At 74.2% G+C, this 56,691-nt stretch carries 54 protein-coding genes (2 of these 54 cut by a window edge); 29 read left to right on the forward strand and 25 right to left on the reverse strand.

Annotation, left to right across the window (positions count from 1 at the left end; translation table 11 throughout):
* Positions 1-1,079, reverse strand: the 5' portion of a protein-coding gene (locus ACI79W_RS05980) for an SCO7613 C-terminal domain-containing membrane protein (RefSeq protein WP_456561152.1). It extends 739 nt beyond the left edge of the window; the window shows 1,079 of its 1,818 coding nt (coding positions 1-1,079); it begins with the start codon at positions 1,077-1,079; its stop codon lies off the left edge, out of view.
* 84 nt (positions 1,080-1,163) lie between these two features.
* On the opposite strand from ACI79W_RS05980, the gene abc-f reads away from it, so the two are divergent.
* The 5 genes from abc-f to ACI79W_RS06005 all read left to right on the forward strand — a co-directional run bounded on the left by abc-f (position 1,164) and on the right by ACI79W_RS06005 (position 6,884).
* Positions 1,164-2,765, forward strand: coding sequence for a ribosomal protection-like ABC-F family protein (abc-f, locus tag ACI79W_RS05985; RefSeq protein WP_456561153.1), 1,602 nt, complete (start codon positions 1,164-1,166; stop codon positions 2,763-2,765).
* A gap of 422 nt (positions 2,766-3,187) precedes the next feature.
* Positions 3,188-3,415: a helix-turn-helix domain-containing protein gene (locus tag ACI79W_RS05990; protein WP_236826723.1), complete on the forward strand. Its 228-nt coding sequence runs from the start codon at positions 3,188-3,190 to the stop codon at positions 3,413-3,415.
* Positions 3,412-4,200: an enoyl-CoA hydratase/isomerase family protein gene (locus ACI79W_RS05995; RefSeq protein ID WP_456561154.1), complete on the forward strand. Its 789-nt coding sequence runs from the start codon at positions 3,412-3,414 to the stop codon at positions 4,198-4,200. The genes ACI79W_RS05990 and ACI79W_RS05995 overlap by 4 nt, the downstream gene beginning before the upstream one ends.
* Positions 4,201-4,277: 77 nt before the next feature.
* On the forward strand, positions 4,278-6,176 hold the full coding sequence (locus tag ACI79W_RS06000) for an ABC transporter ATP-binding protein (protein WP_456561155.1): 1,899 nt from the start codon (positions 4,278-4,280) through the stop codon (positions 6,174-6,176).
* Positions 6,177-6,419: 243 nt separating this feature from the next.
* Complete coding sequence (locus tag ACI79W_RS06005; RefSeq protein WP_456561156.1) at positions 6,420-6,884, forward strand: SgcJ/EcaC family oxidoreductase; 465 nt, start codon at positions 6,420-6,422, stop codon at positions 6,882-6,884.
* 7 nt (positions 6,885-6,891) lie between these two features.
* On the opposite strand, the gene ACI79W_RS06010 is transcribed toward ACI79W_RS06005, so the two are convergent.
* The 5 genes from ACI79W_RS06010 to ACI79W_RS06030 all read right to left on the reverse strand — a co-directional run bounded on the left by ACI79W_RS06010 (position 6,892) and on the right by ACI79W_RS06030 (position 11,892).
* Positions 6,892-7,821, reverse strand: coding sequence for a DUF881 domain-containing protein (locus tag ACI79W_RS06010; RefSeq protein ID WP_456561157.1), 930 nt, complete (start codon positions 7,819-7,821; stop codon positions 6,892-6,894).
* Between the two features lie 128 nt (positions 7,822-7,949).
* Positions 7,950-8,114, reverse strand: a complete 165-nt coding sequence (locus ACI79W_RS06015; RefSeq protein ID WP_456561158.1) for a hypothetical protein — start codon at positions 8,112-8,114, stop codon at positions 7,950-7,952.
* A gap of 10 nt (positions 8,115-8,124) precedes the next feature.
* A complete protein-coding gene (locus tag ACI79W_RS06020) occupies positions 8,125-8,844 on the reverse strand; it encodes a sirohydrochlorin chelatase (RefSeq protein ID WP_456561159.1) in 720 nt (239 codons plus the stop codon).
* Complete coding sequence (locus ACI79W_RS06025; RefSeq protein WP_456561160.1) at positions 8,841-9,020, reverse strand: hypothetical protein; 180 nt, start codon at positions 9,018-9,020, stop codon at positions 8,841-8,843. The genes ACI79W_RS06020 and ACI79W_RS06025 overlap by 4 nt, the downstream gene beginning before the upstream one ends.
* 13 nt (positions 9,021-9,033) lie before the next feature.
* Positions 9,034-11,892, reverse strand: a complete 2,859-nt coding sequence (locus ACI79W_RS06030; protein WP_456561161.1) for an aconitate hydratase — start codon at positions 11,890-11,892, stop codon at positions 9,034-9,036.
* Between the two features lie 252 nt (positions 11,893-12,144).
* Here ACI79W_RS06030 and ACI79W_RS06035 point away from each other — a divergent pair, with 252 nt between their 5' ends.
* From ACI79W_RS06035 to ACI79W_RS06045, 3 genes are all read left to right on the forward strand, one after another.
* On the forward strand, positions 12,145-13,131 hold the full coding sequence (locus tag ACI79W_RS06035; protein ID WP_456561162.1) for a phosphatase PAP2 family protein: 987 nt from the start codon (positions 12,145-12,147) through the stop codon (positions 13,129-13,131).
* The gene (locus ACI79W_RS06040; RefSeq protein ID WP_456561163.1) at positions 13,128-13,886 is read left to right on the forward strand and encodes an SIR2 family NAD-dependent protein deacylase; all 759 of its coding nucleotides are present in this window, start codon (positions 13,128-13,130) and stop codon (positions 13,884-13,886) included. Before ACI79W_RS06035 ends, ACI79W_RS06040 begins: the two co-directional genes overlap by 4 nt.
* A 201-nt stretch (positions 13,887-14,087) precedes the next feature.
* A complete protein-coding gene (locus ACI79W_RS06045) occupies positions 14,088-15,623 on the forward strand; it encodes a long-chain-fatty-acid--CoA ligase (RefSeq protein ID WP_456561164.1) in 1,536 nt (511 codons plus the stop codon).
* Positions 15,624-15,650: 27 nt separating this feature from the next.
* Here ACI79W_RS06045 and ACI79W_RS06050 read toward each other — a convergent pair whose 3' ends face one another.
* Positions 15,651-16,496, reverse strand: a complete 846-nt coding sequence (locus tag ACI79W_RS06050) for an SDR family oxidoreductase (protein WP_456561165.1) — start codon at positions 16,494-16,496, stop codon at positions 15,651-15,653.
* 40 nt (positions 16,497-16,536) lie between these two features.
* Between ACI79W_RS06050 and ACI79W_RS06055 the strand changes: the two genes are divergently transcribed.
* The 6 genes from ACI79W_RS06055 (at position 16,537) to ACI79W_RS06080 (ending at position 22,617) form a co-directional block, all read left to right on the forward strand.
* Positions 16,537-17,163 carry a class I SAM-dependent methyltransferase gene (locus tag ACI79W_RS06055; protein WP_456561166.1) on the forward strand — a complete coding sequence of 209 codons (627 nt, stop codon included), beginning with the start codon at positions 16,537-16,539 and terminating at the stop codon, positions 17,161-17,163.
* Positions 17,164-17,455: 292 nt separating this feature from the next.
* Positions 17,456-17,626, forward strand: coding sequence for a hypothetical protein (locus tag ACI79W_RS06060; protein WP_456561167.1), 171 nt, complete (start codon positions 17,456-17,458; stop codon positions 17,624-17,626).
* A gap of 125 nt (positions 17,627-17,751) precedes the next feature.
* Positions 17,752-19,098 (forward strand): C40 family peptidase, encoded by a 1,347-nt coding sequence (locus ACI79W_RS06065; RefSeq protein WP_456561168.1) that lies wholly within the window; start codon positions 17,752-17,754, stop codon positions 19,096-19,098.
* Between the two features lie 266 nt (positions 19,099-19,364).
* Positions 19,365-20,639, forward strand: coding sequence for an AAA family ATPase (locus tag ACI79W_RS06070; protein WP_456561169.1), 1,275 nt, complete (start codon positions 19,365-19,367; stop codon positions 20,637-20,639).
* On the forward strand, positions 20,636-21,664 hold the full coding sequence (locus tag ACI79W_RS06075) for a DUF58 domain-containing protein (protein ID WP_456561170.1): 1,029 nt from the start codon (positions 20,636-20,638) through the stop codon (positions 21,662-21,664). The genes ACI79W_RS06070 and ACI79W_RS06075 overlap by 4 nt, the downstream gene beginning before the upstream one ends.
* Entirely contained in the window at positions 21,661-22,617 is a 957-nt protein-coding gene (locus tag ACI79W_RS06080) for a VWA domain-containing protein (protein WP_456561171.1), read from the forward strand. The genes ACI79W_RS06075 and ACI79W_RS06080 overlap by 4 nt, the downstream gene beginning before the upstream one ends.
* Before the next feature lie 58 nt (positions 22,618-22,675).
* Here ACI79W_RS06080 and ACI79W_RS06085 read toward each other — a convergent pair whose 3' ends face one another.
* From ACI79W_RS06085 to ACI79W_RS06110, 6 genes are all read right to left on the reverse strand, one after another.
* The gene (locus tag ACI79W_RS06085) at positions 22,676-23,647 is read right to left on the reverse strand and encodes a quinone oxidoreductase family protein (RefSeq protein ID WP_456561172.1); all 972 of its coding nucleotides are present in this window, start codon (positions 23,645-23,647) and stop codon (positions 22,676-22,678) included.
* A 175-nt stretch (positions 23,648-23,822) separates the two neighbouring features.
* On the reverse strand, positions 23,823-24,266 hold the full coding sequence (locus ACI79W_RS06090; RefSeq protein ID WP_456561173.1) for an Hsp20/alpha crystallin family protein: 444 nt from the start codon (positions 24,264-24,266) through the stop codon (positions 23,823-23,825).
* An 84-nt stretch (positions 24,267-24,350) separates the two neighbouring features.
* A complete protein-coding gene (locus ACI79W_RS06095; RefSeq protein WP_456561174.1) occupies positions 24,351-25,325 on the reverse strand; it encodes a M48 family metalloprotease in 975 nt (324 codons plus the stop codon).
* A 9-nt stretch (positions 25,326-25,334) separates the two neighbouring features.
* Entirely contained in the window at positions 25,335-25,796 is a 462-nt protein-coding gene (gene trxA, locus ACI79W_RS06100; RefSeq protein WP_456561175.1) for a thioredoxin, read from the reverse strand.
* The gene (locus tag ACI79W_RS06105; RefSeq protein WP_456561176.1) at positions 25,766-26,074 is read right to left on the reverse strand and encodes a glutaredoxin family protein; all 309 of its coding nucleotides are present in this window, start codon (positions 26,072-26,074) and stop codon (positions 25,766-25,768) included. The genes trxA and ACI79W_RS06105 overlap by 31 nt, the downstream gene beginning before the upstream one ends.
* A gap of 34 nt (positions 26,075-26,108) precedes the next feature.
* Positions 26,109-26,855, reverse strand: coding sequence for a peroxiredoxin (locus tag ACI79W_RS06110; protein WP_456561177.1), 747 nt, complete (start codon positions 26,853-26,855; stop codon positions 26,109-26,111).
* Between the two features lie 200 nt (positions 26,856-27,055).
* Here ACI79W_RS06110 and dnaK point away from each other — a divergent pair, with 200 nt between their 5' ends.
* The 5 genes from dnaK to ACI79W_RS06135 all read left to right on the forward strand — a co-directional run bounded on the left by dnaK (position 27,056) and on the right by ACI79W_RS06135 (position 34,252).
* On the forward strand, positions 27,056-28,867 hold the full coding sequence (gene dnaK, locus ACI79W_RS06115; protein ID WP_456561178.1) for a molecular chaperone DnaK: 1,812 nt from the start codon (positions 27,056-27,058) through the stop codon (positions 28,865-28,867).
* 37 nt (positions 28,868-28,904) lie between these two features.
* Positions 28,905-29,822 (forward strand): DnaJ C-terminal domain-containing protein, encoded by a 918-nt coding sequence (locus ACI79W_RS06120; protein WP_456561179.1) that lies wholly within the window; start codon positions 28,905-28,907, stop codon positions 29,820-29,822.
* Between the two features lie 57 nt (positions 29,823-29,879).
* Positions 29,880-32,363 (forward strand): ATP-dependent Clp protease ATP-binding subunit, encoded by a 2,484-nt coding sequence (locus tag ACI79W_RS06125; protein ID WP_456561180.1) that lies wholly within the window; start codon positions 29,880-29,882, stop codon positions 32,361-32,363.
* 86 nt (positions 32,364-32,449) lie between these two features.
* A complete protein-coding gene (locus ACI79W_RS06130; protein WP_456561181.1) occupies positions 32,450-32,923 on the forward strand; it encodes a Dps family protein in 474 nt (157 codons plus the stop codon).
* 252 nt (positions 32,924-33,175) lie between these two features.
* Positions 33,176-34,252, forward strand: coding sequence for an SDR family oxidoreductase (locus tag ACI79W_RS06135; RefSeq protein ID WP_456561182.1), 1,077 nt, complete (start codon positions 33,176-33,178; stop codon positions 34,250-34,252).
* Between the two features lie 133 nt (positions 34,253-34,385).
* On the opposite strand, the gene ACI79W_RS06140 is transcribed toward ACI79W_RS06135, so the two are convergent.
* From ACI79W_RS06140 to ACI79W_RS06155, 4 genes are all read right to left on the reverse strand, one after another.
* Positions 34,386-35,840, reverse strand: a complete 1,455-nt coding sequence (locus tag ACI79W_RS06140) for an MFS transporter (protein ID WP_456561183.1) — start codon at positions 35,838-35,840, stop codon at positions 34,386-34,388.
* A gap of 193 nt (positions 35,841-36,033) precedes the next feature.
* The gene (gene msrA / locus ACI79W_RS06145) at positions 36,034-36,546 is read right to left on the reverse strand and encodes a peptide-methionine (S)-S-oxide reductase MsrA (RefSeq protein WP_456561184.1); all 513 of its coding nucleotides are present in this window, start codon (positions 36,544-36,546) and stop codon (positions 36,034-36,036) included.
* Between the two features lie 238 nt (positions 36,547-36,784).
* On the reverse strand, positions 36,785-38,170 hold the full coding sequence (locus ACI79W_RS06150) for an FGGY-family carbohydrate kinase (RefSeq protein WP_456561185.1): 1,386 nt from the start codon (positions 38,168-38,170) through the stop codon (positions 36,785-36,787).
* Positions 38,167-39,138, reverse strand: a complete 972-nt coding sequence (locus ACI79W_RS06155) for a 1-phosphofructokinase family hexose kinase (protein ID WP_456561186.1) — start codon at positions 39,136-39,138, stop codon at positions 38,167-38,169. Before ACI79W_RS06155 ends, ACI79W_RS06150 begins: the two co-directional genes overlap by 4 nt.
* Before the next feature lie 201 nt (positions 39,139-39,339).
* Between ACI79W_RS06155 and ACI79W_RS06160 the strand changes: the two genes are divergently transcribed.
* Complete coding sequence (locus ACI79W_RS06160; RefSeq protein ID WP_456561187.1) at positions 39,340-40,173, forward strand: class II fructose-bisphosphate aldolase; 834 nt, start codon at positions 39,340-39,342, stop codon at positions 40,171-40,173.
* Between the two features lie 4 nt (positions 40,174-40,177).
* On the opposite strand, the gene ACI79W_RS06165 is transcribed toward ACI79W_RS06160, so the two are convergent.
* A complete protein-coding gene (locus ACI79W_RS06165; protein ID WP_456561188.1) occupies positions 40,178-41,431 on the reverse strand; it encodes an AGE family epimerase/isomerase in 1,254 nt (417 codons plus the stop codon).
* 259 nt (positions 41,432-41,690) lie between these two features.
* Here ACI79W_RS06165 and ACI79W_RS06170 point away from each other — a divergent pair, with 259 nt between their 5' ends.
* Genes ACI79W_RS06170 through ACI79W_RS06185 form a run of 4 tightly spaced genes read left to right on the forward strand, consistent with a single transcriptional unit; the run spans position 41,691 to position 45,635 of the window.
* Positions 41,691-42,803 carry a LacI family DNA-binding transcriptional regulator gene (locus ACI79W_RS06170; protein ID WP_456561189.1) on the forward strand — a complete coding sequence of 371 codons (1,113 nt, stop codon included), beginning with the start codon at positions 41,691-41,693 and terminating at the stop codon, positions 42,801-42,803.
* On the forward strand, positions 42,800-43,558 hold the full coding sequence (locus ACI79W_RS06175) for an ATP-binding cassette domain-containing protein (RefSeq protein ID WP_456561190.1): 759 nt from the start codon (positions 42,800-42,802) through the stop codon (positions 43,556-43,558). The genes ACI79W_RS06170 and ACI79W_RS06175 overlap by 4 nt, the downstream gene beginning before the upstream one ends.
* The gene (locus tag ACI79W_RS06180) at positions 43,555-44,655 is read left to right on the forward strand and encodes an ABC transporter permease (RefSeq protein WP_456561191.1); all 1,101 of its coding nucleotides are present in this window, start codon (positions 43,555-43,557) and stop codon (positions 44,653-44,655) included. The genes ACI79W_RS06175 and ACI79W_RS06180 overlap by 4 nt, the downstream gene beginning before the upstream one ends.
* The gene (locus ACI79W_RS06185; protein WP_456561192.1) at positions 44,652-45,635 is read left to right on the forward strand and encodes an ABC transporter substrate-binding protein; all 984 of its coding nucleotides are present in this window, start codon (positions 44,652-44,654) and stop codon (positions 45,633-45,635) included. The genes ACI79W_RS06180 and ACI79W_RS06185 overlap by 4 nt, the downstream gene beginning before the upstream one ends.
* A 63-nt stretch (positions 45,636-45,698) precedes the next feature.
* On the opposite strand, the gene ACI79W_RS06190 is transcribed toward ACI79W_RS06185, so the two are convergent.
* A complete protein-coding gene (locus ACI79W_RS06190; protein WP_456561193.1) occupies positions 45,699-46,394 on the reverse strand; it encodes a nucleoside/nucleotide kinase family protein in 696 nt (231 codons plus the stop codon).
* 218 nt (positions 46,395-46,612) lie between these two features.
* On the opposite strand from ACI79W_RS06190, the gene ACI79W_RS06195 reads away from it, so the two are divergent.
* The 3 genes from ACI79W_RS06195 to ACI79W_RS06205 are packed head-to-tail and all read left to right on the forward strand — an operon-like array spanning position 46,613 to position 49,979.
* Entirely contained in the window at positions 46,613-47,341 is a 729-nt protein-coding gene (locus ACI79W_RS06195; protein ID WP_456561194.1) for an SDR family oxidoreductase, read from the forward strand.
* 41 nt (positions 47,342-47,382) lie between these two features.
* Positions 47,383-48,498: a LacI family DNA-binding transcriptional regulator gene (locus tag ACI79W_RS06200; RefSeq protein ID WP_456561195.1), complete on the forward strand. Its 1,116-nt coding sequence runs from the start codon at positions 47,383-47,385 to the stop codon at positions 48,496-48,498.
* On the forward strand, positions 48,495-49,979 hold the full coding sequence (locus tag ACI79W_RS06205; RefSeq protein ID WP_456561196.1) for a mannitol dehydrogenase family protein: 1,485 nt from the start codon (positions 48,495-48,497) through the stop codon (positions 49,977-49,979). The genes ACI79W_RS06200 and ACI79W_RS06205 overlap by 4 nt, the downstream gene beginning before the upstream one ends.
* Positions 49,980-50,009: 30 nt before the next feature.
* On the opposite strand, the gene ACI79W_RS06210 is transcribed toward ACI79W_RS06205, so the two are convergent.
* Complete coding sequence (locus ACI79W_RS06210; RefSeq protein WP_456561197.1) at positions 50,010-50,537, reverse strand: MarR family winged helix-turn-helix transcriptional regulator; 528 nt, start codon at positions 50,535-50,537, stop codon at positions 50,010-50,012.
* A 201-nt stretch (positions 50,538-50,738) separates the two neighbouring features.
* Between ACI79W_RS06210 and ACI79W_RS06215 the strand changes: the two genes are divergently transcribed.
* Positions 50,739-51,149, forward strand: a complete 411-nt coding sequence (locus ACI79W_RS06215; RefSeq protein WP_456561198.1) for a DUF2218 domain-containing protein — start codon at positions 50,739-50,741, stop codon at positions 51,147-51,149.
* Complete coding sequence (locus ACI79W_RS06220; protein ID WP_456561199.1) at positions 51,146-52,057, forward strand: dioxygenase family protein; 912 nt, start codon at positions 51,146-51,148, stop codon at positions 52,055-52,057. Before ACI79W_RS06215 ends, ACI79W_RS06220 begins: the two co-directional genes overlap by 4 nt.
* A 569-nt stretch (positions 52,058-52,626) precedes the next feature.
* Here ACI79W_RS06220 and ACI79W_RS06225 read toward each other — a convergent pair.
* The 5 genes in view from ACI79W_RS06225 to ACI79W_RS06245 are tightly spaced (each overlapping or abutting the next) and all read right to left on the reverse strand, a layout consistent with a single transcriptional unit that may run on beyond the window.
* Complete coding sequence (locus tag ACI79W_RS06225; protein ID WP_456561200.1) at positions 52,627-53,616, reverse strand: heme-dependent oxidative N-demethylase family protein; 990 nt, start codon at positions 53,614-53,616, stop codon at positions 52,627-52,629.
* Positions 53,613-54,557, reverse strand: coding sequence for a PDR/VanB family oxidoreductase (locus ACI79W_RS06230; protein ID WP_456561201.1), 945 nt, complete (start codon positions 54,555-54,557; stop codon positions 53,613-53,615). The genes ACI79W_RS06225 and ACI79W_RS06230 overlap by 4 nt, the downstream gene beginning before the upstream one ends.
* Complete coding sequence (locus ACI79W_RS06235; RefSeq protein WP_456561202.1) at positions 54,554-55,099, reverse strand: dimethylamine monooxygenase subunit DmmA family protein; 546 nt, start codon at positions 55,097-55,099, stop codon at positions 54,554-54,556. The genes ACI79W_RS06230 and ACI79W_RS06235 overlap by 4 nt, the downstream gene beginning before the upstream one ends.
* Positions 55,084-56,088, reverse strand: coding sequence for a heme-dependent oxidative N-demethylase family protein (locus ACI79W_RS06240; protein WP_456561203.1), 1,005 nt, complete (start codon positions 56,086-56,088; stop codon positions 55,084-55,086). Before ACI79W_RS06240 ends, ACI79W_RS06235 begins: the two co-directional genes overlap by 16 nt.
* A protein-coding gene (locus ACI79W_RS06245; RefSeq protein ID WP_456561204.1) for a PDR/VanB family oxidoreductase crosses the window boundary here: on the reverse strand, positions 56,085-56,691 show its 3' portion. The gene runs 392 nt beyond the window's last position; only the last 607 of its 999 coding nucleotides appear in the window; its start codon lies off the right edge, out of view; its stop codon occupies positions 56,085-56,087. The genes ACI79W_RS06240 and ACI79W_RS06245 overlap by 4 nt, the downstream gene beginning before the upstream one ends.

Consider the following 56,691-nt stretch of genomic DNA (forward strand, 5'->3'; position numbering starts at 1 on the left):
CCGTCGGGGAGGCCCAGGAGCGCGGCCCCGGCCAGGCAGCCCACCGCCGTGGGTGCGGCCACGGGGCGGTCCTCGGGGCGCAGCGCGGCGACCCACACCGTCGGGGCAGCTGTCAGGAGCAGCAGGAGGGCCAGCGCCGACCAGTGCGTGCCCGCCACCAGGCGGAGGACCGACAGGGCGGCCAGCAGCACCCCGCCGGTCAGGGCCACGGGGAGCAGCAGGCCGCGCCGCCACCCGCTGAGCACGCCGGCCGCCACGGCGGCCACCAGCACCCCGGCGAAGCCGGCCACGGCGACGACGACCGGGCCCCCGGCGGAGGACGCCCCGGCGACCGCGGCTCCGGTGACGGCGCCGGAGACGACGGGCACCAGGCGCGGGGGGCCGAGCAGCACGTCCAGCGGCGCGCGCAACCGGGCCAGCAGCACCCCGCCGGCCGCGCCCGTGACCAGCGCGGCCGCCACCCACCGCTCACCGGCACCGGCCGTCCACGCCTCACCGAGACCCGCCAGCACGCCGGCGGCGAACCAGGGCGCGGTGGTCACCAGGACCAGCCGGGCCACGAGGGGGCGGGCGAACAGGGCGACCACCAGCCCGGCCAGGGCGACAGCGAGCAGGAACTCGGTCCGCACGGCGGCGGCGACCCCGTCCAGCAGGCGGAGGACGGCGAGCTGCAGCCCAGCCCACGCGGCGAGCGGCCATGCGGCGGTGGCGGGGCAGGTGCGGTGCAGCAGGACGAAGCCGCCGGCCAGCAGCAGGGGCAGCAGCGGGTCGCCGGTGCGCGGTGCGCCGACGTCGCCGGCCGCCAGCGCTAGGCCCGCGGAGCTGGCCGCGAAGGTCTCGGCAGAGCTGCGCAGGCGCGAGCGGTCCGCACGCACCGAGGCGGCCGCGGCGACGGCGGCGAGGGCGAGGAGCGCCCCCCGGACGAGCGGCCCGCCCTGGAGCGAGGCCAGCGCCGCGGCGCCGCTCACCACAAGCACGGCGCCCACGGCGAGCAGCACCTGCGGCGGGCGGGCCGCGTACGGGAACGGCGGCACGGGCGCCGGCGTCACCGGTCGGGTCGTCCGCGCCTCCGGGGTCACCGCCGCACCCTGCCCGCGGGGGTGCCGCCCGAATCACCGTGAATCCGCTCGGATGCTGGCCGTCGAGCGCCTACCCTGGGTTCAGTGATCACGACGACCGGCCTGGAGCTGCGCGCCGGCGCCCGCATCCTCATCAGCGAGGCCGACCTGCGGGTGCAGCCCGGTGACCGCATCGGGCTGGTCGGGCGCAACGGCGCCGGCAAGACCACGACGCTCACCACCCTGGCCGGCGAGCGCCTGCCGCACGCGGGGAAGGTCGAGGTCACCGGCGAGATCGGCTACCTGCCGCAGGACCCGCGCAGCGGCGACCTGGACATCACCGCCAGCGACCGCGTGCTCTCCGGCCGCGGGCTCGACGCCCTGAAGGCGCAGCTGGTCAAGGCGCAGGTGGCCATGGCCGAACCCGCGGACGACGACGAGCGTGACCGCGCCGTCCGACGCTACGGCCGCCTCGAGGACCAGTTCGCCGCGCTCGGCGGGTATGCCGCGGAGAGCGACGCCGCCCGCATCTGCACCAACCTCGGCCTGCCCGACCGCGTGCTGGCCCAGCCGCTGCGCACCCTCTCCGGCGGTCAGCGCCGCCGGGTGGAGCTCGCGCGCATCCTCTTCTCCGACGCCGAGACGCTGCTGCTCGACGAGCCGACCAACCACCTCGACGGCGACTCGATCACCTGGCTGAAGGGCTTCCTGGCCGGTCACAAGAGCGGGCTGATCGTCATCAGCCACGACGTCGAGCTGCTGGACGCCGTCGTCAACAAGGTGTGGCACCTGGACGCCAACCGGGCCACCGTCGACGTCTACAACCTCGGCTGGAAGCCCTACCTGGCCCAGCGGGAGACCGACGAACGGCGCCGCAAGCAGGAGCGCGCGAACACCGAGCGCAAGATCGACACCCTCACCGCCCAGGCGGACAAGATGCGCGCCAAGGCGACCAAGGCCAAGGCCGCCAAGAGCATGGACAAGCGCGCCGAGCGGCTGGCCGCCGGGCTGGCCGACGTGCGGGTCCACGACAAGGTCGCCAAGCTCCGGTTCCCGACGCCGGCCGCGTGCGGCAGGACGCCGCTCACCGCGGAGGGGTTGTCCAAGAGCTACGGCTCGCTGGAGATCTTCACCGACGTCGACCTCGCGGTGGACCGGGGTGCGCGCGTCGTCGTCCTGGGCCTGAACGGGGCGGGCAAGACGACCCTGCTGCGCATGCTCGCCGGCACCGAGACTCCGGACACCGGGGAGGTGAAGCCGGGACACGGGCTGCGCGTCGGGTACTACGCGCAGGAGCACGAGACGCTCGACATGGACCGCACGCTGCTGGAGAACATGCGCTCGTCGGCGCCTGACAGCACCGACACCGAGCTCCGCCGCATCCTCGGCGCCTTCCTCTTCTCGGGTGAGACGGTGGACCAGCGCACCGGCACGCTCTCCGGCGGCGAGCGCACCCGCCTGGCGATGGCGACGCTCGTCGTCTCCGGCGCCAACGTGCTGCTGCTCGACGAGCCGACGAACAACCTGGACCCGGCCAGCCGGGAGCAGGTGCTCGAGGCGCTGCGCACCTACGCCGGCGCCATCGTGCTGGTCACGCACGACGAGGGAGCCGTGCGGGCCCTCGACCCGGACAAGGTGATCCTGCTGCCCGACGGCACCGAGGACGCCTGGAGCGAGGACCTCGCCGACCTGGTCGAGCTGGCGTAGCACCTGGTCGGCCTACCGGCCCCGACCGCGGCTACGCCCGGTCGACGGCCGCGTCCCGGCGGAGCCGGGTACCTGGTCCGCGACCAGTCGTGCTCTGCCCCGCGGGGCAGGGCAGAGCACGACTGGCGTCCAGGTGTGCGGCCGCCGCCCCGAGCGCTGTGCCCAGGAGGTGGGGCGCCGCCCCACCGGACCGGGAGCTCGACCGCGGGCGGGCCGCTCCTCGCACCGCCGGGAAGCGGCGCCGACGACCTTTCCTCGCAAGTCTCGCTTCGCGTGGCCGTCATCCCCCGTCTGGGTGATCATGGGTCCGAGGGAGCCGTGGTCGACGGGACCGCGGCACCAGGGGCGGACAGCCAAACGACCGGCCGTCGCGCGCCGGCACCTCCGTGCCGGTGGGTCGGTGGCCGACACGGAGGGGAGCCATGGCCGACCAGAGCACTGCGGACCTCGGCAAGGGCAAGCGGATCACCGGCGGTGACCGGTCGACGCTCGCCGACGAGCTGCGCAAGCGGTACGACGAGGGCGAGAGCATCCGGTCGCTGGCCACCTCGACGAACCGGTCCTACGGCTTCGTGCACCGGCTGCTGTCGGAGTCCGGGGCCTCGCTGCGCAGCCGCGGCGGAGCCAACCGGAACAGCAAGAAGGCGTGATCGCAGACCCCACCAGTTCACCTCCGCCCGGCTGGTTGCGGACGAGCCGCGACGGCGCCGTCCTCACCGTCACCCTGGACCGGCCGGACCAGCTCAACGCCCAGACGCCGGAGACCTGGTCCGCGCTCGCCGACGTCGGGGCCTCCCTCGACGATGACGTGCGGGTCGTCGTGCTGCGCGGTTCTGGGCGGTCGTTCTCGGCCGGCCTGGACCGGAGCATGTTCGACACCGGCTCCGGCACGGGCGGCGGGCTGGGGGAGCTCGTGGGCTTGGAGGTCGAGCAGGCGCAGGAGCGGATCCGGGGCTACCAGGCCGGCTTCCGTTGGTTGCGCTCGCCGGGCGTCGTCTCGGTCGCCGCGGTGCAGGGCCACGCCATCGGTGCCGGCGCGCAGCTGGCGCTCGCCTGCGACCTGCGGGTTCTCGCCGACGATGCGCAGCTGAGGCTGCCGGAGGTGACGCTCGGCCTGGTCCCCGATCTGACCGGCACGAGCACGCTGGTCGAGCTGATCGGCTACTCCCGGGCGCTCGAGCTGTGCCTCACCGGCCGCGCCGTCGGCGCCGCCGAGGCGCAGGCGCTCGGCCTGGCGACCACGGTGGTGCCCCGGGTGGAGCTCGACCACGCGGTCGCCGATCTCACCGCGGCGCTCCTCGCCCCGCCGGTGGGCGCCAGCCGGGCGACCGCGGCGCTGGTGCGCTCCGCCGTGCGCAACGACGCCGAGGCGCAGGACGCCGCCGAGCGGGCCGCCCAGGTGCAGCGGCTGCACGATCTCGTCAGCGGTCGCTGAGAGGGTCGCAGGAACAAGCGCGGTCGCGCCCCGGTTGCAGCAGCCGCCGGGGGCGGCCGGTCGGACGAGGAGGTGGCATGGACGTGAGCCAGTCCATGACCTCCATGGCGGCGATGCGGTCGTTCAAGCGCGACCCGTCGGTGACCGCCCGGCAGCTGCCCAAGGGCACCGTCCGGCGCATCATCGGCATCGCCCGGCCCTACCGCCGGGAGCTCACCTTCTTCCTGCTGCTGGTGATCGGCTCCTCGGTCATCGGCGTCATCACCCCGCTGCTGGCCGGCGACATCGTGAACCGGATCGCCGGGCTCGAGGGCACCGCCGGCGACATCGTGCAGATCGCGCTGGTCATCGCGGGCCTGGCGGTCGTGGACGCCGCGATCTCGCTCGGCACGCGGTGGTACTCCGCGCGCATCGGCGAGGGCGTCATCTACGACCTGCGCAGCCAGGTCTTCGAGCACGTGCAGCGCATGCCGGTCGCCTTCTTCACGCGCACGCAGACCGGCGCGTTGGTGAGCCGCCTGAACAACGACGTCGTCGGCGCGCAGCAGGCGTTCACCTCGACCCTGTCCGGGGTCGTCAGCAACGTCATCGGGCTGGTCCTCACCGCCGGCGTGATGCTGACGCTTTCCTGGCAGATCACGCTGCTCTCGCTGGTGCTCGTGCCGCTGTTCGTCCTGCCGGCCCGCCGCATCGGCCGCCGGCTGCAGGAGATCACGCGGGAGTCCTACACGCTCAACGCGTCGATGAACGCCACGATGACCGAGCGGTTCAACGTCGCCGGCGCGCTCCTGGTGAAGCTGTTCGGCCGGCCGACGGCCGAGGCGGAGTCCTTCCGCGGCCGGGCCGCCCGGGTCCGCGACATCGGCGTCCTCTCGGCCATGTACGGGCGCACCTTCTTCACCGCGCTGACCCTCGTCGCGGCGCTGGCGACCGCGCTGGTGTACGGCCTCGGTGGCTGGCTGGCCTTCACCGGCCAGCTGAGCCCCGGTGACGTGGTGGCGCTCGCGCTGCTGCTGTCCCGGCTCTACGGGCCGCTGACCGCCCTGTCCAACATCCGCGTGGACGTCATGAGCGCGATGGTCAGCTTCGACCGCGTCTTCGAGGTGCTCGACCTCCCGCCCATGATCCGCCAGGCCCCCGACGCCGTCCCCGTGCCGGTCGACGACCGGTCCATCGAGTTCGACCACGTCTCCTTCAGCTACCCCTCCGCCGCCGACGTCTCGCTGCCGTCGCTGGAAGAGGTGTCCCTGCCCGAGCACGGCGGTCCGGTGGACGTCCTGCACGACGTCTCGTTCCGGGTGGAGCCCGGTCAGCTCGTCGCCCTGGTCGGGCACTCCGGGGCCGGCAAGTCGACGATCGCCCACCTGGTGCCCCGGCTGTACGACGCGACCGAAGGCACGGTGCGGGTCGGGGGCGTGGACGTGCGGCAGGCGACGCTGTCCTCGCTGCGCGACGCGGTCGGCGTGGTCAGCCAGGACGCGCACCTGTTCCACGACACGATCGGCGCCAACCTCCGCTACGCCCGCCCCGAGGCCACCGACGAGCAACTCTGGGAGGCGCTCACCGGGGCCCGGATCGCCGACCTCGTGCGGTCCCTGCCCGAGGGGTTGGAGACCGTCGTCGGCGACCGCGGCTACCGGCTCTCGGGTGGGGAGAAGCAGCGGCTGGCCATCGCCCGGGTGCTGCTCAAGGCGCCGCGCATCGTCATCCTCGACGAGGCGACGGCCCACCTCGACAGCGAGTCCGAGGCTGCCGTGCAGCACGCGCTCGACACCGCCCTCGCCGGCCGCACCTCGCTGGTCATCGCTCACCGGCTGTCGACCATCCGCAGCGCCGACCAGATCCTGGTGGTCGACGAGGGGCGGATCGTCGAGGCCGGGACGCACGAGGAGTTGCTGGCGCGCGGCGGCCGGTACGCGGACCTGCACCGCACCCAGTTCAGTCAGGACGGACGCGGTCCCGTCGTCGTCGGGTGACCGCAGCGATGGCCCTCCGCTCACAGTCCGGTACCCACTGTGGTGGGCGCTCGGGAACGGTGGGAGAGCGACGGATCGGACGGCGTGGTACTCCGGCGAGCATCGGACGAGTTGGTCACCCGGACCACTAGCGTCACACCTGTCCCAGGCAGCCGCAGCCGGGACACGTGGCCGGGCTGGCGCGGCCACGCAGGAGCGCAGCACGCGTCGGGACGCACCGGCGACCGCCAGCGAGGAGGAGACGTGACCGCAGCCCACCCGCAGGACGCCCAGATCCAGGCGCTCTACGCCGAGTTCATCGACGGCTGGAACCGGCGCAGCGGCGCGGCGGTGGCAGCCGGCTTCGCCGACGACGGCGACATCATCGGGTTCGACGGGAGCCACCACCGCGGCCGGCTGTCGATCGCCGCAGACCTGCGCCAGGTGTTCTCGACGCACCAGACGCCCGCCTACGTGGCCGTGGTGCGCTCGGTGCGCCCCGTGGGCGACGGTGTGGCCATGCTGACCGCGCACGCCGGGATGATCCCGGCAGGGGCGAGCGACCTCGACCCGGAGCTGAACGCCGTCCACACGATGATCGCCGTCGACGAGGGGCGGGGCCGGTGGCGCATCTCGCTGTTCCAGGTCACCCCTGCGGCGTGGCACCAGCACCCCGAGGCGCGGGAGGCCCTGACCGAGGAGCTGCGGGGTCTACTCATCCCGCAGTGAGCCAGGCTCAGTCGACCGTGGCGTCCACCCGGACGTCGTCGAGCTGCTCGACCCGTACCCGGGCACCCGTCCGGCCGATGTCGGCGACCACGCCGCCTGCGACGGACAGCGCGATCTCCATCTCGGCCGGGGGGCCGATGGCGCGGAACTCGTAGGGGGAGCTGAGCGGCTCGCCGTCGATGCGGAGGGCGCCGGGGGAGCCGGTGACGGCGCTGGACGCGACGACGCGCACGCCGTCGACCTGGAGGGCCTCGGCGCCGGCGCCGCGCAGCTCCTGGATGGCCCCGAGGACCACCGAGGCGGGGACGGCGCCGTCGGGATCCTGCACGGTCACGCGCAGCCCGGGGCCGCTGGCCGGGAGGGTGCCCGCGAGGATGCCGATGGCCTCCGCGCGCGACCGCGCCTCCTCCAGCGCGCTGCCGGACTCCTCCTGCCCGTTCCCCAGCTGCTCCAGGGTCTGGCGGGTGTTGCCGATCTCCTCGCGCAGGGTCTCCTCGCGGGCGTTGAGCTCGTCGAGCAGCACCACGAGGTCGGCCTCGCTGCGCACGTCCTGCTCCGCCGGTTCGGCGGTGCTGCGGATCTGCACGACGAGCGCGAAGCCCAGCACCACGGTCAGCGCGGCGGTGGCCGCGACGGCGACCGGCCGGCTCCACGACCGGACCGACCCTGACCCTCCAGTCGAGGTCGAGAGCGAGGCGGTCGGCGTGGCGCCGCTCACCCGAGCCGGGGCCTCGGCGTGGCCGGCCTGCTCGGCCACGGCGGTGCCGGGCGAGGCGTCGGCGGTGCCGGCTCCACCGGCGGGAGGCGGGTCGGCCGCGACGTCCTCCGCCGGCGGAGGACCGGCCCCGGGGCCGCCTCCCACGTCGACCGCCGCCGAGCGGGAAGCGGTCGACCGCTCGGGGTGCACGCCCCCACCCCTCCGTCCGTCGCCGTCCATCGGCTCCACAGTAGGTCAGCGCCGGAGCTCGACGGCGGTGCCCGACCGGTCCCGGCCTGTGGGTCGCGCCGCCCCGGCACGTCGGTGCAGTCACTGCAACGACGCGGTCACGGGCGCGGCGACCCCGGTCAGCCGCCGGGGCGGGTGGGGCTCGCCGGCAGCGTGCCGGCGCGGACCTCGGCGGTGTGGGTGCGGAGCGCGTGCAGCACCGCCCGGTTCACCACCCAGTACAGCGCGTACAGGAAGAGGCCCACGAGGGCGAGGTAGGTGGCCAGTCCGATCAGCGACGTCACCGCCGTGACGTTATCGGCCGGACTGCTCCGCTCCGAGCACGGCGTCGTAACGGTCGAGCAGGACGGCGGCGATCCGCTCGTCGGGCAGCAGCGGCGCGGTGACGACGTCGGCCCCGGCGCCGGCGAGCTTGTCGTGGAAGTGCCCCGGTGCGAGGAGGTAGGACGCGATGACCACGCGCCGGGCGCCCCGCTGTCGCGCGGCCGCGACGGCGCGCGGCACGGGCGGGTGGGCGGCCGAGCCGTAGCCCGTGGTCACCGGCCCGGCCCACGACCCCTGCAGCAGCGCGGCCGTCCGGTCGACGTCGCCCACCGACCGGGCGTCGCTGGACCCGGCAGCGGCCAGCACGACGGCGGTGGAGGGGTCGGCCGGGTCGGCGCCCGCCTCCACGAGCCGGGCGTGCAGCACCTCGGCCAGCCGGGGGTCGGGACCCAGTGGGCGGGCCGCAACCGCGGAGTCGTGCGCGGCGACGGCCCCGGCGATGTCGACGTGCACGTGGTACCCGCCGGAGAGCAGCAGCGGGACGACGACGGCGGGCCGCCCCTCGGCGGACAGGCCGGCGACGACGTCGACGACGGTGGGTGGCTGCACGTCGACGAAGGCGGCGGTGGTGACCAGCCCCGGACGCAGGGCTCGGGCACCCAGGGCGAGCTCGGCGATCAGCCGGCGGCCGGTGGGGTTGCGGGTGCCGTGCGCGCAGGCGACCAGCACCGGCGCCGGGGGAGCGGTCACCGGGCGCGGGGGACGACGGCGCGGTCGATCGCCGTCCCGGTCAGGTGGTCGGTGCCCGCGGAACCGCACCAGCGCGGCACCGGGCCCCCGATGACGAGGGCCCGGGCGGTCGCGGCTCCCGGCTCCCGGCACGTGCCGGTGAGCAGGGATCCACGACCACCCGGGCCCAGGTCCATCAAGCGGCCTTCATCAGGCGGCGGAGCCCCGCAGCGAGCGCAGGACGTACTGCATGATCCCGCCGTTGCGGTAGTAGTTCGCCTCACCGGGGGTGTCGATGCGCACCCGCGCGTCGAACTCCACGTCGCCGGCCTTCACCTTCACCGTGCGCGGCACCTCGCCGTCGTTCAGCGCGGTGATGCCGGTGATGGTGAACTCCTCGTCGCCCGTCAGGCCGAGCGACTCGCGGTTCTGGCCCTCGGGGAACTGCAGCGGCAGCACGCCCATGCCGATGAGGTTCGAGCGGTGGATGCGCTCGTAGCTCTCGGCGATGACGGCCTTCACGCCGAGCAGCGCGGTGCCCTTGGCAGCCCAGTCGCGGGACGACCCGGAGCCGTACTCCTTGCCGGCCAGCACGACCAGCGGGATGCCTGCCTCCTGGTAGGCCTGCGAGGCGTCGTAGATGGTCGTCGTCTCGCCGGTCAGGTGGTTTTTGGTGACACCACCCTCGGTGCCGGGCACCAGCTGGTTGCGCAGCCGGATGTTGGCGAAGGTGCCGCGGATCATGACCTCGTGGTTCCCGCGGCGCGAGCCGTAGGAGTTGAAGTCGCGGCGGTCCACGCCGTGCTCGCGCAGGTACTTGCCCGCGGGGCTGTCGGCCTTGATCGAGCCGGCCGGCGAGATGTGGTCGGTGGTCACCGAGTCGCCGAGCACCGCGAGGGTGCGGGCGCCGGTGATGTCCTGGACCGGGGCCGGCTCGGCCGGCATGCCGTCGAAGTACGGAGGACGCCGGACGTAGGTGCTGTCCTCGGCCCACTCGAAGGTGTCACCGGTCGGCGTCGGCAGGTTCTGCCACTGCTCGGTGCCGGCGAACACGTCTTCGTAGCTGCGGCCGAACTGCTCCGCGGAGACGGCCTGGTCGATGACCCGCTGGACCTCCTGCGGGGAGGGCCAGATGTCGTGCAGGAACACGTCGTTGCCGTCGGCGTCCTGGCCCAGCGGGTCGTTGTTCAGGTCGACGTCCATGGAGCCGGCGAGCGCGTAGGCGATGACCAGCGGCGGCGACGCCAGGTAGTTCATCTTGACGTCGGGGTTGATCCGGCCCTCGAAGTTGCGGTTGCCCGAGAGCACGGAGACGACGGCGAGGTCCGCCTCGTTGACCGCGTTCGACACCGGCTCCGGCAGCGGGCCGGAGTTGCCGATGCAGGTGGTGCAGCCGTAGCCGACCAGGTAGAAGCCCAGCTTCTCCAGGTACGGGGTGAGCTCGGCCTTCTCGTAGTAGTCCATGACGACCTTGGACCCGGGGGCCAGTGTCGTCTTGACCCACGGCTTGGTCTGCAGACCGCGCTCGACGGCGTTCTTCGCCAGCAGCGCGGCGCCGATCATCACCTGCGGGTTGGAGGTGTTGGTGCAGGAGGTGATCGCGGCGATCACGACGTGGCCGTGGTCGACGAAGGTCTCCGTGCCGTCCTCCATGACCACCTTGGTCGGCTTGGTCGGCCGGTCGGGCAGTTGGGTGCCGGGCAGGTACGGGTGCGGCCGGCCGTCCTCGCCGTTGCCGTGGGCGAACGGGCTGACCGGGTCCGAGGCCGGGAAGGACTCGGCGGAGGCCTCGTCGGCCGCCGACGCGACGCCGTAGGGCTGCTCGTTGGAGGGGACGCCGGGCTTGCGGTCCTCGCCGCCGGTCTCGTCCTCGCTGACGTAGTCGGCCAGCGCCGCGCGGAAGGACCCCTTGGCGTCGGTGATGGCGACGCGGTCCTGCGGGCGCTTCGGCCCGGCGATCGAGGGGACGACGGTGGCGAGGTCGAGCTCCAGGTACTCCGAGAACGCCGGCTCGCGCGACGGGTCGTGCCAGAGGCCCTGCTCCTTGGCGTAGGCCTCGACCAGCTTGACCTGCTCCTCGCTGCGGCCGGTCAGCTGCAGGTAGGTGATGGTCTCCTCGTCGATGGGGAACATCGCCGCGGTCGAGCCGAACTCGGGGCTCATGTTGCCGATCGTGGCGCGGTTCGCCAGCGGCACCGCGGAGACGCCCTCGCCGTAGAACTCGACGAACTTCCCGACCACGCCGTGCTGGCGCAGCATCTCGGTGATGGTGAGCACCAGGTCGGTGGCGGTGGCGCCGTCGGGGAGCTGGCCGGAGAGCTTGAAGCCCACCACGCGCGGGATCAGCATGGAGACCGGCTGGCCCAGCATGGCGGCCTCGGCCTCGATGCCGCCGACACCCCAGCCGAGCACGCCCAGGCCGTTGACCATCGTGGTGTGGCTGTCGGTGCCCACGCAGGTGTCGGGGTAGGCGACCACGCGGTCACCCTCCTGCCGCGGGAAGACGACGCGGGCCAGGTGCTCGATGTTGACCTGGTGCACGATGCCGGTGCCCGGGGGGACGACCTTGAAGTCGCTGAAGGCGCCCTGGCCCCAGCGCAGGAACTGGTAGCGCTCGCCGTTGCGCTCGTACTCGATCTCGACGTTGCGCTCGAAGGACTCCGGCGTGCCGAAGACGTCGGCGATCACCGAGTGGTCGATGACCAGCTCGGCCGGGGCGAGCGGGTTGATCTTCTGCGGGTCGCCGCCGAGCTCGGCCATGGCCTCGCGCATGGTGGCGAGGTCGACGATGCAGGGGACGCCGGTGAAGTCCTGCATCACCACGCGGGCGGGCGTGAACTGGATCTCCTGGTCGGGCTCGGCCGAGGGGTCCCAGTTCGCCAGCGCCCGGATGTGGTCGGCGGTGATGTCCGCGCCGTCCTCGGTGCGCAGCAGGTTCTCGAGGAGGACCTTCAGGCTGAAGGGCAGCTTCTCCGCGCCCTCCACCGCGTCGAGCCGGTAGATGTCGTACTCGGTGCCGTCGACGGCGAGCGTCGACCGGGCCCCGAAGCTGTCCTTGCTGGCTGCCACTTCTCTGCGCCTACCCCTCGTGGTTCATCACGCGTCGTTGACCACCCCCGATCATCCCAGCCCGCGGCCGGGAGCACCGAGTCAGGCGACCCTTCCCTCACCCGGTGACCTGTGCCACCGACCGCGAAACGTGCGCAGCGGGCGGCGCCTCTCCCGCCCGGGCAGCCGCAGCAGCCCCACCGCTCGCCCGCGGGCGGCGTGCCGGGCGCGGGCGGCGTCCCGAGCACGGGTGCGCGGTTACGGTCCCGCGCCATGACCGCGCTCGACTCCTCGGCACCCGCTCCCGCGGCGGGCTCCCTCGCCTCCCCCGCGGCCGCGCCCGGCGCGTGGGCGCGCGCGGTCACGGCCGGGCTCCGGGCAGGCCTGCTCCTGGCGTTCGCGGCCACCTGCGCCGTCCGCGGCCTGCCGACCGACCGCGTGGTCCTGCTCGGCTGGGTGCTCGCGGGGCTGGCCGTGACCTCGGTGAGCCACGGCTGGCGGCGCTTGGTGCGCCTGCTCGTGGACTGGCTGCCGCTGGTCGCGGTGCTGCTGGCGTACGACGCCACCCGCGGCCTGGCCGACGGCGTGGGCATGCCGGTGGCCGTGGCGGAGGTGGCCGACGCCGACCGCTGGCTCACCGGCGGTGTGCTGCCCACCGTCTGGCTGCAGGAGCATGTGCAGGCCGACTGGTGGAAGGCCCTGGCGACGCTGGTCTACAGCAGCCACTTCGTCCTCACCCCCGTGGTGCTCGCGGTGCTGTGGCTGCGCGACCGCGCCCGCTGGGCCCACTGCGCCCGGCTGGTGGTGGCGCTGTCCCTCGCCGGGCTGCTCACCTACGTGCTCTACCCGGCGGCCCCGCCGTGGCTGGCGGCCAAGCAGGGGGTCATCGAGCCGGTCGCGCGGGTCAGCAGCGCCGGGTGGGAGGTGCTCGGGCTGCCCCGCGCGGGTGTGCTGCTCGACGCCGGGCAGGGGCAGGTGAACCTCGTCGCCGCCGTCCCGTCGCTGCACACCGCCTTCGCCGTGCTGATGTGCAGCGTCCTGCTGCCGCTGGCCCGCTGCGGCTGGCAGCGGGCGGGCCTCGTCGCCTACGCCGTGCTCATGCCGGTCGTCCTCGTCTGGTCGGGCGAGCACTACGTCGTCGACACGCTGCTCGGCGCGGCCTACGCCTGCGCCGTCGTCCTGCTGGCGCCGCCGGCCGGGCGGCTGGTGCGGTCGGGGCTCCACCGCGCGGCCGCCCGGCCCCTACCGTGGCGGGCGTGACCGGTACCGTCCCCGACCCGCTGCCCGGCTGGCTGACCGCCGCCCGGCGGATCACCGTGCTCAGCGGCGCGGGCATCTCCACCGACAGCGGCATCCCCGACTACCGCGGCCCGAACGGCGTCTGGACCCGTGACCCCGACGCCGAGAAGCTCGTGACTCTCTCCTACTACGTCGCCGACCCGGACATCCGGCGCCGGGCCTGGCTGATGCGGCGGGACATGGGTGCGCTCGACGTGCGCCCCAACACCGGGCACGCGGCGCTCGTCGACCTGGAGAGGCAGGGCCGGCTGCGGGCGGTGGTGACCCAGAACGTCGACGGGCTGCACCAGGCGGCCGGCTCGGACCCGGCGCGGGTGGTGGAGATCCACGGCACCGTGCACGAGGTCGAGTGCCTGGGCTGCCGCGCCCGGACGACGATGGCCGAGGCGCTCGACCGGGTGGCCGCGGGGGAGCCGGACCCGCCGTGCCGCGCCTGCGGTGGCATCCTCAAGTCGGCGACGATCAGCTTCGGGCAGATGCTCGACCCCGACGTGGTCGAGGCCGCGGTGGACGCCGCGCGCGACTGCGACGTGCTGCTGGCGGTGGGGACGTCGCTGCAGGTGCACCCGGCGGCGGGGCTGGTCGACGTCGCCGTGCGCCACGGGGCCCGCGTGGTGGTGGTCAACGCCGAGCCGACGCCCTACGACGACGTCGCCGACCTCGTCGTCCGCGAGCCGATCGGGACGGCGCTGCCCCGGCTGGTCGCCGCGGCCTGACGCCGTCCTCCCTCACCGCGGAGCGTCCTCCCTCACCGCGCACCGTGAGGGAGGACGCTCGATGACCAGGTCCCCTGATCCCAGCGGGGGACGGCGGGGGCCGCGTGACCGCGCCGCTCGTGGCCGTGGTCGGCGACCGATAGCGTGACGGGGACCACGTCGACGGCCGGCCCGCGCCGGCCCAGCAGCCCGGGAGCCGGCATGCGCGTACCCCTCACCAGTCGCGACTTCCTCGACCGTGCGGAGCTCGTCTACGGCGACCGAGTCGGCATCGTCGACGAGCCGGCGCAGCCCGCGCCGTCGCTGGGCGAGGTCTCCTACCGCGAGGTGGCCCGGCGCGGCCGCGCGCTGCAGGCGGGTCTGGACGGGCTGGGCGTGGGCGAGGGGGAGCGGGTGGCGATCGTCAGCCACAACTCCGCGCGGCTGCTCGAGCTGCTGCTGGCGGTGCCCTCGTCCGGCCGGGTCGCGGTGCCGATCAACTTCCGGCTACAGCCCGAGGAGGTCGAGTACATCGTCGGTCACTCGGGCGCCCGGGTGCTGCTGGTCGACCCCGAGCTGGAGACCTCGCTCAAGGCCGTGCGCGCCGAGCACCGCTTCGGCACGGGGGAGGAGTACGAGCAGCTGCTCCGGTACGACACCGAGCCCCGACCCTGGGCCGAGCCGGACGAAGACGCCACCGCGACGATCAACTACACCAGCGGGACGACGGCGCGGCCCAAGGGCGTGCAGATGACCCACCGCAACATCTGGGTCAACGCCGTGACCTTCGGCATGCACATGCAGGTCAGCGACCGCGACGTCTACATGCACACGCTCCCGATGTTCCACTGCAACGGCTGGGGCCTGCCCTACGCCATGGCCGGCGTCGGCGCCCGCCAGGTCGTGATCCGCAAGGTCGACGGCGCGGAGATCCTGCGGCGGGTCGAGGAGCACGGCGTGACGGTCATGGCCGGGGCGCCGGCGGTGTGGAACGCCGTCCTGGACGCCGCCGCCGACTGGGACGGTGAGATCCCCGGGCGCGACCGGGTGCGGATCATCGTCGCGGGCGCGCCGCCGCCGTCGCGGACCATCGCCCGGGTGGAGGCCGAGCTCGGCTGGGAGTTCAACCAGATCTACGGCCTCACCGAGACCGCCCCGCTGCTCACCATCAACCGGCCGCGCGCCGAGTACGACGACCTCGACCCGGAGGAGCGCGCCAAGCGGCTGTCCCGGGCCGGCGTCCCGTCGATCGGCACCCGCATGGCGATCAGCGACAGCGGCGAGGTGCTGGCGCGCAGCAACACCGTGCTGGCCGGTTACTGGGAGAACCCCGACGCCTCCGCCGAGGCGCTCGAGGGCGGCTGGTTCCACACCGGGGACGGCGGTTCGCTCGACGAGCAGGGCTACCTGACGATCTCCGACCGCAAGAAGGACGTGATCATCACCGGTGGTGAGAACGTCTCCTCGATCGAGGTCGAGGACGTCGTGTTCAGCCACCCGGCGGTCGCCGAGGTCGCGGTCATCGGCATCCCCGACGAGAAGTGGGGGGAGATGGTCACCGCCATCGTCGTCCTCGGGGAGGGGGCGCAGGCCACGGAGGCCGACATCATCGCCCACTGCAAGGCGCGGATCGCCGGCTACAAGGCCCCCAAGCGCGTCGAGTTCCGTGACGAGCTGGCCCGCACCGCCACCGGGAAGATCCAGAAGTTCAAGCTCCGCGAGGACTTCTGGGCCGGCGCCGAGCGCAAGGTCAACTGAGGGGGCCGCCGGTCCGGGCGCGACGGTTCAGCCGTCGCGCTCGGCCACCATCCGGTCGGTGACCCGCCGGATGCGGTCCGCCTGCCGGGAGAGGGTCATGTCGAGGAGCCGGTCGACGGGCGGGACCTCGCCCAGCCGTGCCAGGCCCATCCACCGCGGCACGGCGACCGTGCGGGACCAGTAGGAACCCAAGCTGCGCACCACCTGCTCGGCCACCCGCTCGGGGCGGATCCCGGGGGAGAGCCGCCCCTCGGCGTCCTCGTCCGAGACCGGCGCCGCGCCCCGGCCGCGCACCAGCCACTCGGTCGACACCGGCCCGGGGGTGATCGAGTGGACCCGGACGCCGCGGGCGGTGACCTCCCGACGGAGCCCCTTGACGAAGCCGTGCGCACCGGCCTTGGTCGCCGAGTAGACGGTCAGCGGCGGCACCTGCGCCAGCGCGGCGGAGGAGGCGGTGACGAGGACGTCGGCGCGACCCCGCTCGGCGGCCGCCGCCAGCAGGTGGGGGAGGGCGAGCCGGGCGAGGTCGACCACCCCGGTGAGGTTGGTGGCGATCATCGCCTCGACGGCCTCCTGGGGCGTGTCCTCGACGAGCCCGGCGTAGCCGATCGCCGCGTTGAGCACCACCGCGTCCAGGCGCCCGTGCTCGGCGACCACCCGCTCGACCAGCGCCACCCGGTCGGTGGGGGAGGAGACGTCGGCCCGCACCCCGGTCGCGCCGTCGACGCCGGTCAGCGCCTCGGTCAGCCGGGTCTGGTCGCGGGCGCAGGCGACCACCCGGGCGTGGCCGGCCGCCAGGCGGTGGACGACGGCGCGGCCGATGCCGGTGCTGCCGCCGGTGACGAGGACGACGCGATCCTGGAGGTCGGGCACCGCCCCGTTTTGCCCCGGCGACGTGGGGCACAACCGCACCGTGCGCGACACGAGCTCCGTCCCGCCCACCTACGTCGACGCGACCCGGCTGTGGGTCGACTCCCGCCCCCGGGCGTTCCTGCAGCGCCGGGGCGAGGCGGCGATCCTCCGGCGCCTGGGTGGCGAGGTCCCCGGCGGCACCGTCCTCGAGCTCGGCACCGGACGGCGGGGCACCGGCCTGCGGCTGGCCCTCGACGTCTTCGGTGCCGGCCGCGCCGAGGGCGTCGAGCGCTTCCCCGCCAGCGTCGCGGCCTGCCGCGCGGCGGTCGCCGACCTCGGCGACCGGGTCGAGGTGCGGGAGGGCGACGTCACCGCCCTGTCCGCGGCGGACGGCTCGTACGACGCCGTCTTCGCCTACCACGTGCTGCACCACGCCGAGGCCTGGCGGGACGTGGTGCGCGAGGCCGCGCGGGTGCTGCGGCCGGGCGGCCGGTTCTACTCCTGCGAGATGACCGCCCGGTTCGTCGACAGCCGTCCGTTGCGCGCGGTCGCCTTCCACCCCGCCGACGGCGACCGGCCCACCCCGGCCGCGCTGTCCACCGCCTGCCGGGAGGCGGGGCTCGACGTCCTCGCGCAGGAGACCCGGCTCGCCGGATGCTGGACGGCGCTCGTCGCGACCCGGCCGTGACCGCGCCGGCGCGCCCGCTCCCCACGGTGCGGGCAGCGCTGGCGCTGCTCGCCGGCACGGGGCCCCGCCTACCTGGCCGCCGTCCCGGCGACCCTGGTCAGCACCGTGCCCGACGTCGTCGGGTTCCAGACCGCGCTGCTGGCCCAGCTGTGGGTCACCGGCGCCCTGGTCCGTCACGCCCAAGAGCATCGGGTCGCTGTCGATCCGGCTGGGGACGGCGGCCCTGTTCGCCCTGCGGTGGCTGGCCGGCGTCCTGGGGGTCCGGGACGTCGCGGCGCTGCTGGCCATCCCCGTGTCGCAGGCCCGGCGCGCCACCGAGGTGACCGTGCTGCTCACCGGGCTGGACGCGGCCGCCGTGCTGGTGGGGCGCCGGGGTGGGGACGTCTCCCCGCGCACCGCGGTGCTCTCCCTCGCGGTGCTGGCCACGTCCGCCGCCGGCGCCGTCCGCTGGCACCGCCGCTGACCCCACGCCCTCTCCTGGCGACCCACCCGGAAGGGTGAGGCGCCCTCAACGGCCCCGCCCCACCGTCCGATGCCCCCGAAGGGTCACCCGTCCGGGTGCCCGTCGGACGTCGGGAAGAGGCAGCGGTGGGCAGCGGAGCGCGGACGTGCGCGGAGCGCAGCAGGACCGGGGGCACGGCCGGGCGGGGCCGGGCGGCGCTGCGGGCGGTCGTCGCGGTGCTCCTGGCCGCGGTCGCGATCGGCCTGACGCCGTCGGCGGCCGGCGCGGCGCCGCGCAACCCGAGCGACGCCGAGCTGGACGCCGCGCAGCAGGCGAGGGCCGACGCCGCCGCCCGGGTCGGGGAGATCGGCGCGCAGCTGGCGCAGGCGCGAGCCGACGCCGACGCCCTGCACCAGCAGGCGCTCGTCGCGCTGCAGGACTACGAGGACAAGCAGGCGGCGTACGACGCCGCCCGCGCCGCCGCCGAGGCCGCGACCGCCGCGGCGGTGCAGGCGGCCGCCGACCTGCAGGTGGGGCGCGACGACGTCGCCTCGTTCGCGCGGGCCAGCTACATGCAGGGCTCCACCGCTCCGGGCATGACCGCGCTGCTCAGCGCCGCCGGCCCGGCGGAGCTGGTCGAGCGCGCGGCCCTGCTGGAGGCCGCCGGGACCAACCGCACCGAGGTCGTCGCCGAGCTCACGGTCCTGCAGGCGCAGGCGGCGACGGCGGAGCAGGCCGCCCAGCAGGCCACCGAGCAGGCTGCCGCCGTCCAGCAGCAGGCCGCCGACCTGCTGGCGAGCGCGCAGGCACAGGAGGTGCAGGCGCGCCGGGAGGCGGACGCCCTGGACGCCCGCGAGGACGACCTGCAGGCAGAGCTCGAGCAGGCGCAGCAGGTGGCGAGCAGCCTGGAGGGCGCCCGTTCGGCCGCGGAGGAGACCGCCGCACGGCAGGCCGCCGAGCGCCAGGCCGCCGAGCCGGCGCCGCCGCGCACCCCGGCCCGGCCCGTTCCCACGCCCAGCGCCCCAACCCCGGTGCGTCCCACCGGTGGCACGGCCGGCGCCCCCTCGGCGTCGGCGGCCGAGACGGCCATCGCCGCGGCGCGGTCGCAGCTCGGCGTGCCGTACTCGTGGGGCGGCGGAGGGAGCAGCGGCCCCAGCAACGGCATCCCGCCGGACAGCGCGATCTTCGGCTTCGACTGCTCGGGGCTCACCCAGTACGCCTACGCCCGCGCCGGGATCGCCATCGGCGGGACCAGCCGGGACCAGTGGTGGCTCAACCGGAACAAGCAGGTGTCGACCGCCGACCTGCAGCCCGGGGACCTGCTCTTCTGGGGCGGCGACCGGAGCGACTACATGTCCATCACGCACGTGGCGATCTACATCGGCGGGGGCCAGGTGATCGAGGCGCCGGACCGCGGCAAGCACGTGACCATCGCGTCCGCGCGGACATCGAGCAGCACCTACTTCGGTGCGGTGCGGCCGAGCGCTCGCTGAGCTCCGGGCGCCGGGACGTGAGGCGTCGGGCAGCCACGGGGGGAGCTGCCCGACGCATCGCACACGCTAGCAGTCCATGCCTGCCGTGGGCAGAGGATCCGCGCGCCCTCGCAGGTCGTCCCCGGGAAGGCGCGCGGGGGCCGGTGGCGACGGCGCGGCGGGGCACGCCTCGGGTGTAGGACACTGGGCCGGGGCCGGCACGACACCGCCCCGTCGACGGCCTGCCCGAGCCGGGTGGTCGCGGCCCGGCACGACCAGGGAGCCACGTGTCCAGCGCTGCCAGCACACCGACCGAGAGCCTGCCCGCCCACCCGCAGGCGCCCGTGCCTCCCTCGGTCGACGCCGCCCGCCTGGAACGGGTGCTCTTCGAGATCAAGCGGGTCATCGTCGGCCAGGACCGCCTGGTCGAGCGGATGCTCGTCGCGCTGCTGGCCCGGGGCCACGTCCTGCTCGAGGGCGTGCCCGGCGTCGCGAAGACCCTCGCCGTGGAGACGCTGGCGACGGTCGTGGGCGGCACCTTCTCCCGGCTGCAGTTCACCCCCGACCTGGTACCGGCCGACATCATCGGCACGCGCATCTACAAGGCCGGCCAGGACGCCTTCGACACCGAGCTGGGCCCGGTCTTCGCCAACTTCCTGCTCACCGACGAGATCAACCGCGCCCCGGCCAAGGTGCAGTCGGCGCTGCTGGAGGTCATGGCCGAGCGGCAGGTCTCCATCGGCGGCGTCACCCACCCGCTGCCCGACCCGTTCCTCGTGCTGGCGACCCAGAACCCGATCGAGAACGAGGGCGTCTACCCGCTCCCCGAGGCCCAGCGCGACCGGTTCCTCATGAAGGTGCTGGTGGACTACCCCAGCGCCGAGGAGGAGCGCGAGATCATCTACCGGATGGGCTCGCAGCCCCCCGAGGCCGAGACGGTCCTCGGCCCCGACGAGCTGCGCCGGCTGCAGCGCACGGCCTCGCAGGTGTTCGTGCACCACGCCCTCGTCGACTACGTCGTCCGGCTCGTGGTGGCCACCCGGTCGCCGCGCGAGCACGGCATGGAGGACGTCGCGAGCTGGGTGTCCTACGGGGCGAGCCCCCGGGCGTCGCTCGGGCTGATCGCCGCGAGCCGCGCCCTGGCGCTGGTGCGCGGGCGGGACTACGTGCTCCCGCAGGACGTCCTCGACGTCACCGCCGACGTGCTGCGCCACCGGCTGGTGCTCTCCTACGACGCGCTGGCCGACGGCGTGCCCGCCGACCACATCGTCAAGCGCATCGTGCAGACCGTCCCGCTGCCGCAGGTGGCGCCCCGGCAGGGCGCCTCCGGCGGCGGCCCCGGCGTCCCGGGCGGGCCCTCGGTGCCGCCCGGTCAGGCCGGGCCGTTCTTCGGCCCGCCGCAGGGCGTGCCGCACGGTGGGCCCTGGGGGCAGAACGGCCCGCAGGCGCCCGGCGTGCCGCACTACGGCGCCGGCCCGCAGGGCCCGGGTCAGCCGGACCAGGGGGACAACGGCCGGCACGGCGGCCCGAACGGCTCCGCGCCCGGGTCGCAGCGGGCGTGATCGGCCGCCGCCGCCGGGCAGAGCCGCCGCCGGCTGCACCCGAGCACAAGGGGCTGCTGCTGCACCCGGCGACGCCCGGCTCGGCCACCGGCCCGGGTGGTGGGGACGGCTCCCCACCCCGCTTCGCCGACGGACCGGCCGACGTGCTGCTGCGCCGGCTCGAGCTCACCGTCCGCCGCCGGCTGGACGGCCTGCTGCAGGGCGACCACCTCGGCCTCGTCCCCGGCTCGGGCAGCGAGGCGGGTGACTCCCGCACGTACCACCCGGGCGACGACGTCCGTCGCATGGACTGGCCGGTGACCGCGCGCACCCAGGTCCCGCACGTCCGCGAGACCATCGCCGACCGGGAGCTCGAGACCTGGGCGGTGGTCGACCTCTCGGCGAGCCTGGACTTCGGCACCGCGAACTGCCAGAAGCGCGACCTGGCGATCGCCGGGCTGGCCGCGGTCGGCCACCTCACCGTGCACGGCGGCAACCGGCTCGGGGCCGTCGTCACCACGGGGGAGCGGGTCGACCGGTACCCGGCGCTGCCCGGGCGGCTGGCCGCCGAGCGGCTGCTGCGCTCGGTGGTGGCGACGCCGCGGGCGGGGACGGGCCGCCGGGGCGACCTGGCGGCGGCGCTGGAGACGCTGCGCCGACCACCGCGTCGCCGTGGGTTGGTCGTGGTGATCTCAGACTTCCTCGGTGACGACGACTGGGAGCGCCCGCTGCGCGGCCTGGGCGCCCGGCACGACCTGCTTGCGGTCGAGGTCGTCGACCCGCGCGAGCTCGAGCTGCCCGACGTCGGCCTGCTCACCGTCGTCGACCCCGAGACCGGCCAGACGCTCGAGGTGCCCACCGGTGATGCCGAGTTCCGCGCCCGGTACGCCGAGGGCGCCGCCGCCCAGCGGGCGCGCGTGGCCGCGGCGCTGCGCCGGGCCGGGGCCGGGCACCTGCAACTGCGGACCGACCGTGACTGGCTCATGGACGTCGTCCGCTTCGTCGCCGAACGCCGGCGTGCCGGCAGCGGAGGGGCCTCCCGATGACGTTCCAGTCCCCGTGGTGGCTGCTGGCCCTGCTGGTGGTCGCCCTGCTCGTGGCCGTGTACGTGGTGCTGCAGCTGCGGCGCAAGGCGTACGCCGCCCGGTTCACCAACGTCGCGCTGCTGGGCTCACTGGTGCCCAGGCGGCCCGGGTGGAAGCGGCACCTCGCCTTCGGGCTGGTCGCGCTCGGGCTGGCGACGCTCGTGGTGTCGCTGGCGGTGCCGAGCACCGAGGTGCGCGTCCCGCGGGAACGGGCGACGGTCGTGATGGCCGTCGACGTCTCGCTGTCGATGGAGGCCGAGGACGTCGAGCCCACGAGGTTCCAGGCGATGCAGCGGGCGGCCACCGAGTTCGTGGACGTGCTGCCCGAGCGGATCAACCTGGGCCTGGTGACCTTCGCCGGCACGGCCACCACGGTGGTGCCGCCGACGACCGACCGGGGGCAGGTCGCGATCGCGATCGAGAACCTCCAGCTGGCGGAGGCGACGGCGATCGGCGAGGCGGTGTTCACCTCGCTCGCGGCGATCGAGAACTTCCAGGCCTCGCTGGAGAGCACCGGGGAGGAGCCGCCGCCGGCGCGGATCGTGCTGCTCTCCGACGGCACCAACACGGTCGGTCGCGACGACACGCAGGCCATCGAGGCCGCGCGCGCCGCCGGGGTGCCGGTCTCCACGATCGCGTTCGGGACCGACTACGGCACCCTCGACATCGACGGCGAGCGGGTACCGGTGCCGGTGGACCGGGCGGCGCTGGAGGAGATCGCCGACCAGACCGGCGGCAGCTACAGCGAGGCCGCCAGCGCCGCCGAGCTGGAGCAGGTGTACTCCGACCTGGGCAGCCAGATCGGCTACACCACCGAGCCGCAGGACATCAGCCCCTGGTTCGTGCGGGCCGGCGTCCTGGTCGTGCTCGTCGGCGCGGTCCTCAGCCTCTTCTGGACCAACCGCCTGGTGTGAGGGCCCCGCCGCCCCCCACCGCTCGCGGCGGGCCCTGCGGCGGGGCCGTTCCAGCGGGTCACCTGCTGGGATCGAGAACGAGCTTGCCGGTGGTGCGGCGGGCCAGCAGGTCCTGGTGGGCGTCGGCGACGGCGGACAACGGATAGCGGCCGCCGACGACGGGCTGCAGCTCACCGGCGTCGACCATGGCCAGCAGGTCGGTCATGGCGGCGTCCATCATCTGCGGGCGGGCCATGCAGTGCGCCAGCCAGAAGCCGATGACCGCGCGGCTCTTCTGCATGAGCATGCCGGGCGGGACAGAGTGCGTCTGCTGGCGCGCGGCCATGCCATAGGTGACCAGCCGGCCGAACGGTGCCAGCGCCGAGAGCGAACCGGAGAAGACGTTACCGCCGGTCATCTCGAGCACGATGTCGACCGGCTTGCCGCCGTTGGCCTCGCGCAGGGCGCCGGTGAAGGCCTTCGGGTCGTCGTCGGCCAGGGCCGGGTCGACGGTGGCGTGCGCGCCGAGCTCCTCGGCGAGCTCCCGCTTCTCGGGGGAGGAGGCGGTGGCGATGACCCGGCCGGCGCCCCACCTCCGGGCCAGCTGCACCGCCAGCGAGCCGACCCCGCCGGCGCCGGCGATGACGACGACGGTCTCGCCCTCGGCCAGGTGCGCGCTGGTGCGCAGGAGGTGCCAGGCGGTGGAGCCCTGCAGGACGACGGCGAGGGCCTGCTCGTCGCTCACGCCGTCGGGCACCGCCCAGGTGAGGAAGTCGTCGGCCGCCACCTTCTGGGCGTAGCCGCCGCCGTCGAGCAGCCCGACCACGCGCTGCCCGCCGCCGACCGGGGTGCCGACGAACTCCGCACCGGGGATGAGCGGCAGCTTCTGCTCGGCGAGGTAGCTGTTCTCGATCTGGTGGGTGTCGGCGTAGTTGACGCCGGCGGCTGAGACGTCGTACAGCTTCTGGCCCGGGCCGGCCTCCGGCTCGGGGATGTCGACGACGTCGAGGACCTCGGGGCCGCCGAAGCGGGTGATCTGGACTGCGCGCATGGGCCTCAACCTAGGGGCGACCACGACGACAGCGCGCCGGAGCCCCGCGGGAGCGTTCGTCGCCGGCGGACGCCCGCCCGCCCGGCCGTGGTGCGGCCGCGCGGACGGCGTGGTCGAGCGGTCCTCGCCCGGCCGACGCCGGACGTCCGGCGTCGGCCGGCTCCCCGCAGGCGGATCAGCGCCTGATCGGGATGCGGCGTCGCCGGCTCTGCGCGGGCTTGGCGACCCGGACGGTCAGGACGCCGTCCCGCAGCGAGGCCTCGGCGTGCTCGTCGTCGACCTCGGCCGGCAGTGTCACCGCGTAGCGGAACTTGCCCACCTTGCGCGCGCGCCGGTGCAGGATGCCGGTGCGCTTCCTCTCCCGGATCTCCCCGGAGACGGTGAGCACCCGGTCGTCGAGCCGCACGTCGACGTCGTCGCGGGCGAGGCCCGGCAGCTCCAGCTCGACGACGTAGGCGTCATCGGTCTCCTCGAGGTCGGCCGACGGGACCCAGCGGTCCAGGGCGCCCAGGGGGGCGGCGTCCCACACCTTGGCGAGGCGGTCGTAGAGATCGTCCAGCTCGCGGAAGGGGTCCCACCGTTCCGGAGCTCGCTCCCGGTTCAGCACGGGCAGCGTCATCAGGAGTCCTCCTCTCGAACGTGTCGATCGCTGCATGCAGATGGACGTGCAGTGCCCGCTGGGGGTTCGTGACGAGTGCGCCGGTCACCACCCGGTCAGCCGGGCGATCCGTTCCTCCGTGGGTGGGTGCGTCGTGAACAGTGCCGACAGCGACCGCCCGCGAACGCCGGTCAGCGGGTTGACGACGTACTTCGGCGCCTGGGCGGGTGGCACGGCCATGGGGATGCGGGCCGCCGCCCTGTCGATCCTCGCCAGGGCCGTTGCCAGCGAGCGGCCGTCACCGCTGAGCTGGGCGCCGGTCCGGTCGGCCTCGAACTCCCGGCTGCGCGACACGGCCAGCTGGAGCAGCAGCGCGGCGAACGGCGCGACCAGGAGGGCGACGAGGGCGGCCAGCGGGCCGGGGGCCTCGTCGTCCTCCGCGCTGCCCGCGAAGGGCAACCAGCCGGCGAGCTGGGCGATGAAGCTGATGCCCGTCGCCAGGGCCGCGGCGACCGACGTGAGCAGGATGTCCCGGTTCCGGACGTGGGCGAGCTCGTGGGCGAGCACCGCCCGCAGTTCCGCGGGGGTCAGCAGATCGAGCAGCCCCTGGGTCACCGCGACCGCGGCGTGCGCCGGGTCGCGGCCGGTCGCGAAGGCGTTCGGCTGCCGGTCCGGCGTCACGTAGAGGCGGGGCACCGGCAGGCCGGCCTCGGCGGAGAGTTCTGCGACGATCCGGTGGAGCACCGGCGCGCTCACGGCATCGACGGGGACGGCGCCGGCGGTCCGCAGCGCCACGCGGTCGCAGAACCAGTAGGAACCGGCGACCGTGGCGACGCCGAGGAGCAGGCCGACGACGGCGCCGGCCCGGCCGAACAGGGAGCCGAGGAACACCAGCAACCCGGCGAGGCCGGCCAGCAGGAGCGCCGTCCTGGCCCCGTTCCAGCCGCGCGCCGGTGGGAGAGCGGCGCGCCGCCGGGGTCGCCGGGCGGGCGGGACGAGCCGGTACTCGGCCGGCCGGCGGGTGCGCAGACGCTCCGGCACCCCGGCCGGGCGCAGGGGGCTCGGCAGCATCGTGGTCATCTGTCCTCCTCAGCGCACGTCCTGGGCCTCGGCGCCCAGGTGCTGGTCGAGCCAGCGGTGGATGGTTGTCGCGGGCTGGGCGCCCACCAGGCGCGCCCGCTCCCGGCCGTGGGCGACGAGCACCAGCGTCGGGATGCCGCTCACCTGCAGGCGCGTACTGGCACCGGGCGCGGTGTCGGCGTTCACCTTCGCGACCTTGAGTCGCCCGGCGCGGTCCCGCGCCAGCTGCTCCACGACCGGGGCGACGGCCCGGCAGGGGCCGCACCAGGGCGCCCAGACGTCCACCAGGACGGGGATCCGGCTCTTCTTCACGACGTCGTCGAAGTCGGCGTCCCCTGCGTCGACCAGCCACGGCAGGTCGGCGTGGCAGGCCGGGCAGCGCGGCCTCCCGCGGGCGGAGCCGGGCAGCCGGTTGCGCCGTCCGCAGCCGGGGCAGGTCGTCAGAGCAGGCCGTGCCGGGTCAGTGCCCATTGCAGCTCCCTCGCGGTCGGTTGCTCGATCCACTGACCGCCGACGTTCACGACCGGATTGCGGAGCACCCCGCCGGTCATCCAGCGCAGCCGGCGCTCGGCCTCCGGGTGCAGGTCGAGGTCGACGTACTGGTAGGGCACTCCGGCGCGGTCGAGCAGTCGGCGCGTCATCTGCGTGATCCCGCACCACCGGTTGCCGTACACGGTGACCGGTGCGGTCCCGACGGCCGGCCGCACGCGGACGGCCGGCTGCATCGGGACCATGTAGGTGGTCGTCATGGTGTCCTCCCTTCGGACGATCCGGCGCCCCGGGTCAGGCCGCCGCGCGGCGGTCGGCCACCTCGTCGAGCGCGGCGAACAGGTCGTAGATGTCGGGCAGGTGGTCCACCCGCGGCGAGACGTGCGCCCAGCGGATCACCCCGTCGGCGTCGACCACGTAGAGCGCACGTTCGCTGAAGCCGTCGGACTCGCGCCAGACGCCGTACCGACGAGCCACCTCGCCGCGCGGGTGGAAGTCGGACAGCAGCGGGAAGGTCAGGCCCCGGACGGCGGCCCAGGCGCCGTGGCTGTAGAGCGAGTCCACCGAGATGCCCAGCAGCGCGGCGCCCCGGCGCTCGAACTCGGCGAGCTCCTGCTGGTACAGCTCGAGCTGCCGGCTGCACCCGGGGCTCCAGTCGAGCGGGTAGAACACCAGCACCACCGGGCGGCCACGGAAGTCCGACAGGCTCACTGGTCGGCCCTCGGCGTCGGGCAGGGTGAACTCCGGCGCCCGGGTGCCGACGGCGAGGCCCGTCGACTCGGCCGCCCCGCTCATCGGCGGTGCGGTCAGGTACAGGTCCGCGACATCGGCCGGTGCGGCGCCGGCACCCGTCGTCGCGCCGTCCGGCGAGAGGCCGCCGTCGGTCGCGGGCCGGTTCGCCAGTTCCTGCAGCATCGCGTGCAGCACCGAGAGCGCCTCGGCCACCGGTGAGTCCTCGAGCTGCTCACCCAGCTCGGCGAAGCGCTGTTCCAGTCGGGTCAGCCGGCTGGTGCCCGCCGCCTGCCCGGAGATCGTCGTCATCCGCACCTCCTCGCCAGTCGGTCCACGTGTGCGCGTAGCTGCCAGTACCTCAATCCGGTGCCACAGAAAACTTCTATCGCCGACAGGAACTTCCGTGGCGTGGGGAACGTCTTTCCCCGTGCCGGGCAGGACCGGGCCCGCCGAGGCGCGGTCCGGGCACGGACACGGACGTGGAGGAGAAGCAGGGAGGTCAGGCGACCATGTCACGTGCAGTCGGCATCGACCTGGGCACCACGAACTCGGCGGTGGCGGTCCTGGACGGCGGTGACCCCACCGTCATCCCCAACAGCGAGGGCGGCCGGACCACGCCGTCCGTGGTGGCCTTCGGCCGGACCGGCGAGGTCCTGGTCGGCGAGGTCGCCAAGCGCCAGGCGGTGACGAACGCCGCTCGCACCATCCGGTCGGTCAAGCGGCACATGGGCACCGACTGGTCGATCGACGTCGACGGCAAGCGGTACACCGCCCAGGAGATCAGTGCCCGGGTCCTCCAGAAGCTCAAGCGGGACGCGGAGGCCTATCTCGGCGAGCCGGTCACCCAGGCGGTGATCACGGTTCCCGCGTACTTCGACGACGCGCAGCGGACCGCGACGAAGGAGGCGGGCACCATCGCGGGCCTCGAGGTCCTGCGCATCATCAACGAGCCGACCGCCGCGGCGCTGGCCTACGGGCTGGACAAGGACGCCAAGGACGAGACGGTGCTGGTCTTCGACCTCGGTGGCGGCACCTTCGACGTCTCGGTGCTGGAGATCGGCGACGGCGTGTTCGAGGTGAAGTCCACGGCGGGTGACACCCGGCTCGGTGGTGACGACTGGGACCAGGCGGTCATCGACTGGCTCGTGGGGACCTTCCGCGCCGCCGAAGGGGTGGATCTCTCGAAGGACCCGATGGCGATGCAGCGCCTCAAGGAGGCGGCCGAACGAGCCAAGATCGACCTCTCGGGGACCACGCAGACCCAGACCACGCTGCCCTACATCACCGCGACGGCCGAAGGCCCCAAGCACCTCGACGTCGCGCTGACCCGGGCGACGTTCCAGGAGTTGACGCGAGCCCTGCTCGAGCGGTGCCGCGGGCCCTTCGAGCGCGCCGTCCGTGACGCGGGCCTGACACCCGACCGCATCGACCACGTCGTCCTCGTGGGCGGCTCGACCCGTATGCCGGCGGTGGTGGACCTCGTACGCGACCTGACCGGCAAGGACCCGCACCAGGGCGTGAACCCCGACGAGGTCGTCGCCGTGGGCGCGGCGGTCCAGGCCGGCGTCCTCCGTGGGGACGTCAAGGACGTGCTGCTGCTCGACGTCACCCCGCTGTCGCTCGGCATCGAGACCCAGGGTGGGGTGATGACGACGATCATCGAGCGGAACACGACCATCCCCACGCGCCGCTCCGAGGTCTTCAGCACGGCGACCGACAACCAGCCCTCGGTGGAGGTGCACGTGCTGCAGGGTGAGCGCGAGATGGCCGCGGACAACAAGACCCTGGGCCGTTTCCACCTGACCGACCTGCCCCCGGCGCCGCGCGGCGTGCCGCAGATCGAGGTCACCTTCGACATCGACGCCAACGGCATCGTGCACGTGTCGGCCCAGGACCGGGCCACGGGCAAGGAGCAGTCGATCACCATCACCGGGCAGTCGTCGCTGAGCCGGGAGGAGGTCGACCGCATGGTCCGTGACGCCGAGGCGCACGCGGAGGAGGACCGCCGACGGCGCGAGCAGGCCGAGGCCCGCAACGAGGCCGACATGCTGCTCCACCGCAGCGAGAAGCTGCTGGCCGAGCACGGCGATGCGACCGGGCCCGAGCGCGACCAGCTCGAGGCGGCGGTCAGGGAGGTGAAGGGGGTCCTGCCGGAAGGCGACGTCCTGGCACTCCGGGCGGCGACCGAGCGGCTGAGCACGGCGGGCACCGCCTTCGCCGCCCGGCTCCAGCACCGGGCGGCTGCGGAGACCGGCGCGACGGCGGCCGCCGACGACGACGTGATCGACGCGGAGGTGGTCGACGAGGAGAGCCGGGCGTGAGCCCGGCCCTGCGGCAATCCCGAGGGGGTGCGAAGCCATGGCGCTGACCGCTGAGTGGCTGGACAAGGACTACTACCGGGTGCTCGGCGTCGGGGAGTCCGCGTCGGACAAGGAGATCACCCGCGCCTACCGCCGGCTGGCCAGGCAGCTGCACCCCGACACCAACCCCGACGCCGGAGCCGGTGAGCGGTTCCGGGAGGTCACGTCGGCCTACGAGGTGCTGAACGACCCCGTGCGCCGGCGCGAGTACGACGAGGTCCGCCGGCTCGCCCGCGCCGGTCGGTCGACGGGCGGGCCGGGCTGGCCGCACGGTCGGTCCGTGCGGGTCAACCGGCGCGGTCCCCGGGCCGGCGGGTCGCGGATCACGGTCGAGGACCTGTTCGGCACGTCCGCCGACGACGGCGGGTGGGGAACCGGCCTGCCGCGCCGCGAAGCCGACCTGGAGGCGGCGGTGGAGCTGCCGTTCGACGAGGCGGTGCGCGGCACTACCCGCCGGCTCCGGCTGGGGTCGCGGACCGTCACCGCGCGGATCCCGCCGGGGATCGCCGACGGGCAGACTCTGCGGCTGGCCGGACGCGGAGAGCCGGGTGAGAACGGCGGGCCGGCCGGTGACCTCGTCGTGCGGGTGCGGGTCAGACCGCACCCGTTCTTCGCGCGGGACGGCCGCGACCTCGTCATCACCGTGCCGGTGACCTTCGCCGAGGCGGCCCTGGGGGCCGACGTCCGGGTGCCCACGCTGGACCGCCCGGTCACGGTCCGCATCCCGCCCGGTACCAGGAGCGGGACGACCCTGAGAGTTCCCGGCCGAGGTGCGCCGGCCCCCGACGGCACGGGCGACCTCCGCGTGAAGGTCGAGGTGGACGTGCCGAGAGAGCTGGACCAGCGCCAACGGGCTGCCGTGCAGGCACTGGCGGCGGCGATCCCCGGGTCGCCGCGAGCCCACTTCGGGGTGTGAGGCACCGGCCGATACCCCGCCACCGACAGATCAACGACAGCGAGGAGGTGTTCCACCGTGGCCGGCGCATTCGACCCGAACCGCTGGACACGCAAGACCCAGGAAGCAGTCCAGGCCGCCGTCGAGCGGGCACGGCAGGAATCGCACCCCGAGGTCACGCCCGATCACCTGGTCGCGGCGCTCCTCGGGCAGGAGGACGGCGTCGTCCTGCCGCTGCTGCAGAAAGCCGGGATCGGCGTCCCCGGACTGCGGGATCGCGTCACCGAGGCCCTCGATCGCCTGCCGCACGCCTACGGGTCCGAGCCGCAGGTCGGTCGCGAGCTGCGTGCTGCGATCGAGGAGGCCGACCGGGTGCGCCAGCAGTTGCACGACGACTACGTCTCCACCGAGCACCTGCTGCTGGCGGTCGCCGATCATCTGCAGGTGCCGCGGGATCAGCTGCTGAGCGGCTTGCAGCAGGTGCGCGGCAGTCACCGCGTGACCTCCCAGAACGCCGAGGAGCAGTACCAGGCGCTGGAGAAGTACGGCCGCGACCTGACCGAGGAGGCCCGCAAGGGCAAGCTCGACCCGGTGATCGGCCGGGACGAGGAGATCCGCCGCGTCGTCCAGGTGCTCTCCCGCCGGACCAAGAACAACCCGGTCCTGATCGGCGAGCCCGGCGTCGGCAAGACGGCGATCGCCGAGGGGCTCGCCCGCCGGATCGTGGAGGGCGACGTCCCGGAGGGCCTGAAGAACAAGCGGCTGGTCGCGCTCGACCTGGCCTCGATGGTCGCCGGCGCCAAGTACCGCGGCGAGTTCGAGGAACGGCTCAAGGCCGTGCTGCAGGAGATCGCCGACGCGGAGGGCCAGGTGATCACCTTCCTCGACGAGATGCACACCGTCATCGGTGCCGGCTCGGCCGAGGGCTCGATGGACGCCGGCAACATGCTCAAGCCGATGCTCGCCCGCGGGCAGCTGCGCATGATCGGCGCCACGACGCTGGACGAGTACCGCAAGCACATCGAGAAGGACCCGGCGCTGGAGCGCCGCTTCCAGCAGGTCTTCGTCGCTGAGCCCTCGGTGCAGGACGCCGTCGCCATCCTGCGGGGCCTCAAGGAGCGCTACGAGGTGCACCACGGCGTCCGCATCCAGGACGCCGCGCTCGTGGCCGCCGCGGTGCTCTCGGACCGGTACGTCACCGGCCGTTTCCTGCCCGACAAGGCGATCGACCTGATCGACGAGGCGGCCAGCCGGCTCCGGATCGAGATCGACTCCCTGCCCACGGAGATCGACGTCATCGAACGGCGGATCCGGCAGCTCGAGATCGAGCGGGTGGCGCTGGCCAAGGAGACCGACGAGGTCAGTCGCGACCGGCTCGCGGCGCTGGACCAGGAGCTGTCCGACCTGCGCGAGCAGTCGGCGGGGATGAAGGCGCACTGGCAGGCCGAGAAGGAGGCGATCGGGCGCATCCGGGAGCTCAAGGAGGAGTTGGAGGACCTCCGGGGCGAGGCCGAGCGGGAGGTCGACCTGAACCGGGCAGCGGAGATCCGCTACGGCCGCATCCCCCAGCTGGAGCGCGAGATCGCGCAGGCCACCGAGCGGCTCGCCGACCTGCAGGCGACCCAGCAGATGCTGAAGGAGGAGGTCGACGAGGAGGACGTCGCGGAGGTCGTCAGCCGGTGGACCGGGATCCCGGTCGCCCGGCTGATGCAGGGCGAGGTGGCCAAGCTGGTGCGGATGGAGGACGTCCTCCACGCCCGCGTCGTGGGCCAGCACGCCGCCGTCCGGGCCGTCTCCAACGCCATCCGGCGCAGCCGCTCGGGCCTGGCCGACCGCAACCGGCCGATCGGCAGCTTCCTGTTCCTCGGTCCGACCGGCGTGGGCAAGACCGAGCTGGCCCGCAGCCTGGCCGGGTTCCTCTTCGACGACGAGCGGGCGATGGTCCGGATCGACATGAGCGAGTACATGGAGAAGCACTCCGTGTCCCGCCTGGTCGGCGCGCCGCCGGGCTACGTCGGCTACGACGAGGGCGGGCAGCTCACCGAGACGGTCCGCCGGCGTCCGTACGCCGTGGTCCTGCTGGACGAGATCGAGAAGGCGCACCCGGACGTCTTCAACATCCTGCTGCAGGTCCTCGACGACGGTCGGCTCACCGACGGCCAGGGCCGCACGGTCGACTTCACCAACACCGTGCTGATCATGACCTCGAACCTGCCCGGTGACCCCGCGGACTTCTTCAAGCCGGAGTTCGTCAACCGGGTCGACGAGATCGTCCGGTTCCGGTCGCTCACGGAGGACGACATCGAGCAGGTGCTCGAGATCCAGCTCCGGCACTTGGAGTCCCGGATGGCCGAGCGCAAGCTGACCCTCGACGTCAGCGACGAGGCGCGACGGTGGCTGGCCTCCCGCGGCTACGACCCGGACTACGGCGCACGGCCGCTGAAGCGGCTGATCCAGCACGCCATCGTCGACCCGCTCGCACTGGAACTGCTCTCGGGCGTCTACCGGGACGGCGACACCGTCCGGGTCGACGTCGCGGGCGACGACGTCGTCCTGAAGTGACCCATCCCACGGTCCTGCGGTGCGGCGGTGCGGCGGTGCCGCAGGACCGTGCCTCATATCCCCACGACCGACGGAGGAGGAACCGCATGACCGAGATCAGGAGCAGGCTGCCCGAGGACGTCAGCAAGACCGTGGGGGAGGCGCTGCAGGGTGCCGTCGTCGACCTCGTCGACCTCGGGCTGGTGGCCAAGCAGGTGCACTGGACGGTGGTGGGCCCCGGCTTCCGGAGCGTCCACCTGCACCTGGACGACGTCGTGGCCACCACCCGGCAGTACTCCGACGCCCTCGCCGAGCGAGCGGTCGCGATCGGCGTCCTGCCCGACGGCCGGGCGACGGCCCTGCAGGAGCAGTCCGACCTCGCGCAACCGCCGCTGGGCTGGATCCCGGTCGGTGAGGCGATCGGCTTCCTCACCCACGCTCTCGACGAGGTCGTCGCACGGATGCGTGACCGCATCGATGCGACCCAGCACGATCCCGTGTCGCAGGACCTGGTGATCGAGGCGACCGGGGCCCTGGAGAAGCACCTCTGGATGTGGCAGGCGGAGGGCCGGTCGCGCTGAGGCGCTGGACGAGGAGGGGCCGGCCGCTCGCCGGCCCCTCCGAAGCGGGGGGGGGGGGGTCCGCACGGCTCGCATGCACGTGGGGCGGGGGCCTGACCGGGGACGGACGGAGCGGGGAGTGTTCCCGGGCCCTGGTCACCGTCCCGGTCCGCTCCGGTTAGCGGCGGGACGGCGTGGCATTGATGAGGGCAAGGATCTGCCGCGGACCGGACCCGGGTCGTGGCGCGACGACCGAGGGAACGGACTGCAGTGATGAGCGAGGCGACGGCGGACGACAACGGCAGCGTTCTGGTCACGGGAGCGGGAGGCGTCATCGGTGCGCACGCGGCCGCGGAGTACGCCCAGCGACCGGGTTGGCGCGTGCAGGGGGTGAGCCGCCGCCGGCCGAGGACTCCCACGTGGGACCACCTCCCGGTCGACCTCGGCGATCCGGACGCCGCACGTGCCGGCCTCGGGGCGCTCGGGGACGTGACGCACCTCGTCTTCGCCGCCTACACCGAACGGCCCTCGGCGCGGGAGGCGTCCGAGGCCAACGTCGCGCTGCTGCGCAACACCCTGGACGGATTGGCGGGGGCGGGCGCGCCCCTGGAGCACGTCACGCTGTACCAGGGCGGCAAGGCGTACGGGGCGCACATGGGGTTCTTCAACACCCCGGCCAAGGAGAGCGACCCGAGGATCATCCAGCCGAACTTCTACTACGACCAGGAGGACCTGCTCCGCGAGGTCGCCGCCGAGCGCGGCTTCCGGCTCACGATCTTCCGCCCCGAAGGCGTCATCGGTTACGCGGTCGGCAACCCGATGAACCTGCTCATGGTCATCGCCGTCTACGCCGCCATCGCCAAGGAGCTCGGCCAGCCGCTGCGGTTTCCCGGGAGCCTGGCCGCGTACGACGCCCTCTACCAGGTCACGGACGCCGAACTGCTGGCCCGTGCCACGGTGTGGGCCGGGAGCGAGCCGCGCGCGGACGGCGAGATCTACAACGTCACCAACGGCGACCAGATCCGCTGGAGGCACCTCTTCCCGGCCTTCGCCCGGCACTTCGGGATGGAGCACGCCGAGCCGCAGCCGGTCCCGCTGGCCGAGGCGATGGCCGACCGGCGGGACGTGTGGGAGCGGCTGGTCGCCCGACACGGCCTCGTGGAGACGCCCTACGAGGACCTGGTGGGTTGGGAGTTCGGCGCATTCATCTTCACGTCCGGTTTCGACAACGTCAGCTCGACGATCAAGCTGCGCCAGGCCGGCTTCGCCGACTGCCTCGACACCGAGGACCGTTTCCTGGAGCTGTTCGACCGCCTGGCCGCGGACGGGGTCATCCCCCCGTTGCGGTGACCTCGGCCGGACGTCCACCGGCAGATCGGCGTCATGCGCACCCGGAGGGGAGGGCGAGGCCTGCGGGGCTGCGGTCCACGACCAGACCCCGACGGCCCGGTGCGGAGAGCACGAGGACCGAGGTGACGTCGGGTCAGCGGCCCGGAGGCTCTGAGCGCCCGGCGTCTCCGTTCGCGGGCTCGGTGCGTCGATCCGCCGCGTGCGACGGCTGCCCGATCGAGCGGGGAGGCAGCAGCCACGCGACGACTGCGGTCAGCAGGCAGACCGCCAGCCCGAGCGCAGCGATCGTGGTGTACCCCGTGCTGCTGGGCGCGCCGGCGGCCTCGGGCGTGGCGGACGCGAGGACGGTGGCGGCCAGGGCGCTGCCGACGGCGAAACCGACGTAGCGCAGGACCTGGTTCAGGCTCATGGCACTGCCGGTCTCCGAGGACGGCACGGCGGAGACGACCAGTACCGGGAAGGTCGCGAAGGCGGCCCCCACGCCCAGCCCGGCCACCGCCATCACGAGGAAGACCTGCCACAGGTCCGTGCGAGCGAACCAGAACAGGAGGAAGGCGGCGCCCTGGACGACGGCCGCCACAGGGAGCACGAGGTGGAGGCCCACGCGGTCTGCCAGCAGCCGGGCGAGTCGTCCAGCGAGCACGCTGGCCGCCGAGAAGGGCAGCAACGCCAGCCCTGCGACCGTGATCGAAGCGCCGAGTCCCGACCCGCCGGACCGTGGAGCCTGCGCGAGGACCGGGACCGACGCGAGCAGGAGGTAGTTCGACGTCCCGACGAGGAGGGCCGCCGAATGCGCCGTAGCGGCGATACGTCCCCGGGCCAGGCGCAGGTCGACCAGCGGGGAGGGTGTCCGGAGCTCCCAGAGCGCCCAGCACACCAGGACCAGGGCGGACCCGGCGATCAGGACCCACAGGACCGGGGAGGTCCAGCCCCACGCCCCGGCCTCCCCGAGGGCCAGCAGTGCACCGGCCAGCCCGGCGCCGAGGAGGACGGCTCCCAGGACGTCGAGCGGCCGGGAGGAGGTGATCCGGGAGGTGGGCAGCACCGCTGCCGAGGCCACCAGGGCGGCGCAGCTCACGGCGGCCCCGGCCCAGAAGGCGGCGTGCACGCCGCCGAGTTCGGCGACGAGCCCCGCGAGCGGGTAGCCGAGACCCACACCGGCGACCACGGTGACCGACAGCGCGGCGATCGTGGAACGCGATCGATCGCCCTCGAGCGCCTCCCGGGCAGCGGCGATCGCGAGGGGAGTCAGCCCGAGCCCGAAGCCCTGGAGGCCCCGGCCCGCGATCAGCCACCCGAGGCCCAGGGGAAGAGCAGCCAGGACGCCTCCGAGCGTGACCACGGTGAGAACGGCGAGAACCATCGCGCGTCGGCGCGGGCCGTCGCCGAGCCGGCCGATCACCGGGGTGGCGACGGCGCCGACCAGGAGGGTGACCGTGAGCGCCCATTGGGCGTCCGGCAACGTCGTGGCCATCGCGGCGGCGATCGCCGGGATGAGTGGCGCACCGAGGCTGCTGATGACGGCGACGACCGTGCCCACGAAGATCAGCACCGGCACGAGGGCGCGGGAGGCGGGCGTGGTGTTCACGCGGCTACGCTGCCAGATCGTTGCAGAGGCCAAGCGATTGGGCTGTCGGCCGCCGTCGCCCGCGGGTCGGCGTCTTCGCCGGCTCTGCTGCGACGGCCGACGTGCTCGGCCACCGGGCGGCGTCCGACAGCGTGACCGCCTGAGCGCTGCGCGGCCGCCGGCCCCGCGGGGAGGGGGGCCGGCGGCCGGGTGGTCAGGCGCTCTGCGCCTCGCGGCGGGGCAGCACCCAGTCGGGCCGCACGTAGTGGCACGTGTAGCCGTACGGGATCTTCTGCAGGTAGTCCTGGTGCTCCTCCTCGGCCTCCCAGAACTCACCCGCCGGCTCGACCTCGGTGACGACCTTCCCCGGCCAGATGCCCGAGGCGTCGACGTCGGCGATCGTGTCCAGGGCCACGCGCTGCTGCTCGTCGCCGGTGTAGAAGATCGCCGAACGGTAGCTCCGGCCCACGTCGTTGCCCTGCCGGTCCTTCGTCGACGGGTCGTGGATCTGGAAGAAGAACTCCAGCAGCGCCCGGAACGAGATCACGTCGGGGTCGAAGACGATCTCGACCGCCTCCGCGTGGTCACCGTGGTTCCGGTACGTGGCGTTCGGGGTGTCGCCCCCGGAGTATCCGACCCGGGTCGAGATCACCCCGGGACGCTTGCGCAGCAGCTCCTGCGCGCCCCAGAAGCAGCCGCCGGCGAGGATCGCGGTCTCGGTGGTCAATGTGCCTCCCTCTGTCTTCGTGACGACAGGGCAACACCGCGACCAGCTCCGGTGTTTCGCCCGGCGCTGCGGACGTCGGTGTCCGGTGCGCCCGGCCGGGGTGGACCTCCTCGCCGTCGCCCCGGGCCGTGCCGTGGCCCGGCTGCACCTCACCCGGGGCGGGTGGACCCGCGCCAGGCGAGGCGAGCCCGCGGTTCGGGCGGTCGACGACGGCGGGGCCGCCCGCGGACCGGTGGGTTCACCCGAGGGCGCGGGCGTACTCCTGCCGGCGCTCCGGGGGCAGCGCGGGGCCGGGGCGGCGGGGGGCCGGAGGCGGCAGCTGACCGGTGACCCCGCGGACGGCCAGGTGAGCCGCTCCCAGGGCGGTGGCCTCCTGCGCGTCGACGAACGCGGCGGTGCCCTCACCGACCGCCTCGCGGATCTCCCGCCACGTCGCCGACTCGGCCGGCCGGCCGGCCAGCAACCGCTGGGTGACGGCCCGGCCGGCGGCCCGGCTGAGGTCCCGGGTCAGGTCGCGCGAGGCCACCGCGGTCGTCTCCATGAGGGCGCGCACCACTGTCGCCGGGGTGACGTCGAGCGGGACGCCGTCCAGGTCCAGCCGGCGGTCCGGGGAGATCCGACCCCGCACGCCCCGGCTGCCCACCGGTTCCCCGCCGATCAGGTCGTCGAGGGAGGCAGAGGGATCCAGGCCCAGCAGCCTCGTCCACGTCAGGTAGAGCGCCCCCGACGGCAGCGCCGCGTGCAGGTAGTACAGGCCGTCGGTCACGAAGCAGCCCACCTCGCTGCCGGCCGTGGCCGTGGGGTCGAGGGAGTCCGTGACCAGCAGGTGCGCCTCGGACGTGCCGGCGGAGACGAACACGTCACCGGGGGAGCGGGCGCCGGCGGCGAGTGCGCCGCAGAAGTGGTCGTGCCCGCCGGTGACGAGGGGGATCCGGCGCGCGACGCCGAGCTCCGCGGCGAGGTCGCCGCCCAGCTCGCCGACCACCGTGCCGGAGGGGACGAGGCGGGGCAGGGTGAGGTGCCCCATGCCCACCACGTCGAGGCCCTCGGCGCGCCACGACCGGGTGGGGGCGTCGAAGAGGCCCGTGCGGGACGCGTGGGAATGGTCCATCACCAGGTCGCCGGGGCCGAAGGAGGCGAGCAGCCAGCTGCCGAGATCGGTCAGCGTCGTGGCCGCGCGCGCCGGGGCCGGCCGGGTGCGGGCCCACCAGGCGAGGGCGTGGACGCTGTACTCCGGGTGCCGGAGGCCGGTGACCGGGGCCCGGCGGTCCAGCTCGGCCGCGTGCTCCCGTGCCGGGGCGTGCCCGACGCCGGAGAACCAGGTCGGCACGTCGCCGACCGGCCGGCCGGCGGCGTCGAGCAGCACCGCCTCCTCGCCGACCGAGGTGACGGCGATGCCGCCCAGCGCGGCGCGGGCCTCGGGACCGGCCTCGGCCAGCGCGCTCCGGGCGACGTGGATGGCTGCGCCGCGGATCGCCGCGGGGGAGTGGACGGTGGTGCCGCCGTCCTGGGTCTGCGGCGTCGGGACGGCGGCCGCCCCGAGGACGGTGCCCCGACCCGGCTCCAGGAGGACTGCCTTGGTGCGGGTGGTGCCGACGTCGATGCCCAGGAAGGTGGTGCTCACGGGCGCAGCCCCGGCACGGCGGTGGCGGCGGAGGCGGATCGCAGCTCGCGGACCTCGTCCCACCCGCCGAGGTCCGGCTCCAGCCGCCGGGCGTTGGCCGCCCCGGCCGCCGCCCCGGTGCACAGCGCGGTCGGGCGGTCCTCGCCCTGCGCCAGGGAGGTGGCGAAGCCCGCCAGCATCATGTCGCCGGAGCCCGTGGCGTTGACCACCGGCACGCTCGGGCTGGACACGTCCCACCCCTCGTCCGCCGACCGGTAGGAGAGCCCGGCCGCACCCCGGGTGACGACGACCGCGCCGGCCCCGGCGGCCAGTGCCCGCCCCATCAGCGCGTCCAGGTCGGCGTCCTCCCCGTCACCGGTCAGCCCGCCGTCGGCCCGCAACTCCTCCTCGTTGACCTTCACCACGTCGGGGCCCGCGCGGAGGGCGGCGGCCAGCCCCGGACCGGAGGTGTCCACGATCGTGAGCACTTGCCGCCCGCGCAGCCCGGTCACGCAGCGCGCGTAGAGGTCGGCCGGGGCACCCCGCGGCAGGCTCCCGGTGCAGACGACGAGGTCACCCGGCCGCACCGCCGCCAGCAGGCCCTCGACGAGCGCGTCCACCTCGCCGGCGCCGACATCCGGGCCCGGCTCGTTGATCACGGTGGAGGCGCCCGTCGCGCGGTCCACGATCACGGTGTTCACCCGGGTCTCACCCGTGATCGGCAGGTGGCGGTCGTCGATGCCGAGCTCGCGGCAGCCGGCCGAGATCTGCGCGCCGACGGACCCGCCGACGAAGCCGTGCAGAGCGGCGCGACCCCCCAGGCGCACGGTGCCACGCGCCACGATCATGCCCTTGCCACCCGGCCGGCTGACCACCTCGACGGCGCGGTGCACCTCGCCGGGAACGAGGCGGGGGACCACCTGCAGCCGGTCCTGCGCGGGGTTGGGGCTGACGACGTGGATGGTCGGGCCTGCGTGCGGTTCGTGCACGGATCTCCTCCTGGCCTGGCGGCGTTGCGGGTGGACGGTGGAGTGGGTGGGATCGGGTGGCTGCTACGTTCCCGGCCGGGCGCCGGCGTCCGGTCGGACGGGTCCGCCAGGCCGGTCTCCCGACGTCGCGCAGGGTCCGCCCTGCGGCCCCGAGCCCGTTCCGGACGCTCCCGGCGGGACCGCCGACCCGAGGAGCACCCCGTGGCACGCGCAGCACTGACCGACGTCCTCCCTGCGGCGCAGCAGGCGCGCAGCGGGCTGGGCGCCTTCAACGTCATCCAGATCGAGCACGCCGAGGCGATCGTCGCGGGAGCCGAGGCGGCGGGCCGGCCCACCGTGCTGCAGGTCAGCGAGAACGCCGTCCGGTACCACGGGGCCCTGGCGCCCGTCGGCCGGGCCATGCTGGAGATCGCCGACGCCGCGGACGTCCCGGTGGTGGTCCACCTGGACCACGCCACCGACGTCGACCTCGTCGAGCAGGCGCTGGGCCTCGGCTTCACCTCGGTGATGTTCGACGGCTCCACCCTGCCGGTCGAGGAGAACCTCGCCACCACGCGGCGCGTCGTCGAGCGGGCGCACGGCCGGGGGGCCTCCGTCGAGGCCGAGATCGGGGAGATCGGCGGCAAGGACGGCGTTCACGCGCCCGGGGTCCGGACCCGGCCGGAGGACGCCGCCCGGTTCGTCGAGGAGACCGGCATCGACGCGGTGGCCGTGGCGGTCGGCAGCTCGCACGCGATGACGACGCGCACCGCGCGGCTCGACCTGGACCTGATCGCGGCCATCCGGGACGCCGTACCGGTGCCCCTGGTGCTGCACGGCTCCTCCGGCGTCCCGGACGACCACCTGCGGGAGGCGGTGTCGGCCGGCATGACGAAGATCAACATCTCCACGCACCTGAACGGCACCTTCACCCGGGCGGTGCGCGAGTCGCTCGCCGCCGACCCCGCGCTCGTCGACCCCCGGAAGTACCTCGGAGCGGCCCGGACGGCGACCGCGCAGGAGGTCGAGCGGCTGGTCCGGCTGCTGGCCGGCTGACGCCTCAGCCCGCACCGGGCTCGCGCCGCAGGGCTGCGGCCAGCACCGGTGCCAGCGGTAGCTGGGGGAGCAGCGTGGCCTGGTAGGCGTGGTACACGTCCGGCTTCCCGGTCCAGACGGCGTCGCTGTCCCCCACGGGCAGCTCGTGCACCCAGCTGCCCCGGTCCCGGTCGACGAACCGGGTGACGGCCTCGTCCCAGAAGGTGCGGTACCAGCGCTCGTACGTCGGATCGCCCGTGCGCCGGACGAGCGCGCCCGCCGCGCCGATGGCCTCGGTGAGCACCCAGTGCAGCCGGGAGGCGACGACCGGCCGGTCCGACCAGTCCAGCGTGTAGACGAAGCCCGGCTCGCCGTCGGGCGCCCAGCCGACCTCGACGGCGGCGTCGAACAGGCTGCGGGCGTCGGGCAGCAGCCAGTCGGGGGCGTCGGCGCCCAGCGCGGCCTCCAGGTGGAGCAGCAGGCGGGACCACTCGAGCCAGTGCCCGGGGGTGGAGCCGTAGGGGCGGAACTTGTCGTTCGGGCGGTCGGCGTTGTAGTCCGGCAGCGGCCGCCAGCCGGCGTCGAAGTGCTCCGGCAGCCGCCAGCCGTTCTCGCGGGCTGCGGTGTGCACCAGGTGCTCGGCGATGCTGGTGGCGCGGGTGAGCCAGCGGTCGTCGCCGGTCACCGCCGCGACGGTGAGGAAGGCCTCGACCGTGTGCATGTTGCTGTTGGCGCCGCGGTAGGCCTCCAGCTCGGTCCACGTGCGGTCCCAGCTCTCCACCGACCGGCCCTCGTCGTCCCGCCAGAAATGCTGCTCCACCACCGCGAGCGCCTCCTGCAGCAGGTTCGCGGCGCCCGGCCGCCCCGCGGCGGTGGCGCTGGCCGCGGCCAGCACGACGAACGCGTGGTCGTAGGCGGACTTGCCGGTGGCCGCGGGTTCGCCCTCGGGCGTGAGCGAGGAGTACCAGCCGCCGTGCCCGGCATCACGGAACGGACCGGCCAGGGCGGCGAGCCCGGCGTCCACCAGCGGCCCGGCGCCGGGCCGACCGCGGAGGTGGGCCAGGGCGAAGACGTGCGTCATCCGCGCGGTGATCCACAGCTGCGGCGCCTGCCGGGGGTCCGGCCGGCCCTCGTCGTCCAGCCAGGCGAAGCCGGTCGGAGCGCCGCCCGCGGCCTCGGCGAAGGCGAGCAGCCGGTCGCCCTCGCGGTCCAGCCAGGCCCGGTGGCTCGGCAGGGAGATCCACGAGCCCGACTGCGGGGAGTCACCGGTCGTCGTCATGGGTCCTCCTCGGGGATGGCCGATCAGGTGGGCCGGCAGCGGTCGGTGGAGGGACCCTAGCGCTCGGCAACGGCTGGGTCTCGGCTGGATATCGGTGGCTTGACATCGATGACAAAGCGGTTGTTGCATGACGCAGGTCACCGATGACCGCTCGTCGAACCCTTGAAGGTGCCCGCTGTGCCCGTTCCCGCTCCGACCGCGCGAGCGCTGCTCGTGCTGCCGTCGGGCGTGCAGCCGGGGGCCGGTCGTGCGTGAGCGCGTGACGCTGCGTGACGTCGCCCGCGTGGCGGCGGTCAGCGCGAAGACCGTCTCCCGGGTCGTCAACGGGGATGCGCACGTCACCCCCGGTACGCGCGCCAGGGTGCAGCAGGCGATCGCCGAGCTCGGCTTCCAGCCCAACCTGGTGGCCCGGTCGCTGCGGGTCGGTCGCGCCGACGTGGTGGGGCTGGTCGTGGAGAGCCTCGCCGACCCCTTCTTCGCCCGGCTCACCAGCGCCGTCGAGCAGGCCGCCCACGAGCGGGGACTGGCGGTGATGGTTTCCAGCGTCGGCAACCGTGAGCCGGAGCGGGAGTCGGTGATCGTGGAGAGCCTGCTCGTGCGCCAGGTCGCCGGCCTCATCGTGGCCCCGATGGCGCAGAGCCACACCTACCTCGCCGGCACCGGCCGGCGGACGCCGATCGTGTTCGTGGACCGGCTCCCGGAGGGCATGGTCAGCGACGCCGTGCTGGTCGACGACCTCGCCGCCGGGGAGATGGCGACCCGGCACCTCCTCGACCACGGCCACCGGCGGGTCGCCTTCCTCGGGTCCGAGCTGCGCAACCCGACGACCCGGTTGCGCCTGGCCGGCTACCGCCGGGCGCTGGCTGCGCACGGGCTCGCCGAGGAGGAGTCGCTCGTGGCCGTGGGCGCCGGGACGGCCGCCGAGGCCCGCGTGGCGGCCGAGCAGCTGCTCACCGCACCGCAGCCGCCCACGGGGATCTTCTCGTCGAACATGCGGTGCTCGCTGGGCCTGGTGCCCCTGCTCCACGGCTGCGGTCGCACCGACGTGGCGGTGGTGAGCTTCGACGACTTCGCGATGGCCGACTCGCTCGTGCCGGCGGTCACGGTTCTCGACCACGACCCCGAGGTCATCGGTCGCGCCGCCGCGGAGCGGCTGTTCCGCCGGCTCGACGACCCCGACGCCCCCGCGGAGACGGTGCTGGTACCGGTCGGCCTCGTGCCACGGGGCTCCGGCGAGCTCCGGCCGCACGACGGGGAGTTCGTCCCGGACCACGACGGGGTGCAGGACAGGTTGCAGGACGTGGTGCGCCACGGAGGAGAAGGGAGGGCGTCGACCATGACGTCGCTGAACGCACAGGAGGTGGCGCGGTGACCCCCGCCCTCGAGGCCCGGGGCCTCCGGCGCGAGTTCGGGCACGTCCGTGCTCTCGACGGCGCCGACTTCGACGTCAACGCCGGCGAGGTGGTCGCCCTCATCGGTGACAACGGCGCGGGGAAGAGCACGCTGGTCAAGGCGCTGTCGGGCTCGCTCGCGGTGGACTCGGGCGAGCTGTACAGCGACGGGAAGCGGGTCACGATCGACAGCCCGGCCGCGGCTCGCGCGCTCGGCATCGAGACCGTCTACCAGGACCTCGCGCTCGCCCCGCACCTGGACCCGGTGCAGAACATGTACCTCGGGCGGGAGGTCATGCGGTCCGGCCTGCTCGGCAAGCTCGGCTTCATGGACCACGGCGAGATGAAGGCGAAGACGCAGCGGGCGTTCGCCGACCTCGGGGCGACGGTGCGGGACTTCGCGGCACCCGTCGGCGCGATGTCCGGTGGCCAGCGGCAGCAGATCGCCGTGGCACGGGCCGCCGCGTGGGCCAGTCGGGTGATCTTCCTCGACGAACCCACGGCGGCGCTCGGCGTGGTGCAGACCCGCAACGTGCTGGACCTGATCAAGCGCGTGCGCGACCGCGGCATCGCCGTCGTCTTCATCAGCCACTCGATGCCGCACGTGATCGAGGTGGCCGACCGCATCCAGGTGCTGCGGCTCGGCCGCAGGGTGGCGACCTACGACGCCAAGCAGACCTCGATGGAAGAACTGGTGGGAGCCATGACCGGCGCGATCAGCCAGGAGGCGGCGTGAGCACCGTGGCGGCGACCCAGCAGGACACCGGCGCGCCCGAGGAGGAGAGGCCGAAGAGCGCGCTGCAGCGCCTCGTCGGCGCCCAGGCCTTCCAGATCCTGGGGGTGCTGCTCATCCTCATCGTGCTGTTCAGCATCGCCGAGCCGGACGCGTTCCTGTCGGTGAACAACTTCCGCAACGTCGTCGTCAACGTCTCGATCCTGGCGATCATCGGCGTCGGGATGACGTTCGTGATCATCACCGGCGGCATCGACCTGTCCGTCGGCAGCGTGCTGGTCTTCAGCGGGGTGGTGGCGGCCAAGACCATGACGGCCCTCGGCGGGCAGGGCGTCGGCGTCTCGATCGTCGGCGCCCTCGTCGCCTGCGCCTCGGGCACGCTGTGGGGGCTCTTCAACGGCGTGGTCGTCGCCCGCCTGAAGGTGCCCCCGCTGATCGTCACCCTCGGGACGCTGGGCATGGCGCTGGGCGCCGCCCAGATCCTCACCGGGGGCATCGACCTGCGGGGCGCCCCGACGGTGCTGACCGACACGATCGGCTTCGGGCGGCTGTTCGGCCAGATCCCCTACCTGTCGCTCATCGCGCTGGCGGTCGTGCTGATCGGCGCGGTGATCCTGCACCGCACCCGGTTCGGCCGGTACACCTACGCCGTCGGCTCCAACGGCGAGGCCGCGCGACGGGTCGGCGTGAAGGCCGACCGGCACCTGGTCCTCGTGTACACGCTGGCCGGCTTCTGCGCCGGGCTGGCCGGCATCCTGAACCTGGCGTTCTTCTCGTCGACCACGATCGCCGGGCAGTCGAACACCGCGCTCAACGTCATCGCCGGTGTCGTCATCGGCGGGACGAGCCTCTTCGGCGGCATCGGCACGATCGCCGGCACCGTGATCGGGCTGTTCATCCCCGCCGTCCTCCAGAACGGCTTCGTGATCATGGGTGTCCAGCCCTTCTGGCAGCAGGTCGTCGTCGGTGCGTTCCTCATCGCCGCGGTCTACGTCGACCAGGTCCGCCGCGCCGCGGCGAGCCGCGGGGCCAGCACCCGCCGCACGTTGTTCTCCCGGTTCTCCCGCCCACCAGGGGCACGTCGAAAGGAAGCACAGTGAACAGAGGCACCACGGCCAGGATCGCCGCCATCTCGGCGCTCGCCCTCGGTCTCGCCGCGTGCGGCGGGGACGACGCGGGTGAGGGTGGAGCCGGCGGGGGCGGCTCCGAGGCCTACGAGATCGCCTTCGTGCAGGGCGTCGCCGGTGACGAGTTCTACATCACCATGGAGTGCGGTATCCAGGAGGCGGCCGAGGAGCTCGGAGTGGAGGTCACCACCCAGGGCCCCCAGCAGTTCGACCCCGCGCTGCAGACGCCGATCGTCGACAGCGTCGTGGCGAGTTCCCCGGACGGGCTGCTCATCGCCCCGACCGACGTGACGGGGATGTACCGTCCGATCAAGGCAGCGGCGGACGCCGGTATCACCGTCGGCCTCGTCGACACCACCCTGGAGGACCCGTCCATGGCGGTCACCCAGGTCGCCTCGGACAACGAGGGTGGCGGGGCCGCGGCCTTCCAGGCCATCCAGGAGGCCAACCCGGACGGTGGCAAGGTCCTCATCGTCGGGCACGAGCCGGGGATCAGCACCAACGAGGCGCGGATCAAGGGCTTCCTCGACGCCCTGGCCGAGGACCCGAAGTTCACCGCGCTCCCCACGCAGTACGCGCAGAACGAGGTCGCCGAGGGAGCCCGGATCGTGACCTCGACGCTGCAGTCGGACCCGGACCTCATCGGCATCTTCGGCACGAACCTGTTCGCCGCGGAAGGTGCGGCGACGGGTCTGCGTCAGGCGGGTGCCCAGGAGCAGGTCACCGTCGTGGGCTTCGACGCGGGCCCGGCCCAGGTCGAGGCGCTGGAGAACGGCACCGTGCAGGCCCTCGTCGCCCAGCAGCCGGCCGACATCGGCCGGCAGGGCCTCGAGCAGGTCGTCGCCTCGCTGAACGGCGAGGAGGTCGAGGCCGAGATCCAGACCGGGTTCACGATCCTCACGCAGGAGAACCTGGCCGACAACCAGGACGCGCTGTACCGCTCCGACTGCTGATCCCGACGCGCGACGCCCCGTCCCTCTCGCGAGGGGCGGGGCGTCGCGCGTCCGTGCCCGGGCTCAGCCGGCGACGTCGTCGCCGGTTGTCTCCGGGACGTCGAGGTGGACGACCAGATCGGCGCGCGACCGCGACGTCTCGACGGTGCGGCCGTTGCGCCCGTCGACCGAGCGCACCCACTCCTCGGCCGCCTCCCGCGCGTGACCGTAGGAACGCCGCCGGCGAACCAGGCGGCGTTCGCGCACGTCCGGCGGCACCTCGAGGTACCAGACCTCGTCGAGGCAGGCCCGCACCGCCGACCAGCCGTGCTCCTCCAGCAGCAGGTAGTTCCCCTCGGTCAGGACGAGCGGGACCTCCGGGCCGACCGGGACGGCGCTGCCGATCGGTTCCTCGAGGGCGCGGTCGAACACCGGCGCGTAGACCGGCACCGGGGGCGGCGTCCGGAGGCGGCCGAGGAGGGCGACGTACCCGTCCACGTCGAAGGTGTCCGGTGCTCCCTTCCGGTCGGCGCGCCCGAGACGCGCGAGTTCGACGTTCGCGTAGTGGAAGCCGTCCATGCCGACCAAGGCCGCCCGGTCGCCGAGACGGTCGAGCAGCGCGGCGCAGAGGGTGGACTTCCCCGCACCGGGGGCGCCGGTGATGCCCAGGACGCGCCGGGTGCCCCCTCGTGCCAGGGCGGCCGCCCGGTCGACCAGTTCCTGCGGCGTCGCCCGGACGACCGGCGGGGTGCCCGCGCCGGTCGGAGCCCGTTCCTGCACCGTCCACGTCCTCCCGCGCCGGCTGCCGCTGCGGCGCGGGATGGCCGCAGCGGGGCACGGAGGACCGTAGAGACGGGTCGGCCCCGCCGTCAACGCACCGGGCGGATGTCCATGTCACCGGTGACATGGACGTCGTGCTGTGGTTGCATCGGGCGGCGGACCGGCGCTCCTGCGGCGGTGCACGACCGCGACGGCACCTGCTGAGGAGATGCGCTTCCATGACCGACTTCAACGGCCGCACCGTGCTGGTCACCGGGGCAACCGGCGGCATCGGCGGGGCCACGGTGCGCCGGCTCCGGGCCTCGGGGGCGGACGTCATCGCCAGCGGCCGCTCGGTCGGGTCGCTCGAGGCGCTGGCCGCCGAGACCGGCGCCCGTCCGCTCGCGTTCGACCTGACCTCCGAGGACAGCGTCCGGTCGGCGGTCGAGGGGCTGGACCTGTGGGGTGTGGTCAACTGCGGGGGCTTCGGCGGGGAGATCGCCACCCCGATGGAGACCGACATCGACGTCTTCGACAAGGTCATCAGCATCAACGCCCGCGGTGCGCTGCTGGTCACGAAGTACGCGTCGGCGTCGATGATCCGGCTCGGCCGGGGCGGGGCCATCGTCAACGTGTCCAGCCAGGCGAGCCTGGTGGCGCTGCCCGGCCACATCTCCTACGGCTCGTCGAAGGCGGCGCTGGACAACATCACCCGCGTCTCGGCCCTCGAGCTCGGCAGGTACGGCATCCGCGTGAACAGCGTGAACCCGACCGTGGTCATGACCGAGATGTCGGCGTGGTACTGGGGGCGGCCCGACATCGAGGGCCCGTTCCTCGACCAGATGCCGCTGGGGCGCTGGGCGACCGAGGACGAGATCGCCGCGCCGATCGTCTTCCTCCTCAGCGACGACGCCTCGATGATCTCCGGCGTCTCGCTGCCCATCGACGGCGGCTACACCGCCCGCTGACGCATGCACTCCCGACCGCGCCCGGGGCGGACCGCAGCCCGATGACGACGATGCGGGACGTCGCCGCGCGCGCCGGGGTCAGCGCCAAGACGGTCTCCCGCGTCTTCAACGACGACCCGCACGTGCTGCCGGAGACCCGGGCACGCGTGGCCGGTGCGCTGCGGGAGCTGGGCTACGTCCCCAACTCCCTGGCCCAGTCCTTCCGCACCGGCCGCCCGCCGGTGGTGGGGGTGGCGGTCCCCGACCTCGCCGACCCCTTCTTCGCCGTCCTGGCCAAGGCGGTGGAGGAGGTCGCCGCGAGCGCCGACATGGCGGTCCTGGTGAGCAGCATCGGGTACGACGCGCGGCGTGAGGCGGCCGCCCTCGAATCGCTGCTCGGCCGGACGCTGAGCGGGCTGGTCGTCGCGCCGACGTCCCAGGACCACGGCCACCTCGCCACCTGGGCCACCCGGCTCCCGATCGTCTTCGTCGACCGGCCGCCCCGGAACCTGGCCGCCGACACCTTCACGGGGGACGACCGAGGGGGCGGCCGGATCGCCACCGAGCACCTGCTCGGCCGCGGTCACCGGGAGATCGCCTTCGTGGGGGACAGCCCGGCGATGACCACCACCGCCGAGCGGCTCGCCGGCCACCGGGCGGCACTGGCCGACGCGGGGCTGCGGCCGGGGGACGAGCTCGTCGCGTTCGGCGCGGTCGACCAGGAGAGCGCCGAGCAGGTCGTCGCCCGGCTCCGCTCGGCGGCTCGGCCACCGACGGCGCTCATCACCGGCGACGCGCGGACCACGATGACGCTCGTGCCGGCGCTCGCCGGCAGCAGCTGGGCGCTCGTCGGCTTCGGGGACTTCCCCATGGCCCACATGCTCTCGCCGGCGCTGACCGTCGTCGACCAGGACCCGGCCGCTCTCGGGCGGCTCGCCGCCGAGCGGGTGGTCGCGCGGATCGGGGCTCCTGGCCGCCGCTTCCGCCGGCAGACGGTCCGCCCGGTCCGGCTCCTCGAGCGCCGGTCGTGCTGGTCGCCGGCCGACGCCGGGGTCCTGTTCCCCTCCTCCTGCCCGGGACCCGGTGCCGTCGACCCCCCGGGCGGGGCCGCGGCAGCACACGTCGGTACCCGCCTCCCCGACACCCCGTCGACGCTCGCCGAGGAGCCCCTGCCGTGACCGCCACCCCCTTGCGCACTTCGACCCTGCCCACGCTCCCCGAGGCGGTGCGGCGGCCGGCCTACGACCGCACCGCGGTCGCCAGCGGTGTCGTCCACCTGGGCGTCGGTGGCTTCCACCGGTCGCACCAGGCGGTCTACTTCGACCGGTTGCTGGCGCTCGGGCACGCCGAGTGGGGGATCACCGGCGTGGGGGTGCTCGCCGCCGACCGTCCGCTGCACTCGGCGCTCCGCGCCCAGGACGGGCTCTACACGCTGGTGCTCAAGAGCGCGGACGGGTCGATCGAGCCCTCCGTGGTCGGCTCGCTCGTGCAGCTCCTCCTGCTGGACGACGATCCCGCGGCGGTGCTGGCGGCGTTGGTCGCGCCAGGAACCCGGCTGGTCACCCTGACGATCACCGAGGGCGGGTACAGCACCGACAAGTCCACCGGCCGCTTCCGGCTGGACGACGCGCTGGCCGCCGACCTGGACAGCCCGCGCCCCCGGACGGCGTTCGGGCTGCTCGCCGAAGCGCTGCGCCGGCGCCGCGCGGCCGGCACGCCGCCGTTCACCGTCGTCTCCTGCGACAACGTGGAGAGCAACGGCGACCTCACCCGGCAGACGCTGGTGGAGTTCACCCGGCTGCAGGAGGAGCGGACCGCCGACGGGCTCGCCGACTGGATCGCCGCCTCCGTCGCCTTTCCGAACTCGATGGTCGACCGGATCACCCCGGCCACCACCGACGAGGACCGCCGGCGGCTGACGGCCGAGACCGGGGTGGCGGACCGGTGGCCCGTGGTGGCCGAGCCGTACCTGCAGTGGGTGCTGGAGGACCGGTTCAGCGACGCCCGCCCGCCCCTGGACGAGGTCGGCGTCCAGCTGGTCGAGGACGTGCGCCCGTACGAGCTGATGAAGCTGCGGTTGCTCAACGCCAGCCACCAGGTGATGTCCTACCTCGGCTACCTGGCCGGGTACCGCCGGGTGGACGAGGTGATGGCGGACCCGCTCTTCCAGGACCTGGTCGAGCGGTACATGCGTGTGGAGGCGACGCCGACCCTGCCGCCGGTGCCGGGCACCGACCTCGCGGAGTACCGGCGCACCCTGCTCGAGCGCTTCGCGAACCCCGCCGTCAGCGACACGCTCCTGCGGAACTGCGCCGAGGGTTCCGAGCGGATCGCCACCTTCGTCCTCCCGGTCATCCGGGAGCAGCTCGCCACCGGCGGCCCGATCGACCTGGCCGTGCTGGCCGTGGCCGCCTGGGCGCGGTACGCCGGCGGCACCGACGAGACCGGTGCGCCGATCCCCGTGGTCGACGCCCGGCTGGACCGGCTCGCCCCGCTGCTGCGCCACCCGGGCGGCGACCCCCTCGCTGTGCTCGCGGTCGAGGAGGTGTTCGGCGACCTGGGGGCCGACGGACGTTTCCGGGGTGCCTTCGCGCGGGCGGCCGAACTGCTGGGCCGATCCGGGGCCCGGGAGGCGGCGGCGCGCACGCTCGGGTCCTGACCCGTTGGCCGAGGCCGGCGTCCGCCTGGATCAGGGGCTCGGCTCCGGCGGCCCGGGCTGGCCGGGTAGCTCGTCGTATCGGGTGTAGACGGCCTTCATCGCCCCGGAGGGGTCGAGCCTGGCGAGGATGGCGTCGGCGATGGTGGTCAGCTGATCGACCTGGTCGTCGTCGAGCGGGTCGACGACGTGGTGGCGGACGTTGGCCGCGTGGCCCGGGGCGGCCTCCCGCACCTTCGCCCAGCCGGCGTCGGTGAGCCGGGCGTCGGTCGCGCGCCGGTCCTCGGGGCAGGGGTGGCGCTCGACCAGTCCCCGGGTCTCCAGACGGCTGATCACGTGCGAGAGCCGGGGCAGCGTGGCGTTCGTGTGCCGGGCCAGGTCGGTCATCCGGAGCGTCCGGCCGGGTGCCTCGGAGAGCACCGCCAGGACGTAGTACTCGAAGTGCGTCACGGCGGCGTCCCTGCGCAGCTGCGCGTCGAGCACTCCCGGGAGCAGCTCGAGCAGCCCGATGAGCCGCACCCACGCGCGCATCTGCCGGGGTTCGAGCCACGGAGTGTCCACGGTGACGTCCTGATGTCGATGGTTGTATGAGCAAGCATTCTGGCGCAGAATGGAAGTTGAAGGGACAACCATTCACCCGCAGGGGTGCCGACGCGGCATCGGGCCTCCTCGCACTGCCGCACATCACCGGCCGCCGTCGTACGGCCACGCGCGTGCGCGCCCGAGCGTCCGCCGCCTGACATCCGCACAGGAGCAGAACCGATGACCAGCAACCCGTCGCCGTCGGGCGACCGCATCACGCAACAGGGCCGGGTGACGGTATCCCGGGCCGACGTGGCCACCGGCGTCCCCGGCCGCTACGCCAAGCAGCTGGTGTCGCACCTGGGCCGCAAGGTCGCGTTCACCGGCGACGCCACCAGCGCCCCTGCGACCGCTGTGATCGGCGGTGCCACCGCCGGCATCGTCGTCGGCGACGGCGTGCTCACCCTGTGGGCTGCCGGCGACGACGAGGAGTCGGTCGCGCGGGTCGAGCACGTGCTCGGCAGCCACCTCGAGCGCTTCGCCCAGCGCGAGGAGCTCACCGTCCGCTGGGTCCGCACGGCAGGTGCTCCCTTCCCCAGCGCGGGGATGTCCGTGGCGGCCCCGGCCACGAGCACCGAGGAGTCCGCATGACCACGCCGGCCCCCACCACGACGGCTCTCGCCGACGCCCGGATCCCGGACGCACATCCCTTCGCCGCCCACCTGCGCCGGGTCCGCGACCTCGAGGCGGGGGAGCAGCACCGGCTCTGGACACCGGAGGACGGGCCGCTGCCGAGCCTCTACCTCTCCCACGGCGGTGGCCCGATGCCCTTCGCCAGCGACGAGTGGCTCGGCCCGTTGCACGGCTGGGCGCGCTCCCTGCCCAAGCCGAAGGCCATCCTGGTCGTGTCGGCGCACTGGGAGTCGGCGCCCCTGGCGGTCAGCGCCACCCGGCCGAGCGAGCTCGGCTACGACTTCGGCGGCTTCGACCCGCTGTACCACGCGTTCCGCTACGACACCCCGGACGCAGCCGACCTGGCCGCGCAGGTGGTCGGGCTCATGCCGGACCGCGAGCAGGTCCACCAGCACACCCGCCGCGGCCTGGACCACGGCGCATGGGTGCCCCTGAAGATCATGTACCCCGCCGCGGACGTCCCCGTCCTCCAGCTGAGCCTGCCCACCGAGGACCCGGAGGAGCTGCTGTCCCTCGGCGAGCGGCTCCGCCCGCTGCGGGAGCACGGGGTGCTCGTGGTCGCATCCGGCCACATGACCCACGGACTGCCGTTCCTCACCCGGCGGATGCTCGTGGACAACGAGGTGCCCGGCTGGTCGTCCGACTTCGACGCGTGGGCGGCCGACGCCCTGGCCCGTGGCGACGTCGACGAGCTCGCCCGCTTCCGCACCGCGGCCCCGGGCATGCCCTACGCCCATCCCACCGTGGAGCACTTCACCCCGGTCTTCGTCGCGCTCGGCGCGGCCACCGACCCGACGGCCCCGGTGGTCACCACGCTCGACGGCTACGGCCTCGGTCTCTCGCGGCGTTCGTTCCAGGCAGCCTGACCAGGCCGGCGGTCGCCGGGCCTCCGTCCACCCGGCCTGCCGGCGCCGGCCACGGGGGAACGGCGGAGGGCGCCGACCGCGGGCCCGATCGGCGGGGGACCCGGTGCGGCGGCCGTCCGCGCACGGCGGGAGTGGTGCGCGGGACGGCCAGCGGGACGTCACGGCGTTCATCCGGGCGGCGACCGGCGGCGGGAGCGGGCGACGGGGCCGAGTCGCGCATCCTCCTCGACGAGACCCCGCGCGCCGACGTCCGCGTGGCCGGGTGGCGGATGGACGACGTCCCGCCCGCGGGGATGCCGGTCCAGGTGCGGCGCACGGCCAACCTGCACGCCGGCGGGACGATCGAGGACGTCACCGACCGGTTGCACCCGGAGGTCGCCGCAGCCGCCACGCACGCCGGCCGTGCCATCGGCGACCCCGTGACCGGTCTGGACTTCCTCGCCCCGACCTCGACGGCCCCGACCACGTGTTCATCGAGGCCGACGAACGGCCGGGCCTGGCCGACCACGAGCCCCGGCCCGCCGCTGAGGCCCGGGGTGCCGACGACGTCGCGGACGTCGGAGCCGGCGCTAGGCCGCGACCGTGGTGGGCACGGCGTCGGACAGCCAGGCCACGACCTCGTCGCGGTAGGGCGCGATGCCCTTGTACCCGGCGATGTCGGCCGGGAGCTCGGCGACGATCGCCGAGAGCTGCTCGCCCCAGCCCGGGACCGTGACGATCTCGGCCAATGGCGCCATGTACGTGCGGATGTTGAACGTCAGCGTCCCGGTCAGCGGGAGCCGCGTCAGGTGCTCCAGCTCGATGCGCAGCTGCAGCCGGCCGTAGTCGCCGTCCCGCACCAGCTGCGGGATGTCGGCGTCCCACTCAGGCTTGACCTCCAGGCTGATGTCGCGGCGCGGCGATCCGTGCGCCGAGAAGGTCCAGTTGACCCGGCGGTAGGTCTGGTCGCCCGTGATGCCGCGCATGAACCGGGTGGCGCGGCTGGTCACGCCGTCCTCGTTGAGCCGGGGCACGGGGCCGTGGATCTCGTCGAGGTGCATGCCGATGTCGAACTTCACCGACCACGCGGCGGCCCAGGTGACCAGCGCGGCGTCGAACCACAGCCGGCCGCCGCGGTCGCTCACCATGAGGATGTCGTCGGGCACCTGGCAGCCGATCCAGGTGAGGGGATCGGTCGGCAGCGTGGCGGCATCGCCCAGGACGAACGACTGCTCGATGCCGAGGAGGTCGTTGCGCCAGGTGAAGGCCTGGGATCCGAGGTCGGTCAGGTGCATGGCGTCCGGGCGGGCGGTCACGAGCTCCCTGAGCAGGTACAGGAGCATGTCCCAGCAGGCCGGCTCCATGTGCGGGAGGACCTGGCGCCGCCCCGGATCACGGGCCAGCACGTCGCGGCGCAGAGCCATCTGCTCGGCGTAGTCGTCGCCCAGGTCGACGACGTGCTGACCCCAGGACCCGGCGGGCGTCTCCACGCGCCGGCGGGCGGGCTCGACGTTCACCGTGTACCGGAACGACCGGTCGGCGGGGGCGAAGGGCCAGGGCAGCCGGGACAGATCACTCACAGGTCCAGCTCCAGGTGGGTGTCGGCCGCCCGCGAGACGCAGGCGAGCATGTGGGTCGAGGACTGCCGGTCGGACTCGTCGAGGACCAGGTCCCGGTGTTCCACGCGGCCGGCGGCCACGGGGACCAGGCACTGGCCGCAGACGCCCTGGCGGCACATGTTCGGGACGTCGACGCCGGCGCCGAGCACCGCGTCGAGCAAGCTCGTGCCGCTGGGCACGGGGAGCTCCCTGTCGCTGCGGCGCAGCCGGGCGGTGAACGGCCTGCCTGGGGAGAGCTCCGGGGCCTGGAAGTGCTCGAGGTGCACCCGGGCCGGTGGCCAGCCGGCGGCGCGCGCCGTCGCGGTGAAGAGATCCAGGACGGGGGTGGGGCCGCAGGCGTAGGCGTGCGTGCCCCACGGCTGGACGGCCATGCGTTCGCGCAGCGCACCGGCCAGTGCCACCCGGCCCTGCGCCTCCACCAGGTCGGGGCCGGCCAGCTCCCGGACCTCGTCCAGGTGGGCGGCCGCGCCCGGGCGGTATCCGTAGACGACCTCCACCGGGCGTCCCCACGCACGGGCGGCGGACAGGTGCGACAGGATCGGCGTGACCCCGATGCCCGCCGCGACGAGGAACGCCTTCCGCGCGGCCAGTTCCGGCCGGAAGGCCGACCGGGGCGCCTCCACCGGCAGCAGGTCCCCTTCCCGCAGGACGTCGTGCAGCCAGGCCGAGCCCCCGTCGTCCCCGGTGCGGAGGACGGAGATCCGGTAGTCGCCCGGGGCGATCCCGGAACCGGTGAGCGAGTACGCGTTGCGGGTGCCGCCGGCGGTCACGACCAGGTGGCTGCCGGGCGCGTACCCGGCCAGCGACCGGCCGTCCGGGTCGGCCAGCACGATGTGCCGCACCCGGTCGGTCACCGCCTCGACCCGCGTGACCCGCAGCAGCTGCGTGGCCGGCGCGCTCATCCCGCCTCCCCGGCGCCGGAGACCGCGGAGGCGAGGTAGCTGCCCCGGTGCCCCGACGCGTGCGCGTGCACCTCGAGCCGCAGGTCGCACCCGGGGCAGTCGACCTCCGCGCCCGGAGTCACCGGGAGCCGCGTGGTCGTCTCGCAGTGGGCGCAGAACACCGGGATCGCCTCCCGGTCGACGGCGAAGGCGGTGATCTCCTCGGGCAGGAGCCCCATCCCGCGGGCCAGGGCGACCAGGGTGAGGACGTCGGGCTCGGGCCCGGCCACCAGCACCCGGTCGCCGACGTGCATCCCGTCGAGGCGGCGGGCGAGCGCGGCGGCCGACGACCCGTCCACGCCCGCGAGCCCCCAGCGCCGCACCGGCCGGCCGTGCTCCCGCGCCTCGGCCGCCCACCGGTCGACGACCTCGACGGCGCGGCCGCCGACCTCGACGAGGAGGTACGACCGGCCGCTGAGGTCCAGCGCCGGCGGCTGCGCCGGCCACGACGGCACGCTGGTGCGCCGTGCTCGGAGCTGCTCACCCGTCAGCACGGGGGGCATGCCGCACCGCGCAGCCAGGCGACGGCAGCGGAGCGGAAGCGGGTCAGGCCCTTGTAGTCGGCCATGTCCTGCGGCAGCTCTTCGAGGACGGCCGCGAACCGGTCCCGCCACGCGGGCACCCGCGCCAGGTCCTCCAGCGGCAGCAGGTAGGTCCGGATGAGGAACAGCACCGCACCGGAGCTGGGCAGGCGGACCAGGTGCTGGACCTCGACCCGCAGGTGCAGCCGGGCGCCGAGGTCCTGCTCCAGGACCAGGCGGCGGTCGGGGCCCCACTCGGGGTAAGTCTCCGTCGCGGTGTCCAGCCGCCGGCCGACGGTCATCGTCCAGTTCGTACGGCGGTAGGCCTCCCCGGGCTGGAGCCGCATGAGGAACTGGTGGGCGCGGTCGATGACGCCCTCCGGGTGCACCCGGGGAACGGGCCCGTGGATCTCGGGGAAGCTCATGCCCACGTCGAACCGCATCGACCAGTCGGCGGCAGCGGTGACGACGCCGGCGTCGGCCCACAGCGCGCCCTCGCGCTGGTCCAGGAGCACGAGGTCGTCCTGGACCTGCGGTGCGATGAACTCCAGGGGGCCGGACGGCAGCGTGCTGTCGTCGCCGAAGGCGAAGTCCTGGTCGACGCCCAGCAGCGCGTTGCGCCAGCGCCAGCGATCCCCGGCGAGGCGGTCGAGCGCGAACGCCGCCGGACGGGCCCGCTGCAGCTCGCCCATCACGTAGAGCATCGCGTCCCAGGAGGCGGGCCTCATGTGCGGCAGCTCCTGCAGCCGGGTCGGGTCCTCGGCCAGCAGGGCGGCGCACTCGGCGCTGTCGGAGGCGTAGTACTCGTCGACGTGCAGGACGTGCTCTCCCCAGCTGCCGGCGGCGGTCCGCCGTGGGGCGACCGCCGGCTCCACGTTGGTGCTGTACCGGTAGGCGTCCGTCGGGAAGGGAAAGGGGAACGAGGCGACGCGGGCGGGCAGGGCCCGGTCGCGGACGTCGGGTGCTGTCACAGGTCGAGCTCCAGGGCGGGGCCGGTGCTGCGCGAGACGCAGCACATGACGCTGTCGGCGGCGGCTTTCTCCGCCTGGGTGAGGAAGAGATCGCGGTGCAGGGGCAGGCCGGAGAGAACGGGCACGCGGCACTCGCCGCAGACCCCCTGCCGGCACAGGTTGGGCACGGGGACGCCGGAGTCCTCGAGGGCCTCCAGCAGGCTGACCCCGGACGGCACCGCGACCCGCCGTCCCGAGCGGGCGAGGGTCACCTCGAAGGGGTCGCCCGGGTCGAGCGCCGCGGCGGAGAAGCGTTCGGTGTGGACCCGCGCCTCCGGCCAGCCCAGCCGCTCCGCCGCGCTGAGGACCGTGTCGAGGAGAGCGGCCGGCCCGCAGGCGTAGAGGTGGATACCGAGCGGGGCGGAGGCGAGGGCGGCCTCGATGCGGGCCACGAACCCGGCCACGTCCGGGTGCTCCTCCAGGCGCGGGCCGCAGAGCTCGCGCAGCTCGTCCAGGTGGGCACCGGCGCCCGGGCGGTAGCCGTAGAGGAGCGTGAAGTCCCGGTTCCACCTCGCCGCGGCGCGTGCGTGCGAGAGCAACGGGGTGATGCCGATGCCGCCGGCG

This window comes from Blastococcus sp. SYSU DS0533, assembly GCF_054050775.1.

Coding starts and splice junctions, on each gene's coding strand:
- ACI79W_RS06220 (WP_456561199.1), top strand. CDS start 51,146: ATGACCACGCCGGCCCCCACCACGACGGCTCTCGCCGACGCCCGGATC.
- ACI79W_RS06130 (WP_456561181.1), top strand. CDS start 32,450: ATGACCGAGATCAGGAGCAGGCTGCCCGAGGACGTCAGCAAGACCGTG.
- ACI79W_RS06035 (WP_456561162.1), top strand. CDS start 12,145: ATGACCGCGCTCGACTCCTCGGCACCCGCTCCCGCGGCGGGCTCCCTC.
- ACI79W_RS06215 (WP_456561198.1), top strand. CDS start 50,739: ATGACCAGCAACCCGTCGCCGTCGGGCGACCGCATCACGCAACAGGGC.
- ACI79W_RS06095 (WP_456561174.1), bottom strand. CDS start 25,325: ATGACCACGATGCTGCCGAGCCCCCTGCGCCCGGCCGGGGTGCCGGAG.
- ACI79W_RS06080 (WP_456561171.1), top strand. CDS start 21,661: ATGACGTTCCAGTCCCCGTGGTGGCTGCTGGCCCTGCTGGTGGTCGCC.
- ACI79W_RS06135 (WP_456561182.1), top strand. CDS start 33,176: ATGAGCGAGGCGACGGCGGACGACAACGGCAGCGTTCTGGTCACGGGA.
- ACI79W_RS06165 (WP_456561188.1), bottom strand. CDS start 41,431: ATGACGACGACCGGTGACTCCCCGCAGTCGGGCTCGTGGATCTCCCTG.
- ACI79W_RS05990 (WP_236826723.1), top strand. CDS start 3,188: ATGGCCGACCAGAGCACTGCGGACCTCGGCAAGGGCAAGCGGATCACC.
- trxA (WP_456561175.1), bottom strand. CDS start 25,796: ATGGGCACTGACCCGGCACGGCCTGCTCTGACGACCTGCCCCGGCTGC.
- ACI79W_RS06000 (WP_456561155.1), top strand. CDS start 4,278: ATGGACGTGAGCCAGTCCATGACCTCCATGGCGGCGATGCGGTCGTTC.
- ACI79W_RS06105 (WP_456561176.1), bottom strand. CDS start 26,074: ATGACGACCACCTACATGGTCCCGATGCAGCCGGCCGTCCGCGTGCGG.
- ACI79W_RS06010 (WP_456561157.1), bottom strand. CDS start 7,821: ATGGACGGCGACGGACGGAGGGGTGGGGGCGTGCACCCCGAGCGGTCG.
- ACI79W_RS06090 (WP_456561173.1), bottom strand. CDS start 24,266: ATGACGCTGCCCGTGCTGAACCGGGAGCGAGCTCCGGAACGGTGGGAC.
- ACI79W_RS06025 (WP_456561160.1), bottom strand. CDS start 9,020: ATGGACCTGGGCCCGGGTGGTCGTGGATCCCTGCTCACCGGCACGTGC.
- ACI79W_RS06230 (WP_456561201.1), bottom strand. CDS start 54,557: ATGAGCGCGCCGGCCACGCAGCTGCTGCGGGTCACGCGGGTCGAGGCG.
- ACI79W_RS06235 (WP_456561202.1), bottom strand. CDS start 55,099: ATGCCCCCCGTGCTGACGGGTGAGCAGCTCCGAGCACGGCGCACCAGC.
- ACI79W_RS06045 (WP_456561164.1), top strand. CDS start 14,088: ATGCGCGTACCCCTCACCAGTCGCGACTTCCTCGACCGTGCGGAGCTC.
- ACI79W_RS06200 (WP_456561195.1), top strand. CDS start 47,383: ATGACGACGATGCGGGACGTCGCCGCGCGCGCCGGGGTCAGCGCCAAG.
- ACI79W_RS06120 (WP_456561179.1), top strand. CDS start 28,905: ATGGCGCTGACCGCTGAGTGGCTGGACAAGGACTACTACCGGGTGCTC.
- ACI79W_RS06195 (WP_456561194.1), top strand. CDS start 46,613: ATGACCGACTTCAACGGCCGCACCGTGCTGGTCACCGGGGCAACCGGC.
- dnaK (WP_456561178.1), top strand. CDS start 27,056: ATGTCACGTGCAGTCGGCATCGACCTGGGCACCACGAACTCGGCGGTG.
- ACI79W_RS06110 (WP_456561177.1), bottom strand. CDS start 26,855: ATGACGACGATCTCCGGGCAGGCGGCGGGCACCAGCCGGCTGACCCGA.
- ACI79W_RS06085 (WP_456561172.1), bottom strand. CDS start 23,647: ATGCGCGCAGTCCAGATCACCCGCTTCGGCGGCCCCGAGGTCCTCGAC.